Source organism: Streptomyces jeddahensis (genome assembly GCF_001642995.1).
Taxonomy (GTDB): Bacteria; Actinomycetota; Actinomycetes; order Streptomycetales; family Streptomycetaceae; genus Streptomyces; species Streptomyces jeddahensis.
Map to the genome: position 1 here is coordinate 113,892 of NZ_LOHS01000089.1, position 45,866 is coordinate 159,757.

Below are 45,866 nucleotides of genomic sequence, written 5' to 3' on the forward strand. Positions count from 1 at the left end.
CAAGCTGGCCGGTGAACTGATCACCAAGCATCCCGAGTTGAAGCTGACCAAGGTGATGGTGTCCGAGGCGGGCGCCTCGGTGTACTCGGCCTCGGCCTTCGCGTCGCAGGAGCTGCCGGGCATGGACGTGTCGCTGCGCGGCGCCGTCTCCATCGCCCGCCGTCTCCAGGACCCGCTCGCCGAGCTGGTCAAGATCGACCCGAAGTCCATCGGTGTCGGCCAGTACCAGCACGACCTCTCCGAGGTGAAGCTGTCGCGCTCGCTCGACGCGGTCGTCGAGGACTGTGTGAACGGCGTCGGCGTGGACGTCAACACGGCCTCCGCGCCGCTGCTCGCCCGGGTCTCCGGCATCAGCAGCGGCCTCGCCGAGAACATCGTGGCCCACCGGGACGCCAACGGCCCGTTCACGTCGCGGCAGGGTCTCAAGGACGTGGCCCGGCTGGGCCCGAAGGCGTACGAGCAGTGTGCGGGCTTCCTGCGGATCCGCGGCGGCGACGACCCGCTGGACGCCTCCAGCGTGCACCCCGAGGCGTACCCGGTGGTGCGCCGCATGGTGAAGACCACGGGCGGCGATGTGGCGTCGCTGATCGGCAACACGGCGGTGCTGCGCTCACTCCGCGCCGACGCCTTCGTGGACGAGACCTTCGGTCTGCCGACCGTGACGGACATCCTCCGCGAGCTGGAGAAGCCGGGGCGGGACCCGCGTCCGGCGTTCAAGACGGCCACGTTCAGGGAGGGCGTCGAGAAGATCTCCGACCTGTCCTCCGGGATGGTGCTGGAGGGGGTCGTCACGAACGTCGCCGCGTTCGGCGCGTTCGTGGACGTCGGTGTCCACCAGGACGGTCTCGTGCATGTGTCCGCGATGTCCAAGACGTTCGTCAAGGACCCGCGGGACGTGGTGAAGCCGGGTGACATCGTCAAGGTGAAGGTGCTGGATGTCGACATTCCGCGTAAGCGGATCTCGCTGACGCTGCGGTTGGACGACGAGGCTGCGCCTGCGTCTTCCTCTTCTGCCGGGGGTGGGCGACCCCAGCGTGGGGGGCGGCCGCCCCAGCAGCGGGGGCAGCAGTCGCGGCAGGGCCGCGGGGGCGGTGGGTCTCGGCAGGCGCCTCCGCCGCCTGCCAACAGTGCGATGGCTGATGCGCTTCGGCGCGCGGGGTTGGTCGACCCCAAGGGGGGTCGGGGCTGAGGTTTGGCCCCCGCGGTGCGGGGTTGACGTCGTACGCCGAGTTACCGTGACGGGTGGGTTGTGCCCACCCGTTCCGCCCTGCGGAACGCCTGCCCACAACGCGGCGGCGGGACGGCTGCCCGCAACCGGACGGGCTGGTCAGCGTTCCGTTACCTTGCCGTCCGCTACCTCCAGCCGCCGCGTCGTGCGTACCGCGTCCAGCATGCGGCGGTCGTGGGTGACCAGGAGCAGGGTGCCCTGGTACGAGTCGAGGGCGGACTCGAGTTGTTCGATGGCGGGCAGGTCGAGGTGGTTGGTCGGCTCGTCGAGGACGAGGAGGTTGACGCCGCGGCCCTGGAGCAGCGCCAGGGCCGCTCGGGTGCGTTCGCCCGGGGAGAGGGTCGCCGCCTGGCGCAGCACGTGGTCGGACTTCAGCCCGAACTTGGCCAGCAGGGTGCGGACCTCGACGGGCTCGGTGTCGGGGACGGCCGCGGAGAACGCGTCCAGGAGTGACTCCGGGCCGTGGAACAGCGCCCGGGCCTGGTCCACTTCGCCGATGAGGACGCCCGCGCCGAGTGCCCCATGCCCCGCGTCGAGCGGGACACGGCCGAGGAGGGCGGCGAGCAGCGTGGACTTGCCCGCGCCGTTGGCGCCGGTGACGGCGACCCGGTCGGCCCAGTCGATCTGCAGCGTCACGGGCCCCAGCACGAAGCCGTCACGCCGCACCTCGGCATCGCGCAGGGACGCGACGACCGCGCCGGAGCGCGGCGCCGCGGCGATCTCCATCCGCAGCTCCCACTCCTTGCGGGGCTCCTCGACGACATCGAGCCGCTCGATCATGCGCTGGGTCTGCCGGGCCTTCGCGGCCTGCTTCTCGCTCGCCTCGCTGCGGAACTTCCGGCCGATCTTGTCGTTGTCCCCCGCCTTGCGGCGGGCGTTCTTGACGCCCTTGTCCATCCAGGTGCGCTGCATCTGCGCCCGTTCCTGCAGGGCCGCCCGCTTGTCGGCGTACTCCTCGTACTCCTCGCGGGCATGCCGGCGCGCGGTCTCGCGCTCCTCCAGGTACGCCTCGTATCCACCGCCGTAGAGGTTGATCTGCCGCTGGGCGAGGTCGAGTTCGAGGACCTTGGTGACCGTGCGGGCGAGGAACTCACGGTCGTGGCTGACGACGACCGTCCCGGCGCGCAGTCCGGTGACGAACCGCTCCAGGCGCTCGAGTCCGTCCAGGTCCAGGTCGTTGGTGGGCTCGTCCAGCAGGAACACGTCGTAGCGGGACAGGAGGAGGGACGCCAGACCGGCCCGCGCGGCCTGTCCACCCGACAGCGACGTCATGGGTTGGTCGAGCTCGATGCGCAGCCCGAGCGAGTCGGCGACCTCTTCGGCCCGCTCGTCCAGGTCGGCACCGCCGAGGCCGAGCCACCGCTCCAGGCTGATCGCGTAGGCGTCGTCGGCGCCCGGCGCACCGTCGACGAGTGCCTGGGTGGCCGCGTCCATGGCGCGCTGCGCCTCGGCGACACCGGTGCGGCGGGCGAGGAACTCCCGTACGGTCTCGCCGGGGCGCCGTTCGGGCTCCTGCGGCAGATGCCCCACGGTGGCGGAGGGCGGTGAAAGCCGCAGCTCACCCTCCTCGGGGGCGTCGAGCCCGGCGAGCAGACGCAGCAGCGTGGACTTCCCGGCGCCGTTGGCACCGACGAGCCCGATCACATCCCCCGGTGCGACGACGAGGTCGAGCCCGGAGAAAAGGGAGCGGTCGCCGTGCCCGGCGGCGAGGTTCTTGGCGACGAGGGTGGCAGTCATCAGGACGTAGATCCTAACGAGTGACTCGCGGGTGACTGGAATCGCGCGGCAAGGCACGGCACGGCATGGGCGCATCGGACATGGGCGCTTCGGACCCGTCACAGCAGCCCGGCCAGCTTGTACAGCACCAGTGATCCCGCGACGGCCACGTTGAGGCTGGCGCCCGTCCCGACCATCGGGATCTCCACGCACACGTCCAGCAGGTCCAGCGCCTCCGGGGGTATGCCCTGCTGCTCATGTCCGAGGACGATCACGGTCCGCTCCCGGGCGGGCGGGAGCTCGGCAAGGCGGATCGCCTCGTCGGCCAGTTCCACGCCGACGACGCGTGTCCCCCGTGCGCGCTCCCGCTCCAGCCAGCCCACCGGGTCGCCTGTCCAGTGCACGCACGGCGGCTTGCGGAGGGTGTTCCCGCGGGCCAGCGCCTCCGGCACCCACGGGAAGCGCGGCACGGTCAGGCATGCCCCGGTCGCGTCACACGTACGGGCGAGGGTGCCCAGGTTCGCACCGTGCAGCGGCCACAGGGGCGCCACGTAGAGGTGGTCCCAGCAGGAGTGGGTGCGCGGTCGGCGCGCGCGGCGCAGTTCGCCGGGCGTCCGCGTACGGATCGACGGTCCGCTCCTCCGGGCGCTCACCGCGCCACGGAGGCGTACCTCCAGCTCTTCTCAGAACTCATCGTCGTCAGGGCGATGTACGGCTCGCCCCCGGCCGGTCGGTGGGTCATCGCGCCATGGGCGCGACCAGCACGCTGTCCGTCGTGCGCGCCACGATGAAGGATTCCCCCTTGGTCGCCTTCGCGTCCAGTGCAATTCGGTGCTTGCCAGGTTCGAGGATGTCGTCGAACACCTCGTGGGTGTGCGTGCGGTACAGCCTGTCGAGGCGGTACGCGGTGAGCTGGACGCGGCAGGTGGAGCTGACCTCGACACCGGCCTCGCCGTCGGCGGCGACGAGACGGGTGAGCCGGCGCTGCTCCAGCGGGCTGCGGTCCAGGGCGTGCTCTATCTGGGCGACGAGCAGCGGGATGATCGGCGCCAGCCCGTCGACGTAGGCGACGTCCACACCGGCGCGCTTGAACGCGCCCCGTACGGCGGCGCGTTGTCCTTCACTGACGGCGCGGCCGAAGGCGACCGCTCCGTAGGTGCGCAGTTCGTCCGCGGGGACGTCCGCCGCGTCCGTCGTGATCTCGGCGCCGATGCCGATGGTGCGCAGGGCGGCGGCGAGTTTGGCGAGGACGGCGACGCGGGCGCCGATCAGCAGGACACGGCGTGGCGCCGGTTCCTGCCGGTCGAGCAGGCTCTGCAGCGCACTGCGGTACTCGGCGCCGCGGAAGCGGAACGGCCCTATGCCGTGATAGCCGTTGAGTTCGAGATCGGCGTGCTCGTCGGTCTGCCAGGCGAAGTCCCGCCAGACGAAGTCGTCGCTGCCGTCGTCGGCCTTGTCGATGGCCGCGGTGACCGCGCCGCACTCGATTCCCTCGCACTCGGGGCAGCCGTAGATCACGTACCGCCCGCCGGGCAGCGGAGCCTCCGCCTCCAGCAGCAGCGCACGCACCTGGGCGGTGAAGATCGCGGGCGGGATGTCGGAGGCGAGCGGCGACACCGCGTCGAGATCGGACAGTTGGAAGAGCAGCGGCCTTCCGTCGACGATGAAGTCGACGAAATCCCGGTGCAATTGGTAGTCACCATTGGCGAGGACCCCGCCGGCACGCACAGCCGGGGCCAGACCGAAGGTCGCGTACTCGGCACACATGTCCTGAGTATCCCCACCTGGAACCTGATGTGAGCACGGCATCACTCATTCCGCTACGGTCCGGGGCATGAACAGGGACGTGATCGTGGTGGGCAGCGGTGTCATAGGTCTGACGACTGCCGTCGTGCTGGCCGAGCAGGGGCGCAGGGTGCGGGTCTGGACCCGGGAGCCCGCCGGACGCACCACGTCAGCGGTCGCGGGCGCGCTGTGGTGGCCGTACCGCATCGAGCCGGAGGCTCAGGTCGGCGACTGGTCGCTGCGGACGCTGCGGGTGTACGAGGAGTTGGCGGAGCGGTCCGGCGAGACGGGCGTACGCATGGTGGAGGGCGTGCACGCCGACACGCGTCTGGACGGGCTGGGCGACTGGGCCGCGCGGGTGCCCGGGCTGCGGGTGGCAGGGGCCGGGGAGGCAGGGGCCTTCGCCGGGGAGGGGCTGTGGGCGCGGCTTCCGCTGATCGACATGCCCACGCATCTGGGGTGGCTCGGCGAACGGCTGTCGGCGGCGGGCGGTGTCATCGAGGAGCGCACTGTCGGGCACCTGTCCGAGGCGACCGATCAGGCGCCCGTGGTGGTCAACTGCGCGGGTCTCGGCGCCCGGGAGTTGGCGGGGGATCCCGCCGTGCGTCCCGTGCGGGGCCAGTTGGTCGTGGTGGAGAACCCGGGGGTCACGACGTGGTTCACGGCCGCGGACCCGGCTTCGCACGCCACGACGTACTTCTTTCCGCAGCCGTACGGACTCGTGCTCGGCGGCACCGCGGACGACGACGACTGGTCTCTGGAGCCCGATCCGACGGTGGCCGAGGAGATCGTGAAGCGGTGTGCGCAGGTACGTCCCGAGATTGCCGGTGCGCGGGTGCTGGAGCACCGGGTGGGGCTGCGGCCGGCGCGCGACGCCGTGCGGCTGGAGCGCGAGATCCTGCCGCGAGGCGGGGTGCTGGTGCACAACTACGGGCACGGTGGTGCGGGTGTCACGGTGGCGTGGGGATGCGCGCAGGGGGCGGCCCGGCTGGTGGGCGGGGCCGCCGCCTGACAGGGGTCATCCTGATGCGTGGGTGGGGCCGGCCGGGGCGGCCCGGTGGGCGGCTCGGGCCCGTCGGGCCAGGGTGAAGTAGCGGAGGCGCTCAGGGAGGAGGGGGACCACCGTGCGTACCGCATGTCCGAAGCGGCGCAGGCGGCGCTCCTGAACCGGCGTCCAGGGCAGGCCGATCGCCTCGCGGGCGCCGGGGGGCATCAGCCCGATGGTGACGAAGCGCCGGAAGCGGACGAACTGCGGTAGGAGGACGGGCCACAGCGCGCGCAGGGCGAGACGTATCGCGAGCGGGCCGCGGTCCGGGGGCGGGATGGGACGGTCCACCGCGACCAGTTCCTGCACCACCCTCGTGAGCTCCAGTTCCTCGGCGAGCATCGCGCGGTAGTACGGCCAGAACTCCTCGAGGGTCCCCGGCATGTCCCGGTCGCGGATGCCCAGGACCCGGCCGACCTGGAGCCACTCGGCGTACAGCTGCCGCTCCTCGTCGTCGGTGTACGGGCGACGGCCGAGGTACTGCCGGGCGTGCCGCATGACGGGGAACCCGGTGGCGTGCACCCAGGCGTAGGCCTCGGGCATGAGGGCGTGGTACGGGCGGCCGTGCGCGTCCGTTCCCCGGATCGCACGGTGCAGCCGCCTCAGCCGCCGTCCTTCCTCGGCGGCGGCCGCCTGCCCTCCGTAGACCCACAGCTGCAGGGACCGCAGGGACCGCTCGCCGCGTCCCCACGGATCCGTGCGGAACACGGAGTACTCGTCGACGCCCGCGGCGACGGCGGGGTTCGCCACCTGGAGGGCGAGCGCGGGCGGCAGGGTGAGCAGTGTGCGGATCTCGCCGGTGACGTCCCAGAGGAGGCCGCCGGGCGGGGGCGGCAGGACGGTGCTGGGCGGGGGCGGCAGGACGGTGCTGGCCGGGGGCGGCAGGGCCGTGCTGGGCAGGGGCGGTGCGATGCCGTCCGACGGGCGGGGCTCGGTCGTCTCCACCGCATCGGCCTCATGGGCCGCACGTGGCCGGCCCCCTCTCCCCCGGTTCGCGGACCGAAGGTCTTCGGCCATGCCGATGCGCTCCTCTGCCCGGCCTGCGGTGCAGGGCTGGCGAGGCGGCCGGAGCGGAGGGGGACGGGTGCCGGGCACCCCCGCAACGCGGCTTTCGCCCGAGTCGGAGGTCTCGGGCCCAGATCCCGTGTCCGGCCGGCTCCTACGCATCCAGTATGCGATCACCGCACGTAGAGGGCTCTCCGAGCCCGCAGCCAGCGGCCTCGGCCTCGCGACGGACAGCGGGTGGCGCGGGGCGCGTGGCGCGTGACGGGGGAACGCCTGCCCCGGACAGGGAGGATCAGGCGCGCGGATCCGCCATTGTCCGCGCAGGCAGCGGCTCCCCCACGATGCGGCTCGCCAGGTTGGACGCCAGCTCCGAGACGCTGATGCGGAGTTCCGCCTCGGCCGCGGCGCGCTGGGCCTCGATGGTGGCGTGCCCGGCCTCGATGATCGCGTCGCGTTCGCGCATCCCGTCCTCCCGGGCAGCGGCGATCAGCGCAGCGCCTTCCTCGGCGGCCCGCTGCCGGATGCGTGCCGCGCCATGACGGGCTTCGGCCAGGACCTGCTCCGTCTTGGCGCGCTCGCTCTCCGCCCTGCGGCGCACCGCCTCCGCACGCTCGGCGGCACCCTCGATCGCGTCCTCGCGCTCGGCGATGACGCGGTTGATCCGCGGCAGCACACGCGCGATGAGGAAGAACACCGCGGCGAACAGCGGGAGCGCGACCGCGAGTTCCTCGACCTTCGGATTGAGCGGGCCTATGTCCGTGGGAACGAGATACATAACCACGACCTACCCGCTCATCCGTGCGAAACAACGCGCATCTGCGCCAGAGTTGGCCGAAACGTACCCCCACGAGGAGGCAGCCACCGCCCATGGGAGGTGGCTACCGCCCATTGAGGATCACTACTTGCTGAGCTCGCCCATCTCCTGGTCGACCGTCCGCGAGATCCGCCGCCGTACCCCGTACCAGCCCGCGACGAGTGCGACTGCGATGAGCGGGATGAGGTAGAGCGTCTTGCGGCCGATCTCGGGGTCGTTCCACATCAGGCCGAGGACGGCCAGCAGGAAGGCGATGGTGACGATCTCGGTGACCGGGCTGCCGGGGAGGCGGAACTTGGGACGGGTGAGCAGGCCCTGCTTGGCGCGGCGGACGAACGCCAGGTGGCAGATCATGATGATCACCCAGGTGCTGATGATGCCGAGCGACGCGACGTTGAGGACGATCTCGAAGGCCTGGCCGGGCAGCAGGAAGTTCAGGCCGACGCCGAGCACGCACACCGCGGCGGTGAGCATGATGCCGCCGTACGGCACCTGGCTGCGGTTCATCTTCGCGGTGAACCCGGGCGCGGAACCGGCCATCGCCATGGAGCGGAGGATGCGGCCCGTGGAGTAGAGGCCCGAGTTGAGGCTGGACATGGCCGCGGTCAGGACGACCAGGTTCATCACGTCGCCGGCCGCCGGAACGCCGATCTTGGACAGCACCGTCACGAACGGGCTCTCACCCGCCGAGTACACGGAGCCGGGCAGCAGCAGCGCCAGCAGGACGACCGAGCCGACGTAGAAGAGGCCCACGCGCCACATGATCGAGTTGACCGCGCGCGGCACGACCTTGTGCGGCTCGGCGGTCTCGCCCGCGGCGACACCGACCAGCTCCAGCGAGGCGTACGCGAAGACGACGCCCTGCATGACGATCACGACGGGCATCAGGCCGTGCGGCAGGAAGCCGCCGTTGTCGGTGATGACGCTCAGGCCCGGGGTCTGGCCACCCACCTCATGCTGGGTGACCAGCAGGAAGATGCCGATGAACATGAACGCGACCAGTGCCGCGACCTTGATGATCGCGAACCAGAACTCCAGCTCGCCGAAGATCTTCACCGAGATCAGGTTCACGACGAGGACGACCGAGAGCGCGATCAGCGCCAGGACCCACTGCGGGATGTCGGTGAAGAAGCTCCAGTAGTGCGTGTAGAGCGCGACCGCGGTGATGTCCGCGATGCCGGTCGTCGACCAGTTGAGGAAGTACATCCAGCCGGCGACGAAGGCGCCCTTCTCACCGAGGAACTCGCGCGCGTACGACACGAAGGAACCGGACGAGGGCCGGTAGAGGACGAGCTCGCCGAGCGCGCGTACGACGAAGAAGGCGAAGATGCCGCACACCAGGTAGGCGAGGGCCAGTGCGGGGCCTGCCGAGTTGAGGCGGCCGCCGGCGCCGAGGAAGAGTCCGGTGCCGATCGCGCCGCCGATGGCGATCATGTTGACGTGGCGCGCCTTGAGGTCCTTGCTGTATCCGGCGTCGCCCGCGTCCGCGGGGGTCCGGGCCACGTCCGCGGGGGATGCGACCGCGGCCGTGTCTACGGCGTCCTTGCTCACAGGTGGTTCTGCCTTCTGTGCCCCGGATGCGGTCCGGTGTTTTCTTCGATGTCCGGATGGTGTTCCGGTTGTGGTGCTGGTTGTGCTCCGGATGGTGTCCGGCATGGATGTGCTGCGGACCGCGCCGTGCCCTTGTAAGGCGGCCCGGGCCGACTCGACACCTTCTCGCATGCATCGATATCCATGCGGTGACATAGATCACAGAGCGGAACATCTCACATGCTGGCCAGCGGCTGTACAGGCTGGTCAGGGGCTGTGCGAGGCGGCCCAGTCGTGGCCCTGGCCGCCTCCGAGTGGCCCCAGGGCTGCGGGCGGCCACGGTGCGGCAGCGCTTTCACAGGAGTGGTGAGACAGCAATACTGTTGCATCGGAGTGCTGCCTGCGCCGCCCGGGAAGCGAGGGGATCCCATGCCGACGGACACCGCCATGCCGACGGACAGCGCCGAGCCGACGGACAGCGCCGAGCCGGCACTGACGATCGACGAACTGGCCGCCCGCGCGGGCGTCACCGTCCGCACGATCCGCTTCTACGGCTCCAAGGGGCTGCTGCCGCCCCCGGTGCTCGGGCCACGCCGGGTCGGGCACTACGGGCCGGAACACCTGTCCCGGCTGGGCCTCATCGAAGAACTGCAGCGGCAGGGGATGACGCTGGCGGCGATCGAGCGGTATCTCGAGCAGCTGCCGGCCGGCCTGAGCGCCCAGGAGCTCGCCATCCATCGGGCCGTGGTGTCCACGTGGGCACCCGGCCCCGCGGATCACGCCACCCGCGCCGAGCTGGAGCGCCGGTCCGGGCGGAGGCTCTCCGACGAGGACGTGGACCGGCTGGCGGCGATGGGCGTGATCTCCGAGGGTGCCGTGATCTCCGATGGTGCCCAGGTCACCTACCGCGTCGACCCGGGCCTGCTGCGACTGGGGGTCCAGTTGCTGGACGTACCGATCGCGCACGAGACGATCCTCGCCGCCCGGACGGTGCTGCTGGAGCATGCCCGTTCCGTGGCGCACGAGCTCGCGCAGTTGTTCCGCGACGAGGTGTGGGGTGCGGATCGCGAGCGACAGTCAGACCCGAACTGTGTCGCGGCGATGAAGTCGCTCTCGGCCGATATGCAGCCGATCGTGGTGCAGGCGCTGGTGACGGCTTTCCAGCGGTCGCTCCGGGATGAGCTGAGGGACGCGTTCCAGGCCTGAGGAACGCGTCCCGTCGTGTGGGTCCCGCCGTACGTACGTGCGTGCGTGTCCCGCCATACGCGCGGGTCCCGCCGTGCGCCGGTCTGCTGCCCAGCCGTATGCGTAGCCGGGACGGAGCCGTATGCCGGTGCGCCGCCCGCCCCGGCCCCGTCCCGGCCGGCCCCGCCCGGCCCCGTTCCGGCCCCGCCCGGCCCCGTCCCGGTCGCCCGCCGCTCAGCCGTCGCTGAACTTCTCGCCGTTCTCCGCCTTCTCGACGAGCAGCGCGGGCGGCTGGAAGCGCTCTCCGTAGCGCTCGGCGAGCTCACGCGCGCGTGCCACGAAACCGGGCAGGCCGCCGTCGTAGCCGTTGATGTACTGCAGGACGCCGCCGGTCCAGCCGGGGAAGCCGATGCCGAAGATGGAGCCGATGTTGGCGTCGGCGACGGAGGTCAGCACGCCCTCCTCCAGGAGGCGGACGGTGTCCAGCGCCTCCGAGAACAGCATGCGCTCCTGCATGTCGCGGAACGGGATCTCATGCCCCGGCTTGGTGAAGTGCTCTCGCAGCCCCGGCCAGAGCCCGGTCCGCTTGCCGTCCACGTACTCGTAGAAGCCCGCGTCGCCGCTCCTGCCGGTGCGGCCGAACTCGTCGACCATGCGGTCGATGACCGCGTCGGCGGGGTGCTGGGTCCAGGTGCCGCCCGCTTCCTCTACGGCGCGCTGTGTCTCCTTGCGGATCTTTCGCGGCAGCGTGAGGGTCAGCTCGTCCATCAGCGACAGGACCTTCGCCGGGTATCCGGCCTGGGCCGCCGCCTGCTCGACCGACGCGGGCTCGATGCCCTCGCCGACCATCGCGACACCCTCGTTGATGAAGTGCCCGATGACGCGCGAGGTGAAGAAGCCGCGCGAGTCGTTGACGACGATCGGGGTCTTCCGGATCTGCCGGACCAGGTCGAAGGCGCGGGCGATGGCCTCGTCCCCGGTCCGCTCGCCCTTGATGATCTCGACGAGGGGCATCTTGTCGACGGGCGAGAAGAAGTGCAGTCCGATGAAGTCCTGGGGTCGTTCGACGCCCTCAGCCAGGAGCGTGATGGGCAGCGTCGAGGTGTTGGAGCACAGCAGCGCGTCCGGCTCGACGATGTTCTGGATCTCCTGGAACACCTTGTGCTTGAGCGCCGGGTCCTCGAAGACGGCCTCGATCACCGCGTCACAGCCCGCCAGGTCGGCGGGGTCGGCGGTCGGTGTGATGCGGGCGAGCAGCGCGTCGGCCTTCTCCTGGCTGGTACGCCCCTTGGCGACGGCCTTGGCGCAGAGCTTCTCGGAGTAGCCCTTGCCGCGCTCGGCTGCGTCCACCGAGACGTCCTTGAGGACGACGTCGATGCCCGCGCGGGCGCACGAGTACGCGATGCCCGCGCCCATCATCCCGGCGCCGAGCACCGCGACCTTGCGGACCTGGCGCGGCTCGATGCCCGTCGGCCGGTTCCGGCCCGCGTTCACGGCCTGCAGGTCGAAGAAGAACGCCTGGATCATGTTCTTCGCGGTCTGGCCGGTGACCAGCTCGGTGAAGTACCGGGCCTCGATGGTGAGGGCGGTCTCGAAGTCGACCTGGGAGCCCTCGACGGCCGCCGCGAGGATGTTGCGCGGCGCCGGGTAGGGCGCGCCGTTCAGCTGCTTCTTCAGGCTGGCCGGGAAGGCGGGGAGGTTGGCGGCGAACTTGGGGTTCGACGGGGTGCCGCCCGGGATGCGGTACCCGGGGACGTCCCAGGGCTGCGAGGACTCGGGGTGCGCGTCGATGAACGCGCGCGCCTTGGCCATCATGTCCTCGTGGGATGAGGCCACTTCGTGGACGAGGCCATTCTCCAGCGCGCGCTGCGGGGAGTACTGGGTGCCCTGGAGCAGCACCTTCAGCAGCGCGTCCGCGATGCCCATCAGCCGTACGGTGCGGGTCACTCCGCCGCCGCCCGGGAGCAGGCCCAGGGTGACCTCGGGCAGGCCGATCTTGGAGCCGGGTGCGTCCAGCGCGATCCGGTGGTGGCTGGCGAGCGCGATCTCGTAGCCGCCGCCGAGCGCCGCGCCGTTGATGGCCGCGACGACCGGCTTGCCGAGGGTCTCGATGCGGCGCAGGGAGGTCTTGACGTCCGTGCTGGTGTCGAAGACCTGCTGGGCCTGCTCGGGGCCGGCCTCGATCATGTCCTTGAGGTCGCCGCCCGCGAAGAAGGTCTTCTTGGCGGAGGTGTAGACGATGCCGCGGATGGAGTCCTTCTCGGCCTCGGCGCGGTCGGCGATCGCGGCGATGGAGGCGCGGAAGGCCTCGTTCATGGTGTTCGCGGACTGGTTCGGATCGTCGAGGACGAGGGTGACGACGCCGGTCTCGTCCTGTTCCCAGCGGATGGTGGTGGGCTCGGTGCTCATCTGCGGTGCTCCGTAAGAGTCGGAAAGACTGGGGCTGGTGGGGACAGGACGGTCAGAGGCGCTCGACGATCGTGGCGATGCCCATGCCGCCGCCGACGCAGAGCGTGGCGAGGCCGTAGCGCTTGTCCTGGCGCTCGAGCTCGTCGACGAGGGTGCCGAGGATCATGGCGCCGGTGGCGCCGAGCGGGTGGCCGAGCGCGATGGCGCCGCCGTTGACGTTGACCTTGTCCAGCGACAGGCCCATGTCCTTCACGAAGCGCAGCACGACCGCCGCGAAGGCCTCGTTGATCTCGACGAGGTCGATGTCGTCGATGGTCAGCCCCGCCTTGGCGAGGGCCTTGCGGGTCGCGGGCGCGGGTCCGGTGAGCATGATGGTGGGCTCGGAGCCGGAGACGGCGGCCGAGACGATACGGGCGCGCGGGCGCAGACCGTTGCGCTCGCCGGCCGCCTTCGAGCCGATGGCGACCAGCGAGGCGCCGTCGACGATGCCCGACGAGTTGCCCGCGTGGTGCACGTGGTCGATCTTCTCCACCCAGTGGTACTTCTGCAGCGCCACCGCGTCGAAGCCGCCCAGGTCGCCGATGTCGGCGAAGGACGGCTTGAGCCCCGCGAGCGAGTCGGCGGTGGTGCCCGGGCGCAGGTGCTCGTCGTGGTCGAGGACGACGAGGCCGCTGCGGTCGCGTACGGGTACGACGGAACTGTCGAAGCGGCCGTCCTTCCAGGCGGCCGCGGCACGCTCCTGCGACAGCGCCGCGTACTCGTCGACGTCGCGCCGCGAGAATCCCTCGATCGTGGCGATCAGGTCGGCGCCGACGCCCTGCGGCACGAAGTTGACGGCGAGGTTGGTCATCGGGTCGTTGAACCAGGCGCCGCCGTCCGAGGCCATCGGCACGCGCGACATCGACTCGACACCGCCCGCGAGTACGAGGTCCTCCCAGCCCGAACGCACCTTCGCCGCCGCGAGGTTGACCGCCTCCAGGCCCGAGGCACAGAAGCGGTTCTCCTGGACGCCGGCGACGGTGTCGGGCAGGCCCGCGGCGATGGCGGCCGTGCGCGCGATGTCGGAGCCCTGGTCGCCGACCGGGCTGACGACGCCGAGCACGATGTCGTCGATCGCGCCGGGGTCCAGGTCCGGGAAGCGGGCGCGGATCTCGTGGATCAGACCGACCACGAGGTCGATGGGCTTGGTGCCGTGCAGGGCGCCGTTGGCCTTGCCGCGCCCGCGCGGGGTGCGGATGGCCTCGTACACATACGCTTCGGTGGTCATCGGTCAGTCGCCGTCCTTCGGGGTGTGCTGTGTCGGGTTCGGGGCGCCCGGCGCCGGGGTGGAGCCGTTCGGGGTCGAGCCGTTCGTGATCAGCTGCGGGAGGTCCCAGTCGCGGGCCACGTCGGCGGTGTCGGCGCCCGGCTGCGCCGGTCCGCCGCGCACGGCGGTGGGCGTCGCGGAGAAGCGGGGAGCGGGCGCGGGCTGCGTGATGCCAACGTGCTCGGTGAACGTTCCGCGCGCGGCGAGATGAGGATGGGCCGGTGCCTCACGCAGCGACAGGACGGGCGCCACGCACGCGTCCGAGTCCTCGAAGACAGCGGTCCACTCGTCGCGCGTGCGGGTCTTGAAGCGGGCGGCGACGGCGTCGCGCAGTTCCCCCCAACGCGCCAGGTCCCACCGGTCCGGAGCCTCATCACGGATGCCGAGGAGCTCCACGAACTCGTCGTAGAACTGCTGCTCCAGGGCACCGACCGCCATGTACCGGCCGTCCGCGGTCTCGTAGCAGCCATAGAACGGGCAGCCTCCGTCGAGCAGGTTCGCGCCGCGGCGGTCCTGCCAGGTGCCCGCCGCCAGCATGGCGTGGATCATCGCGGCGAGATGCGAGGCGCCGTCGACGATCGCGGCGTCCACGACCTGCCCGGTACCGGTCGCCCGGGCGTGGTGCAGCGCTGCCAGGACGCCGACGACCAGATAGAGGGCTCCGCCCGCGAAGTCGCCGACCAGGTTCACGGGGACGGTGGGCGGTTCGCCGGGCTTGCCCATCGTGCCGAGGGTGCCGGTGAGCGCGATGTACGCGATGTCGTGCCCGGCGCGGTGGGCGAGCGGCCCGTCCTGGCCCCAGCCCGTCATCCGCCCGTAGACGAGCCGCGGATTGCGGGCCCGGCAGGCGTCCGGACCGATGCCCAGGCGCTCTGCGACGCCCGGACGGAAGCCCTCGATGAGGATGTCCGCGCGTTCGACCAGGTCGAGCACGCGGGCCGGTCCGTTCCCCGCCTTGAGGTCGATCAGCACCGAGCGCTTGTTGCGGTTCGTGATGTCGTACTCGGGGTCGATGACGAGTCCGCCCCCGCCGGGGCGGTCGACGCGCACCACATCGGCGCCGAGGTCGGCCAGCAGCATGGCGGCGAAGGGCCCGGGACCGATGCCCGCCAGCTCCACGACGCGCACACCGGCGAGCGGACCGCGCGCTCCGGGCCCGGTCTGTGCCTCTGCCATGGCGCCCCCAAGCACTGTGACACGACTGCTGTAACACCAGCGATGTTAAGAACGCGTTCCGTGCCCCACAAGCCCTGGGCGAGCAAGCGCTTAGCCAATCATGGACTCGAGGGGCCTGGGGCGCCGGTTCAGCCCCGTGTTCCTCACGCTAGCCTCGGCCACCGACAGCGGCCCGGAACGCACGGCTGAGGGGTGCCATGAGCAGGCAGAACAGGACCGATCGGGCGTATGACGTCGTGCTCTTCGGCGCGACCGGTTTCGTGGGGCAGCTGACGGCGGAGTATCTGGCCGCCCACGCGCCCGACGGGCTGCGCTGGGCGATCGCGGGCCGCAGCACGACCAAGCTGGAGGAGCTGCGCGAACGGCTCGCCGCCCTCGCGCCGGGGCTGACAGAACCCGCCCTGCTGCGGGCGGACGTGGCCGACCCGGCGTCGCTGCGCGACATGGCGGAGCACGCGCGCGTGGTGGCCACGACGGTCGGCCCGTATCTCAGGTACGGGCAGGACCTGGTCGCCGCCTGCGCCGACGCCGGCACCGACTACGCCGACCTGGCGGGCGAGCCCGAGTTCGTGGACCTCACCTACGTCAGGCACGACGCACGCGCGCGTGAGACCGGCGCCCGGCTGGTGCACGCGTGCGGCTTCGACTCGGTGCCGCACGACCTGGGCGTGTACTTCACGGTGCTGCAGCTGCCCGAGGGCGTACCGCTGCGCATCGACGGCTTCGTACGGTCCGACGCGATGCTCTCGGGCGGCACCCTGGCGTCCGCGCTGAACCAGTTCTCACGCGGTCCGCAGATGCTGGCGGCCGCGCGCGACCGCCGCCGGCACGAGCCGCGCCTACTGGGCCGCCGCGCGTACGCGCCGGCGAGCCGTCCGCGGTACGCCAAGGAGGTCGCCGCCTGGGCGCTGCCGCTGCCGACGATCGATCCGCAGATCGTGCAGCGCTCGGCTCGGGTCCTCGAGCGGTACGGGCCGGACTTCCGCTACCGGCACTACGCAGCGGTCAAGAGGCTGCCGTTCGCCGTGGGCGGGGTGGCGGCCGCGGGCGCGCTGTACGCGTCGGCCCAGCTGCCGCCCGCCCGGCGCTGGCTGTCGAACCGCCTCAGGCCGGGCGAGGGCCCGGACGAGCAGCGGCGCGCGCGGAGCTGGTTCTCGGTGCGGTTCGTGGGCGAGGGCGCGGGCCGCCGGGTGTTCACAGAGGTCGCGGGCGGCGACCCCGGCTACGGCGAGACGGCGAAGATGTTCGCCGAGTCGGCGCTGTCGCTCGCGCTCGACGACCTGCCCGAGACGGCGGGCCAGGTGACCACCGCGGTCGCGATGGGCGACGCCCTCACGGACCGGCTGCGCGGGGCGGGGATCACCTTCCGGGTGGCCGCCGAGAGGTGACCCGGCCACCGGGCCGGACCACCCGGCGACCGTTTCCGGATCACCCCGACATGGCCGCGCAGGCCGGTGTCACCACGACATGAGCGTGTAGATCATCCCGCCGATCCAGGCCAGTGCGGCGATCACCGCGAGGACCAGAGCGGCGGTCACGGTGCGCTCGAGCGGGTGGACAGGTGCGGCGGCGGGCTTCGGGGCGCGGTGCGAAGTCATGCTGCACAGCCTGTCGTCCGCGGCGGCCGAGGAGATCCGCACACATACACAACGGACATCCGTACGGATACTCAGTCGGCGCGCCCCGACGCGGCCGCCTCACGCAGGGCCCGGCGGCACAGGGCGTCCGCGCGCCGCGTGGACTCCGGAATGCGGTAGCGCGGCGTAAGACGCAGCGTGTGGGCGCATGCGGTGTCCAGGCTGACGCGGTGTCCGACGGAGACGAAGACCGGCTTGACGCCGTCCCGGGTGCGCAGCGCTCTGCCGACCTCCTCGTCGCCCGCGAGGAGGGGCGAGAAGGAGCCGCGCGATGCGCCCGGCTCCTCGTACGAGAACGTGAACGGGTTCTTGGCGACGCCGATCGACGGCAGGCCGGTGAGGACGCCGAGGTGGCTGGCCAGCCCGAAGCGGCGCGGATGCGCGCGGCCGTAACCGTCGCAGACGACCGTTCCGGGGTCGGCGCCGAGCGTGTCGAGGGCGGCCAGCACGGTGGGGATTTCACGGAAGGCGAGCAGCCCGGGGACGTACGGGAAGGAGATCCGGCCGACGGCGGTCGCCTCCTCGACGAGCTCCAGGGTCGCCGCGTCCAGGACCACGGCCGCGGCCGCGACGAGGTCCCGCTCGTCGTCGTACGCGACGTCGACCCCCGTGACGTGCCCGGTGCCCGGCTCCGGCCCGGGCTCGTCGAGCACCACTCGGGTCCTCAACTCGTCCTGGATCGCCCGGGCTTGCGCTTCGGTGGTGGGCCAGTCCCCGAGGATGCTCGCTGTTCTCATGGTGCCGTCGAGGGTAAGGGGCCGACGAGTACGATCGCGATCATGTTCGTACTGGAACTGACCTACACCGCGCCTCTCGAAGCCGTCGACGCCTTCCTGCCGGCGCATGTCGAGTGGCTCGAGAAGCACTACGCGTCCGGCGCTTTCCTCGCGTCCGGCCGCAAGATCCCCCGGGACGGCGGCGTCATCCTCGCCGTCGGCGACGACCGGGCGGAGATCGAGAAGATCACGGCGACCGACCCGTTCGTCGTGGCGGGCGTGTGCGCCTACCGGATCACGGAGTTCATCGCGACGAAGACGGCGCCCGAGCTGGCCGCCCACCGGCAGCAGCTGCCCGGCTGACGGGCGAAGGGCCGAGGCGGCGCGCCGTCCCGGCCCTTCGTGGGCGCGGTCAACGGCCCAGGGCGCGGGACAGCTGGTCCTTGTTCATCTTCGAACGGCCTTCGATGTTGCGGCTCTTGGCCTCTTGGTACAGCTGGTCGTAAGTCGGACCCTGCGTTCCCCGGCCGGAGCGGAGGCCGCCGCGGCGGCCGGACGACATGTCCTCGGTCGAGGTGCGGCTCGCGGTCTTCGACTCGCCCTGACGGGCCCGCTCCTTGTTCACCGTTCTCGCGGCGATCTCCTCGGCGCGCTGCTTGCTCTCACCGCTCTCGAGCCGGCTCTCCTTGATGTGCTCATACTGGCGTTCCCGTTTGGGGCTAGAGCCGCGTGGCATGGTAGTGCTCCTCACTCTGTGACAACGGCCCCCGAATCAGGCAAGCATGACTTCTGCACTGCCGCACCGCAGATGACCTCGTACCGGGCGTCGGCCGTGGGGCCGTCCAGGTCAACCCTCGTGCGGAGAGGTACGCGCGCGTGGAGCACCGCCCCGCGGCCGGCCGGTGGCGCCCTGCACCGGAGACGGCCGGGCGAGGCCACGCCGGACGGGCCTCCGTGACGTCTGTCACCGCGCCGGAGGAGGGGGATTGAAGCGGGTGACAGAGGTCACTCGGCCGGGGCATGCACGCATTCGCTCGTTCTGCCGTCTATTGAAGAGTCCGGCGCCATCGGCCCAGCCTTCCGTCAGCCGTCACCAGGGAGCAGGCGTTGTCCATCGTCATCGAACAAGCCGTAGAGGCCCGCCTCGTCGCGGCCGTGCCGCGCATGCCGACCATCCCGGCGCTCCTGCACTACGACAGGCGCGACCCCTTCGCCGTACGGATGACCTTCCCGGCACCGGCCACCCTGGAAGGCGTCGAGGTCTGCTGGACGTTCGCACGCGAACTGCTCAGCGCCGGCATCGAGCGACCGGCGGGCCAGGGCGACGTGCAGGTGCGGCCGTACGGCTATGACCGCACGGTCCTGGAGTTCCACGCCCGTGAGGGCATCGCGATCGTCCATGTCCGCACGGGAGAGCTGCGCCGCTTCCTCGCGCGCACCGTCGCGCTCGTTCCCACGGGTGAGGAGCACCTCCATCTCGGCCTCGACCACGATCTCGCCGAGCTGATGGGCGGCGCCTGCTGAAGCCGCCTCCCGGCCGCCACCCGGCCGCGTCACCCCCGGCCCATCGCTTAAGGCGGGCCTCGGCCCGAGCTCGGCCCGCTGCTCGCCGTAAATGCGTTTGACGACGATCAGGCGGCCTCGTACCGTTCGGAGCGCTTCTGTTGCCGTCGATCGGAGAAGGACGTTGCTCCTCTGAGGTCCTGGGACACCGTGTCACACAGCCCCTTGTCGCTGTGTGCACAGCGTGCGACCTCGGCGTACGAGCCGTCCTCCGGCGCGGGCCTCTCCCCCGCGTCCTCCGGCCTCGAGCAACCCCCGGTTTCCGCCTGACGGCACTCTGCCTGACGGCCTTCCACCTCAGGTTGATCATCCGCCGCACGTCGCCCCGCCACCGCGGTGTCCCGAACGCGTTGCCCCTGACCACATGTACCGGTGGCCGGGACCGCGTTCGCGACCGCTCGCCCTGTGCGCGTCCGGTCCAAGGCGATCGCCCCGCCCGGCCACCGCTCCCAGCAACCGCGGAGGCCCGTATGTCCACATCCCCCACATCCATCACCTGCACGTCCCTCTCCTTCGGCTGGCCGGACGGGACCAGCGTGTTCGACGATCTGCAGGTCGCCTTCGGCCCGGGCAGGACCGGCCTCATCGGGCTCAACGGGTCCGGAAAATCAACCCTGCTGAAGCTGATCGCGGGCGAACTCACCCCGACGGACGGCACCGTCCGCGTGGCGGGCGAGGTCGGCTACCTTCCACAGAACGTCACGCTCGACACCGCGCTGCGCGTCGACGAGGTCCTGGGCATCGCCGGCACGCGCGCCGCGCTGCACGCCATCGAGTCGGGCGACGTGCGGGATGAGCACTTCACGGCCGTCGGCGACGACTGGGACGTCGAAGAACGCGCCGTCGCGACGCTCGACGGGCTCGGGCTCGGCCATATCGGCCTCGACCGCACCATCGGTGAGGTCTCCGGCGGCGAGTCGGTCCTGCTGCGTCTGGCCGCCCTGCTGCTGCGCCGCCCCGACGTGCTGCTCCTGGACGAGCCCACCAACAATCTCGACCTGTGGGCGCGCAGGCGGCTTTACGCCACGGTGGCGGCCTGGTCGGGCGTCATGGTCGTGGTCAGCCACGACCGTGAACTCCTCGACATGGTCGACCAGATCGCCGATCTGCATGGGGGAGAGATCACCTGGTACGGAGGGAGCTTCTCCGCGTACGAGAAGGCGCTCTCCGCGGAGCAGGAGGCGGCCGAACGCATGGTGCGGGCCGCCGAGACCGATCTGCGCCGCCAGAAGCGCGAACTGGTCGAGGCCCAGGTCAAATTGGCCCACAGAAAGCGGTACGGCCAGAAGATGTGGGACCAGAAGCGCGAGCCCAAGATCGTCATGGGCGCGCGCAAGAGGGCCGCCCAGGTGTCCGCCGGGAAGCACCGCATCATGCACGAGGAGAGGCTCGCCGAGGCGAAGGAGCGCCTCGACGAGGCGGTGGAGGCCGTGCGGGACGACGACGAGATCCGCATCGACCTGCCGTACACCGCGGTCCCGCCCGGCCGCACGGTGCTGACGCTGCACGAGCTGGAGCTGAGGTACGGCGCGCGGGTGAGCGGCGGGTTCGAGCTGCGCGGTCCCGAGCGGATCGCGTTGATCGGCCGCAACGGCGCGGGCAAGACGACCCTGCTGCGCACGATCGCCGGAGAGCTGGACCCGGCGGCGGGCGACGCCATGGCGCACGTGCCGCTGCGCTTTCTGCCGCAGCGGCTCGACGTGCTCGACGAGGAGCTCACCGTCGCCGAGAACGTGGCTCGCTTCGCGCCCGAGGCCACGAACAACCGGATCAGGGCGCGTCTGGCCCGCTTCCTGTTCAAGGGGGCGCGGGCCGACCAGCTGGCGGCGACGCTCTCGGGCGGAGAGCGCTTCCGCGCGGCACTCGCCGCGCTGATGCTGGCGGAGCCCGCACCCCAGCTCCTGATGCTCGACGAGCCTACGAACAACCTGGACATGGCGAGCGTCCGACAGCTGACGACGGCCTTGGAGTCGTACGAGGGAGCGCTGATCGTGGCCAGTCACGACCTGCCGTTCCTGGACTCGATCGGCATCACGCGCCGGCTGCTGCTGGACGGAGAACTACGGGAGATCACGGCGGAGGAGGCCGCCGGATATCCCGACCAGAACGAGTAACGAGTGAGGTGCGGGTGCCTGGGGGCCTGCGGTGCGCACCACAGTGAGATGCCGCCCGCAGGTCACCCCGCCTGCGCCTGCGCGCACTGAGGCGCGTCCGCGTCGACCGAGAGCGGGCTGCCTTTGGGGAGGAGGTAGGTCACGTAGAGGACGACCGGCTCCGTACCGAGATTGCGGCCTATGTGGACATGGCCGGGACCGGACGGCTCGATGAAAGCGGTACCGGCGGTGCTCGACTCGACGGAGCAGTCGTCCATGGTGCGGGTGAGGGTGCCGGACTTGACGACGGCGATGAGCTGACCGAGGTGGTAGTGCCATCCGGTGGATCCGCCCGGCTCGATCGTGATGGTGCGGACGACCACGTCCGCACGCCCCTTGGGGGGCTCGATCTTCAGCGTGCCCGCCGAGGTCCCGGTGGCCAGGATCGTGCCGGACACTCCGGTGCCGGGGGTCGCGAGCGCGCTGGACGGCCCGACGGCCAGCGCGGCCACGCATCCCGTCACGACACATGCCTTGCGGACACCGCTGCCCGTGCGTCTCATGATGATCCTCCAACTCGTTGGCGCTAATGCGGACTTGAGTATCGGGCGTCGAGGCTGGCCTGTCAGGACCGCCCGCTCCTCGAAAGCGTGTCCGGTACGGAACGGCAGTGTGGCCGGTACGGAACGGCAGGTGTGGCCGGTACTGAACGGCAGGTATGGCCGGTCGCGGCCGAGTACGAGCGTCGCCACTCCGGCGGCGGAGGGGGACTGTCGTCGTCCGGGAAGCCGCTGCATGATGTGCCCGGACAGCCCCCGCGTCGGGCCCCGCCCGAGCTCCGGCGCGCCCATCCGAGACGGAGAACCGCACGTGCCCAGCCAGAAGGCCCTCGTCCGGCGACCCAGCCCGCGCCTCGCCGAAGGGATCGTCACGCATATCGAGCGGGAGCCGGTCGACGCCGGGCTCGCGCTCGCGCAGTGGGAGGCGTACACCGAGGCCCTGCGGGCGCACGGCTGGGAGACCCTCGAGGTGGAGCCGGCCGACGACTGTCCGGACTCGGTCTTCGTCGAAGACACGGTGGTCGCCTTCCGCAACGTCGCGCTGATCACCCGCCCGGGCGCCGAGTCGCGCCGTGCGGAGACGGCCGGTGTGGAGGAGGCGGTGGCGCGGCTCGGCTGCTCGGTCAATTGGGTGTGGGAGCCGGGCACGCTGGACGGCGGTGACATCCTCAAGATCGGCGACACCGTGTACGTCGGACGTGGCGGGCGCACCAACGCGGCCGGTGTGCAGCAGTTGCGGGCGGTCTTCGAGCCGCTCGGAGCGCGCGTGGTGGCCGTACCCGTGAGCAAGGTGCTCCACCTCAAGTCGGCGGTGACGGCGCTGCCCGACGGCACGGTCATCGGACACGAGCCGCTCGTGGACAACCCGTCGCTGTTTCCGCGCTTCCTGCCGGTCCCGGAGGAGTCGGGGGCGCATGTGGTGCTGCTCGGCGGCGGGAAGCTGCTGATGGCCGCGAGCGCACCGAAGACCGCCGAGCTGTTCGCGGACTTGGGATACGAACCGGTCCCGGTCGATATCAGTGAGTTCGAGAAGCTCGAAGGCTGTGTGACCTGTCTCTCGGTACGGCTCCGAGAGCTGTACCGCTGAGGAGTTACGGGTCGCGGATGCCTGTACTCGCTGCTCAGGCGGCGTTTGGGGGGACCACTTGGACCTATTGGGTACCCCCGCTGGTGGACGCCCTTTACGGAGCGCTTAACCTACGGGTACGTAACCTACGGTTTCGTAGCCTACGACGCCGTAGGTGCCGTCCCCCCGCCAGAACTCCCGTCCCCCTGGAGGCCCCGTGACGATCACCACCCCCCATCTCGGCAGCATGGACACCTGGACCGACGCCCGGTTGCTGTACGCCCTGGAGGAAGTGGTCGAGAACGAACTCAACCGCCATCTGAAGGTGGCCAAGGACTGGATGCCGCACGAGTATGTGCCCTGGTCGGACGGCCGCAACTTCCCCGGCTTGTTCGAGGACGGCGAGGCCTGGGACAAGGAGCAGTCGAAGGTCACCGAGATCGGCCGTATCGCACTGGTCGTCAACCTCCTGACGGAGGACAACCTGCCGAGCTACCACCACGAGATCGCGACGCTCTTCGGCCGCGACGGCGCGTGGGGTACCTGGGTGCACCGCTGGACCGCCGAGGAGGGCCGGCACGGCATCGTGATGCGCGACTACCTGCTCGCCTCGCGCGCCGTGGACCCGGACAAGCTGGAGCAGTTCCGCATGGCGCACATGAGCGAGGGCTTCGAGTCCGACAACCGTCACTCGATGCTCCATTCGGTCGCGTACGTCGCCTTCCAGGAGCTGGCCACGCGTATCTCGCACCGCAACACGGGCCACCAGTCGGGTGATCCTGTGTGCGACCGGATGCTGGCGCGCATCGCGACCGACGAGAACCTGCACATGGTCTTCTACCGCAACCTGCTGAAGGCCGCCTTCGAGCTCGCGCCCGATCTCACCATGCAGGCGGTGCGCGACGTCGTGGTCAACTTCCGTATGCCCGGCCACGGCATGCCCGGCTTCGAGCGCGCCGCTGCACAGATGGCGATCGGCGAGGTCTACAACCTTCGCATCCACCACGACGACGTGCTGCAGCCCGTGCTGCGCTTCCTGAAGGTCATGGAGATCGACGGCCTCGGGCCCGATGGCATGCGGGCCCAGGAGGAGCTCGGTCTGTACCTGAACGGACTGGACAGCGAGGCCCGGAAGTTCGACGAGAAGCTGGCGGCCCGCAAGGCGCGGATGGCGGCGCGCGCGGCGGGCTGAGGCCGGGCGCCGCCGCCGCGGCGTTCAGCCGCCGCCCCTGATGCGGCGCAGACGCTGCCGCTCCTTCTCCGAGAGGCCACCCCAGACGCCGAAGCGTTCGTCGTTGTCGAGCGCGTATTCGAGACACTCCGCACGGGTCTCGCACAGCCGGCAGATGCGTTTCGCCTCTCGTACGGAACTCCCGGGTTCGGGAAAGAAGAAGTCGCCTCCGGTCTGCGCGCACAGCGCCTGCTCCTGCCAGGCGAGGTCCTGTCGGCTCGTGTCGATCTGCATGCGGGCGATCGTGCCGGACCGGGCGAAACAAGCGATCAACGATTCATCAACGCGTTGCGTCTCGAGGAGCCTTGGAGGCGCCAGAGGGAATCCTGACCCCGCCCCGGGTGTCGCGCACGGCGGCGCGCCGGACCGCGTGTGCGGCGGCGGCACCGGCTGCCGCCGCCGCACAGCCTCCGGGGCGGCCGGGTGACGGCCCGGCTCAGCCGTGCGGGTGCGTGCTCTTGATCACGGCGAAGCGCGCGCCGTACGGATCCGTGAGTTTCGCGAGGCGGCCCACGCTCTCCATGTCCCTGGGCTCCACCCGCACCGTGCCGCCCAGCTCCCGTGCCCTGGCAGCGCTCGCGTCGGTGTCGGCCACCTCGAAGTACGGCAGCCAGTACGCCCCGGCCTCGCACTCGACCGGGTCGGCCGCCAGCGGCAGCACGCCCCCGAACATGCCCTGCTCGCCCGTACCCGCGGGATGGACCGTCGTGTACGTGCCACCCGGGAACGGCACGTCGAAGGTTCCCCAGCCGAACACCGAGCCGTAGAACTCGGTGGCTGCGGCGGTATCCGGGGTGTAGAGCTCGGTCCAGCACAGAGTGCCCTGATCGCCGACCAGGTCCAGGCCCTTGTTGGCGCCCGGCTGCCAGCAGCCGAAGGCGACACCCGCGGGATCACCGAACATCGCCATGCGCCCCTGGTCGAAGACGTCCATCGGCTCCATCAGTACGGCGCCGCCGTTCTGCTCCACGGCTTTTGCGGTGGCGTCGGCATCGGGACTCTGGAAGTACAGGGTCCAGGACGGCGGGCCCTGGTCCTCGGTGATGGCCATGCCGCCCGCGACGGTCTTCCCGTGCAGCTGGAACATGCCGTACCCGCCGGCCTCCGGCCCTGCCGACCGGAACTCCCAGCCGAACAGGCCGCCGTAGAAGGCCTGGGCACCCTCGATGTCGCGTGTGCCGACATCGAGCCAGTTCGGTGAGCCCGTGACGTAGCGGGTGGTGAGCATGATGCCCTCCTTGTGAGCAGTCGCGTTGCTCCTGCCTCCATGAGTGCCACGTCCGCGAGGTCGCGTCCGCCATGGCGTCGCGTCCTCCGGGTCTACGAGGACGCGTCCTCGCGCCTGGCCCGGCTCGGCTGCACCCGCTTCGGTTCACCCGGCACCTTGGGGTGGTCCGGCGGGTACGGCATGTCGCCGAGACCCTGTTCGCGCTCCATGCGGTCGGCGAGCTCCAGCAGTGCGTCGAGGCGGTACGCATGGTCGTCCATGTCCGCGTGCACATCCCCGACGTCGGCGAAGCGCGCAGGCATCGTGGCCAGGTCGAAGTCCTGCGGCACGGCGTCGTCGATCTCGTCCCAGCGCAGGGGTGCGGAGACCGGCGCGTTCGGGCGGGGACGGACCGAGTAGGCGGACGCGATGGTGCGATCGCGCGCCGTCTGGTTGTAGTCCAGGAACACCTTCTCCCCGCGTTCCTCCTTCCACCAGGCCGTCGTCACCCGGCCGGGCATGCGCCGCTCGAGCTCGCGGCCGCAGGCGATGGCGGCGCGCCGTACCTCGGTGAACGTCCAGCGTGGCTCGATCGGCACGAACACGTGCAGGCCCCGGCCGCCGGACGTCTTGGGCCAGCCGCGCAGCCCGGACTCGTCGAGGACGGCGCGCAGTTCGTGGGCAGCTCGCACGGCGTCGGCGTAGTCGGTACCGGGCTGCGGATCGAGGTCGAGGCGGAGCTCGTCGGGACGGTCGACGTCCGTACGGCGGACCGGCCACGGGTGGAAGGTGAGCGTGCCGTACTGCGCGGCCCACAGTACGGCGGCCTCCTCGGTGGGGCACATCTCGTCCGCGCTGCGACCGCTGGGGAAGGTGATGTGGGCGGTCGGGATCCAGTCGGGCATGTTCTTCGGCGCCCGTTTCTGGAAGAAGGACTCGCCGGTCACCCCGTCCGGGTAGCGCTCCAGGGTGGTGGGGCGGTCGCGCAGGGCGCGCAGAATGCCGGGGCCGACCGCCTGGTAGTAGCGGGCGAGGTCCAGCTTGGTGAAGCCCCGCTCCGGAAAGAAGATCTTGCCTGGGCTGGACAGGCGTACCTTCCGCTGCCCCGCCTCGAGCTCCACCGCATCTCCCGCCATGGGTGCCACGGTAGGCGCCCGAACAACGCTTCGCATACCCGATGAGACAGGACATAGCGTCGCCGAAGGCCCCAGAATCGAACCATGGACCTCCCGGTGAAGCGCCCCGTCCTGCCGATGCTCGCCAAGCTCGTGGCGAAGATCCCTCCGGGCATGCACTACGAGGCGAAGTGGGACGGGTTCCGTGCGATCGTCTTCCGTGACGGGGACGAGATCGAGCTGGACAGCCGTACCGGCAAGCCGCTGACCCGCTACTTTCCGGAGCTCGTGGAGGCCATGCGGGAGCGGCTGCCGGAGCGGTGCGTGATGGACGGCGAGATCGTGATCGCCCTCGGCGACCACCTCGACTTCGACGCACTCACCGAGCGCATCCATCCCGCGCAGTCACGTGTACGGACGCTGGCGGAGCGTACCCCGGCGTCGTTCGTGGCCTTCGACCTGCTGGCGATCGACGACGAGTCGCTGCTCGACACCGGGCTGGCCGAGCGCCGGGAGCGCCTGGTGAGAGCACTCTCCGGCGTCACGGCGCCCGTCCACCTCGCCCCGGCGACCACCGACATCGAGATCGCACAGCGATGGTTCGAGGAGTACGAGGGCGCGGGCCTCGACGGCGTGATCGCCAAGCCCCTCGACCTGCGCTACCGCCCGGATGAACGCCTCATGTTCAAGATCAAGCACGAGCGGACCGCGGACTGCGTCGTCGCGGGATACCGCTTCCACAAGAGCGGTCCCGTGGTGGGTTCGCTGCTCCTCGGGCTGTACGACGGCCAGGGCGCCCTCCAGCACGTCGGGGTCAGCGCCGCCTTCCCCATGAAGCAGCGCGCGCAGCTCGTCGAGGAGCTGGAGCCGCTGCGCATGGATTCCCCGGAAGGCCACCCGTGGGCGGCCTGGGCGGACGAGGCCGCCCACGAGACGGCCAGGCTGCCGGGCGCCCCCAGCCGCTGGTCGGGCAAGAAGGACCTGTCGTGGGTGCCGCTGCGGCCGGAGCGGGTGTGCGAGGTGGCGTACGACCATATGGAGGCCGGGGCCCGCTTCCGGCACACGGCGCGGTTCCGCCGCTGGCGCCCGGACCGGACCCCCGAGAGCTGCACGTATGCGCAGCTGGAGGAGCCGGTCCGGTACGAGCTGTCGGAGATCCTGAAGCCCCGGAGCTGAGCGGTCCCCTCGGAGCCTGTGCGGGACAGAGGGCCGAGGGTCCCCCGGGGACTCTCGGGGGACTCGCCTTCAGCCCCCGGGCTCCCCACCTCCTCAGAGCGCTCTCAGCAGCCGGTCCGCGGTGCGCAGCGTCTGCCCGGCGACGTTTCTGCCGAGCGTGACGCCGGCCTCGTCCGCCGAACGGGTGTGGATCCCGGAGTAGACCCGGGCGTCGACGTTCTCGGCGGTGAGCTCGTGCCAGCTCGTGTAGGTGCGGGTCACGCCGAGAGCGGTGGGGCTGGTCAGCTCGAAGGGCGCGGTGCTCGGTCCGGCCAGCGCGTTGAGCACGCCCTCGGCCGCACCCGAGTAGGTGGTGTGCCCGCTCGGATAGTCGGGGTGGGCGGGTGTGGTGTGCAGCGGCGTCCAGTCCGGGTCCTGGGCGATCGAGCCGGTTCGTATCGCGGTGACGGGCCGCCAGCGTGTGTACGCGTACTTGCTGTCGGACGTCGCTATCTGGGTGTCGACGAGCGCGACGTGGAACAGTGCGACCAGCTCGGCCCGCTCGGCGTCCGAGCGTGGCGCCCGGTCCACCGCCACCCGCAGCGGCTCCGTGTACAGGGCGAGCGAGGAACCGAGCCAGAAGTCGGCGGTCTCGGTCTGGTGGGCGGTGCGCCTGGTGCTGTCCTGGGCGCCGTAGGTGCGGACCTCGGCCAGGTCGGTCTTGTAGCGCCGGGAGTCGAGGGACGGGGGCGCGGGCAGCCGGTACTGGTCGGCGCTGGTCAGCGCGAACGGCTTGGCGAGCCGGTTGCCGTACTGGGTGGCCGGCGCGTACGCCGGCGGCGTGGGCTGCCATTCGCCGGGTGCGGGGGCCGGCACCGGGTAGGGCGCGTTGACCGATGCGGGGTCGAGGCCGTCGCCCTCGCGGGACTTCAGGGCCAGCGCTGCCTGGCGGGCTCCGGCGGCCACGCCCTTGTCCTCCGACTCACCGTCGGGAATCGCGTCCAGGGTCTGCTGCAGCGCAGCGTCCAGTTGTTCGGTACGGGCCGGGGCGAGAGCGACCAGCCCGTCGTGCACGGCGGAGGCGAGTGCCGCGGCCTGGTAGTCGCCGCGGTCGACGCCGGGCGGCACGGCGCGGGTGGCGCGTGCTGCGGCGAGCCAGCTGATCGCCCAGGTGCGGCTGTTGGTGACCTGGGTGGTGGCGCCCGCGGCCGCGATGGTCTCCGCCGTGGTGTCGTACCAGTCGAGGGCGACCGCCCCGGGTGCCGCAGCGGACCTGGTTGGCGTCGCGGCGGCGGACGGGACGGCCGTGGTCGCCGCGAGCAGCGCGGTGGCCCCGAGAGCGACCAGGGCGGGGCGGGATCTGAGCGGGTTCACGAACTCTCCTTGTCTTGGGAAGCAATGACGTCGGTTCAGGCGCACGAGACGCTTCAGGCCCGCGGCGAGGCGTACTGGCTGTCCGGCCGGGCCAGTCCGTAGTGCTCACGCAACGTCGTGCCGGTGTACGAACTGCGGAACAGGCCGCGCTCGCGCAGGATCGGCACGACATGGTCCGCGAACAGGTCGAAGCCGCCGGGCAGCCACGGGGGCATGATGTTGAATCCGTCGGCGGCCCCGTGCTCGTACCACTCCTGGAGCTGGTCGGCGACCTGCTCCGGCGTGCCCGCGATGACGCGGTGGCCGCGGGCACCCGCGAGGCGGTGCAGCAGCCCGCGGACGGTGGGCTGCTCGCGGTCGATGATGTCGAGGATCACCTGGAAGCGGCTGCCGTTGCCGCGCTCCCCTCCGGTCTCGATGAGCTCGCGCGGTACGGGACCGTCGAGCTGCTCCTCGGTCAGCCGCACGCCGAGGATGCGGTGCAGCTGCTGCAGCGAGTACTCGGGCTGGGTGAGTTCGTTGAACTCGTCGTACAGCGCGCGGGCCTCGGCCTCCGTGGAGCCGATGAAGGGGCTGATGCCGGGCAGGACAAGGACCTTGGAGGGGTCCCGGCCCAGGGTGGCTGCCCGCGCCTTGATGTCGGCGTAGAAGTCCTGGGCGCTGCCGAGCGTCTGGTGGGCGGTGAACACGGCCTCCGCGTACCGGCCGGCGAAGGCGCGCCCGTCCTCCGAGGAACCGGCCTGGACGTAGACGGGTCGCCCCTGCGGTGTCCGGGGGATGTTGAGCGGGCCATATACCGTCAGATGCGGCCCGCTGTGGTCCACGGCGTGGATGCGGTCGGTGTCGGCGAACAGTCCCGTCTTCTGGTCGGCGACGAGTGCCTCGTCCTCCCAGCTGTCCCAGAGCCTGGTGACGACGTCGACGAATTCGCGGGCCCGGTCGTAGCGCTCGGCGTGTACGGGGTGGGCATCGAGGCCGAAGTTCCGGGCGGCCTGCGGCGCACCCGTGGTGACGATGTTCCACCCCGCCCGGCCCCGGCTGAGGTGGTCGAGGGATGCGAAGAGCCGGGCCAGGTTGTACGGCTCGGTGTAGGTGGTGGACGCGGTGGCGATCAGGCCGATCCGCTCGGTGGCCGCGGCGATCGCGGAGAGCCAGGTGAACGGTTCGAGGCGGAACCGGCTCGCGTAGCGCACGTTGTCGGCGAGGGCCGGTCCGTCGGCGAAGAAGACCGCGTCGAAGGCCGCGGCCTCCGCGCGTCGGGCCAGGTCCTGGTAGAAGCCGATGTCGAGGATCTGCCCGGGGTCGGACGCGTGGTGGCGCCAGGCGGCCTCGTGGTGGCCCCCGGGATAGACGAACAGGTTGAGGTGCAGTTCACGCCGGGTCATGCCGCGCTCTCCTCCGCCGTTGGATCGAGAGCCGGTGGATCGCCGGCCGCCGGGTCGGCCGCCACCGGGTCGACCCCCAGCCGGGCCAGCAGTTCGTCGCGCAGCGCCGCGTACTCGGGACTGCCGTGCCGACGCGCCACCCCCGACCCGACGGGAACGTCCGCGGCGATGCGGCCGGCGTCCAGGACGACGACCCGGTCGGCGAGGACGATGGCCTCGTCGACGTCGTGGGTGACGAGCAGTACGGCGGGCCGGTGCCGTTCGCACAGCCGCCTGAGCAGGGTGTGCATACGGATGCGGGTGAGCGCGTCAAGGGCGCCGAACGGCTCGTCGGCCAAGAGCAGTTCGGGTTCGCGCACCAGGGAGCGGGCCAGCGAGACGCGCTGCTGCTCGCCACCGGAGAGTTCCACGGGCCATGCTTTCTCGCGGCCTTCGAGGCCCACCTCGGCGAGCGCCGCGCGGCCGCGGTCGAGCGCGTCGGGGCCGGGCAGTCCCAGCACCACGTTGTCGAGGACCCGTTTCCACGGCAGCAGCCGGGCGTCCTGGAAGACGACGGAGACCTCGGCGGGCGCGTCGATCTTGCCGGTGCCGGTGACCTCGTGGTCGAGTCCGGCCAGCGCGCGCAGCAGCGTGGACTTTCCCGAGCCGCTTCGGCCCAGCAGGGCGACGAACTCCCCTGCTGCGATGGAGAGTTCGAGGCCGTCGAGGACCTTTCGGTCACCGAAGGCGCGTACGAGCCCGGCGATGCGTACCACGCCGCGTGCCGAACCGGGGTGCGTGGCGGCCGTCAGCCCGCCAGTGTGCGCCGCCATGACAGGGCCCTCCTCTCCACCAGCCGGACGAGTGCGTCCGAGACCAGGCCGAGGAGGCCGTAGACGACGAGGCCGACGATGATGATGTCGGTCTGCCCGTAGGTGCGGGCGAGTTCCATCATGTAACCGATGCCGCTGGTGGCGTTGACCTGCTCGACGACGACCAGCGCCAGCCAGGCGGCGGTGACGGCGAACCGCATGCCGAGCAGGAACCCCGGCAGCGCGCCCGGGAGGACGACGTGGCGCAGGAACTGCGGGCGCGTGAGCCGCACCGTCTCGGCGAGCTCGGCGTAGCGGTTGTCGATGGTGCGCAGCCCGTTGTGGGTGTGGATGTAGACGGGTACGAACACGCCGAGCGCGATGGTGATGACCTTCATCGACTCGCCGATGCCGAACCAGAGGATCAGCAGCGGGATGAGGGCGAGCGACGGGATGGCCCTCTTGATCTGTACGGGACCGTCGATGACGCCTTCGCCGAGCCTGCTGAGCCCCGAGAGGACGGCCAGGGCGAGCCCGGCGGCGACACCGAAAAGCAGCCCGAGCAGGGCGCGTTGGGCGGAGGTGGCGAGATTCGACTGAAGGCGTCCGTCGGCGATGAGGTCCCCCGCTGTGGAGACCACGGTCCAGGGAGCGGAGAGGTTGCGGGGGTCGATGAGGCCGGCCGCGGACCCGGCCGCCCAGACGGCGAGCAGCAGCACGGGGCCGAGCGCCCAGCCGTAGGGGATCGGCCGGCCCGGGCCGAGACGGCGGCGGCGCGGAGTGGCGGGAGGCGCGGCGGTGGAGACGGCCTGCTCCGCGCCTGTTACGGCGGTCTTCGTCAGTGTGGGTGCGTGCGTGCTCATGAGCCCGCCTCCGCGTCGGGCTTGATGGCGTCTGCCGCGACGGACTCGTAGCGCCGGTCGAAGAGCGTCTCCGCGTCGAAGCTCTCCTTGCCGGTCTCCTTGGCCAGGAGATCGATGGTCTGCTGCTGACGTTCGATGGCCGAGGTCCAGTCGGCGGGGATGTCGGGGTGGCCGCTCAGCTTGACGAGGTACTCGCCGTCCTCGCGGCTCAGCCCCTGGTCCTTGACGTAGTAGCCCTCGATCCATTCGTCGGGGTGCTGGTCGATCCACACCTGTGCCCGCGCCCAGAACTTGACGAACTCCCTGATGGCAGCGGCCTTTTTCGGGTCGCTCACGGCCTCTGTCGGCACCCACAGATGACCGGGATCGTCGCGCAGCCCGTGGTGAATGGTCTTGCCGCCGTCCTTGCCGTACTTGACGGCATAGCGCTTGATGTTGACGCTCCCGAGCGGCGCCGCGTCCACCTGGCGGCTGCCCAGCGCGGTCGGATAGACATCGCCGGTGCTGGGCAGTTCGACGAGCTCCACGTCGTCCTTGGTGAGCCCGGCCTTGGCGAGGATACGCAGGACGAGGGCGCCCTGGGCCTGCCCGGGACTGTAGGCGATCTTCTTGCCGCGCAGGTCCTTCAGCGTGTCGATGCCGGCACCGGGGGCGATCCCGAGTTCGTAGGTGGGGTGCTTGATCGGGTCCTTGCGGAATCTGGCCGCCACCAACTTCGTGTCCAGGCCTGTCCAGTGGGCATGAATGGAAGGTATTTCCGCAGCAGAGCAGACATCCAGAGAATGGGCCCGGAACGCCTCGGAGCACTGCGGTCCGCCGCTGAGGTTCGCCCATTTCACTGTGAAGGGCAACTTGTCTGCCTGACCGGAGAGTTTCAGGGCGACCTTGATATCCGGTGCCCCGATGGTGAGTGTCGTGCCGGGGTCCACCTTTTCGGGAATCTTGACGTCGGCGACGTTCTTCGAGTCGGCGGTCGATGCTTGCGTGCCGGCGCAGCCGGACAGCAGCAGCGGGGCGATCAGGGCAGCGCAGAGCGCAACCCGGGTGCGTTCGGACATGGGTGTGTTCCCCGGTTCTTCAGGACCTTCAGGAGGACTTCTGCAAGACCTTCCATCACATCCGCAGAGCCCCACGCAGGCCTGCAGGACATTTCACGAAGGCGCGGAAAGGAAGCGCTGGGAGCGCTGGAAAATGCGGATCATGGGCACAGACAAGAGCGCCCGCAGAGCAGCGGACTGGAGCCGGCGAAGGTCAGCGACAGAGAGCACCGGAGACGCGCATCAGATCGACAGCGCGCCGCTGCGTGAACCGCTGAGATATCCACATGCCGCCGAAGTTATCCGTGCTCCAAGAAACGGTCAAGAGCCGTCCCTGGATTGCACTGTGCCGCAATAACGCCTTTGTACTTCCGCCATGCGGGCGTTACAACCGGCCGACCGCCGTCGGGGTATGCCCAGCAAAAGGGGGTATGTCCATCGGCAGATGATTCGATGACGCGGACGCGGGGGCCGACGTGAACGGTGGAGCGCTGACACGCATACGTCTCGGAGCGATCGCGGTGGCGGTCCTGACGGCGCTGGCCGTCGGCTGCACGGCGGGGGGCGGTTCGGACGACGGCTCGCGTCCCGGTGAGCGGCCATCCGCGTCCGAGAGCTCCGGGCCCGGCGGCGGTGGCTCCGTACTCGCCGTGAAGATCGACAACGTGCGTCCGGCGCGCCCGCAGACCGGCCTGGACGCGGCGGACGTCGTGTACGTCGAGCAGGTGGAGGGCGGGCTGAGCCGGCTGATGGCCCTGTACGCGACGCAGCTTCCGTCCGTCGTGGGGCCGGTGCGCAGTGCGCGCGAGACGGATCTGGAGTTGCTGCGGCAGTTCGACCGTCCGACGCTGGCCTACTCGGGGGCGCAGTCGAAACTGCAGCCGCTGATCGACGCGGCGCCGCTCATCGCCGTGCCTCCCGGCAAGGCCCCTTCGGGGGCGTACTTCCGCAGTAGGGACCGGGCCGCGCCGTACAACCTCTATCTGCGGCCCGAGGCGCTGAAGGCCGAGCAGCAGCCGGGCGGGCTGGCGAGCACCGGGTTCCGGTTCGGTGCGGCGCCGGGAGGCGGCAAGGCCACCGCCGAGCGGACCGTCCGCTTCCCCTCCGCCCGCTTCACCTTCACCTGGTCCGCGGAGCCGAAGAAGTGGCTGGTGACCATGGACGGCACCGCGGCCCGTACGGCCGAGGGCAAGCGGCTCGCCGCCTCCACCGTCGTCGTCCAGTACGTCACCGTGCGGGACTCCCGGTTCCACGACCGATCGGGCAGTGTGTCCCCGTTCTCGGAGACGGTGGGCGAGGGAACGGCGGTCGTCCTGCGTGACGGGCGCGCCTACGACGCACGGTGGGAGCGCTCTCCGGCGGAGGACGGGACGGAGTTCACCACGGCGGAGGGCAAGCCGATGACGTTCGCCCCCGGTCAGGTGTGGGTGGTGTTCGCGAAAGCGTGAGGGATCGCGCTCGTCGTCCAGGGATCGGCACCCTCGACGTCCTCGTGCGGCGCCGCCTCAGGACTGCGCCACCAGCGGCTCCCCCGGGTTGCGCAGCCCCTCCGCGGCGTCGGCGACGCGCCGGATCAGTTCGATGAAAGCACTCTGCTCCTCGGCGGAGAGAGGGGCGAGGAACACCTGGTTCATACGGGCCGTGCGGACCGTGAGCTTGCGGTGCGTCCGCACACCGTCCTCGGTCAGCCGGAGCAGGTAGCGGCGGCCGTCCTGCGGGTCGCGCACCTTGTCGAGCAGACCGCGGCGGCCGAGCCGGCTGATGACCTCCGCGATGGTGGAGCGGTCCAGGTTCACACGCGCGCCCACGGTGCGCTGGTCGAGCCCAGGCTCGGCGACGAGCGCGTTCATGACGGCGAACTGGGGCGAGGTGATCTCCTCGGACACCATCGAGTTCCACAGCAGGTAGTGGGCCTGCTGTAGCCGCCGGGCCAGGTGCCCGGGATGGGTGGTCAGGTCCACCGCGCCGGCCATATGCGTTCCTCCAGAATTTCCGCCATCGGATTCCGTTCGCTCGGATTCCGTTCGTGTACTGAACAATACTCAGGCTCAAGCCCTCGTCTGTCGAGCTCCCTGGCCGCCATCTCGCATGGGTCTTGACGGCTCAACGATCCGATGGCAGCGTGTGGAAACCTCGCAGAAATAATCAGTGCCCTGACTAATCATGGCGCGTCAGGGCACGGGTGCTGGGAAGAGATGAGGCTTCACGGATGGACAAGGTGGTCGCCACAGCCGCTGGGGCCGTGGCCGACGTACCCGACGGCGCCACGCTCGCCGTCGGCGGGTTCGGCCTGAGCGGCGTGCCGAACGTACTGATCAAGGCGTTGTACGACCTCGGGGTCTCGGGCCTCGGCGTGGTGTCCAACAACTGCGGAGCGATGGACTCGGGTCTGGCGATCCTGCTGTCCGCGGGCCGCATCTCCCGCGTGACCGGCTCCTACATCGGCGCGAACAAGGAGTTCGCCCGGCAGTACCTGGGCGGCGAGCTCGAGGTCGAGCTGATCCCCCAGGGCACGCTCGCGGAGCGGCTGCGCGCCGGCGGCTGCGGCATCCCCGCCTTCTACACCCCGGCGGGCGTGGGCACGCAGGTCGCGGACGGCGGTCTGCCGTGGCGGTACGACGGTCAGGGCGGGGTCGCGCTGGCCTCGCCGCCGAAGGAGGTCCGCGAGTTCGACGGCGTCGAGTACGTCCTCGAGCACGGGATCCGCACCGACTTCGCCCTGGTGCGCGCGGCGAAGGGCGACCGGCACGGGAACCTGGTGTTCAACAAGTCCAGCCGCAACTTCAACCCGCTCGCGGCCATGGCGGGCAAGGTCACCATCGCCGAGGTGGAGGAGCTGGTGGAGCCGGGCGAGATCGATCCGGACGAGGTGCATCTGCCGGGCATCTTCGTGCAGCGCGTGGTCGCGCTGACGCCCGAGGAGGCGGCCGACAAGGGCATCGAGAAGCGGACGGTTTCCGCGCCTGCGGCACGAGAGACGGTGAGCGAGTAATGGCCTGGACGCGTGAGGAGATGGCCGCGCGTGCGGCGCGCGAGCTCGAGGACGGCCAGTACGTCAACCTCGGCATCGGACTGCCGACGCTGATCCCGAACTATCTCCCGAAGGGCGTGGAGGTGGTCCTGGAGTCGGAGAACGGGATCCTGGGCGTCGGCCCGTACCCCCTCGAGGACGAGGTCGACCCGGATCTGATCAACGCCGGCAAGGAGACGGTGACGGTCCTCCCCGGCGCCTCCTACTTCGACTCCTCGCTGTCGTTCGGCATGATCCGCGGTGGGCACATCGACGTCGCCGTGCTCGGCGCCATGCAGGTCTCCGCGGGCGGCGACCTCGCCAACTGGGCCATCCCCGGCAAGATGATCACGGGGATCGGCGGGGCGATGGACCTGGTGCACGGCGCCCGCAAGGTCATCGTCGTCATGACCCACACCGCGAAGGACGGCTCCCCGAAGATCGTCGAGAAGTGCGATCTGCCGCTCACGGGCAAGTCTTGCGTCGGCCGCATCATCACCGACCTCGGGGTACTGGACGTGACCGAGGACGGTCTCCTGCTCGTCGAGACCGCTCCCGGCGTGTCCACCGAGGAGATCGTCGCCAAGACCGCGGCCAAGGTTCGCGCCGCCGAGGACATCGCCGGAGAGAGCTCCGAAGGGATCCAGTCATGAGCCTGCGGGACGTCTACATCGTCGACGCCGTCCGTACGCCGTTCGGCAAGTACAACGGGGGCCTGGCGAGCGTCCGCCCGGACGACCTGGCCGCCCACGCGATCCGTGAACTCCTCGCCCGTACACCCGAATTGGACCCGTCCCGGATCGGGGACGTGTTCTTCGGCAACGCCAACGGAGCGGGCGAGGAGAACCGCAATGTGGCCCGCATGGCCGGACTGCTCGCCGGACTGCCGACCTCGGTGCCGGGTGTGACCGTCAACCGGCTGTGCGCCTCCGGCCTCGAGGCCGTCATCCAAGCCACACGGGCCATCGCGCTCGGCGACGTCTCCATCGCCCTGGCCGGCGGCGTCGAGTCGATGACCCGTGCACCCTACGTCCTGCCCAAGAGCGACAAGCCCTTCCCGGCCGGGCACACCGAGCTGTACTCCACCACGCTGGGCTGGCGCATGGTCAACCCGAAGATGGACCCGCAGTGGACCATCCCGCTGGGCGAATCGGCCGAGCTCATCGCCGAGAAGCACAAGATCACGCGAGAGCAGCAGGACGAGTTCGCGCTCGCATCGCACCAGAAGGCCGCTGCCGCGCAGGCCGCGGGCCTGGTCGACGGCGAGATCGCCCCGGTGTCGATCCCGCAGCGCAAGGGCGAGCCGGTGGTGTTCGACCGCGACGAGTGCATCCGTGAGAGCGCTTCTCTGGAGGCCATGGCCAAGCTGAAGCCGTCCTTCCGCAAGGACCACGGCACCGTGACCGCCGGCAACGCCTCTCCGCTGAACGACGGTGCGGCGGCCCTGCTGCTCGTCGACGAGGAGGGCCTGAAGGCCACCGGCCGCGAACCCCTGGCCCGCGTCTCCGCTTCCGGCGTCTCAGCGATCGACCCGCACTACTTCGGCCTCGCCCCGGTCGAGGCGGTCAACCGTGCCCTCGCGAAGGCCGGCAAGACCTTCGGCGACCTGACCACGCTCGAGCTGAACGAGGCGTTCGCCGCCCAGGTGCTGGGCTGTGTCGCCGAGTGGCCCGAGTTCGACCCCGCGATCCTCAACCCGCGCGGCGGCGCCATCGCCATCGGCCACCCGCTGGGCGCCTCCGGTGCCCGCCTGGCCGGCACCGTCGCGCACCAGCTCGCCGCCGCCGGCTCCGGCACCGGCGTGGCCACCCTCTGCATCGGCGTCGGACAGGGCCTCGCCCTCGTCCTCGAACGCTGAACCCCATCCGCCCCCGCTGACCCCCGTTCCCGTACGGCAGGAAGCCCAGGAACCCCCATGGCTCTCACTCAGTCGGACATCGACATCGAGGTCAACGACCTCCAGAACGCCTACGACAAGGCGCGCGCCGCGGGCGCCCCGGTACAGAACCACCCGCCGCGCGACTACGCCCCCTACCGCAGCTCCGTGCTGCGCCACCCCAAGCAGCCGCTGGTCGCCGTGAACGGCGGCGACCCGGAGACGGTCGAGCTGTCCGGGCCGGTCTTCGGGCCGACCGACATCACCGACATCGACAACGACCTGACCATCCAGCACCAGGGCGAGCCGCTCGGCGAGCGGATCACCGTCTCCGGCCGGCTGCTCGACCGCGACGGGCGTCCGGTGCGCGGCCAGCTGGTCGAGATCTGGCAGGCCAACGCGTCCGGCCGGTACGCGCACCTGCGCGACCAGCACCCGGCGCCGCTCGACCCGAACTTCACCGGTGTCGGCCGGACCCTCACCGACGACGAGGGCCGCTACCGGTTCACCACGATCAAGCCGGGCGCGTACCCGTGGCGCAACCACACCAACGCGTGGCGCCCCGCGCACATCCACTTCTCGCTGTTCGGCACGGCGTTCACGCAGCGGCTCGTGACGCAGATGTACTTTCCGAACGACCCGCTGTTCCGCTACGACCCGATCCTGCGGTCGGTGACGGACGAGTCGGCCCGCAACCGCCTGGTCGCGGCGTACAACCACGACCTGTCGCAGCCCGAGTTCTCGCTCGGCTACGAGTGGGACATCGTCCTGGACGGTCCCTCCGCCACCTGGATCGAGGAAGGCCGATAAGCCCCATGAGCGAGACAAGCCCCATGAGCGAGACGCTTCTGCCCACCCCGTCCCACACCGTCGGCCCCTTCTACGGCTACGCGCTGCCCTTCCCCGAGGGCGAGCAGGTCGCGCCGAAGGGCCACCCGGACACGATCGCCCTACACGGATACGTGCTGGACGGCGAGGGCAATCCCGTTCCGGACGCGATACTCGAGTTCTGGCAGGCGGGCCCCGACGGTTCGCTGAAGGGCGCGCCCGGTTCGCTGCGGCGCGACCCGGTGACCGGCGGGTTCCTGGGCCGCAACGGCGTCGACTTCACCGGCTTCGGCCGGGTCGCCACGGACGCCGACGGTCACTACGCGCTGTACACGCTGCCGCCGGGCAACGCGGGCGTGCCGTACATCAGCGTGTGCGTGTTCGCGCGCGGCCTGCTGCACCACCTGTACACGCGGGCGTATCTGGCGGACGGCGCCGACCCGCTGCTGGACGGGCTGCCGGCGGATCGCCGGGCCACGCTGCTCGCTGCCGAGGAGCCGAACCGGACGTACCGTTTCGACATCCGCCTTCAGGGCGAAGGCGAAACGGTCTTCCTGGAGTTCCAGTGACATCCGTCGATCCCGACGCCGGCCTGCTCGCCCCCGGGCGGGCAGGCTCCCCCGCTGAGAGCGCCACCAGCGACACCGCCTTCCTCCAGGCGCTGCTCGACGCGGAGTCCGCGCTCACCCGCGCCCAGGCGGCCACCGGGCTCGCCCCGGCCGCGGCGGCCGACGCGGTGACCGCGGCGGCCGACGCCGCCCGCTTCGACGCCCGCGATATCGCGCTGCGGGCGCGGGGCGGCGGCAATCCAGTGATCCCGCTGGTCGGCGACCTCACGGCCGCCGTGCCCGCGGAGTACGCGCCGTATGTGCACCGGGGAGCGACGAGCCAGGACATCATGGACACCGCGATGATGCTGGTCGCGTCGCGGACACTGTACCTCGTCCTGGCCGATCTGGCCCGCACGGAGGAGGCCCTGGCCCGGCTGGCCGCGGCCCACCGCGACACGGTGATGCCGGGCCGCACCCTCACCCAGCACGCGGTGCCGACGACCTTCGGCCTGAAGGCGGCGGGCTGGCGCTCGCTCGTTCTGGATGCACGGGACCGTGTCCGGGCGGTACGGGACGCGCTGCCCGCCCAACTCGGCGGCGCAGCAGGCACGTTGGGAGCCTTCTCCGCGTTCGGTGCCGATCTCCCCGCCGTGGAAGCGCTCGTTACCACCTACGCCCGCGAACTCGGCCTCGCCGAGCCCGGGCTTCCCTGGCACACCCTCCGCACGCCCGTCGCCGACCTCGCGTCCGCGCTCGCCTTCACGGTGAGCGCTCTCGGCAAGCCGGCGGCCGACGTCCTCACCCTCTCCCGTACGGAGATCGGCGAGCTCTCGGAAGGCACCGGTGGCGGCTCCTCCGCGATGCCGCACAAGGCGAACCCGGTGCGCGCCACGCTGATCGCGGCCGCCGCCCGCCGCGCCCCGCACCTCGCCGCCACGCTGTACGGCTCACTCGCCGCCGAGGACGAGCGCCCCCCGGGCGCCTGGCACGCCGAGTGGGAACCGCTGCGCGACCTGCTCCGGCTGGCCGGCGGTGCCGCGAGCGATGCGGCCGAGCTCGCCGCGGGGCTCCAGGTGCACCCGGACGCGATGCGCGCACACCTGGACCTGACCCACGGGTTGATCGTCTCCGAACGGCTGGCCGCCGAGCTCACCCCGCACCTGGGCCGGGCCCGCGCGAAGGCGCTGCTCACGGATGCCGCCAAGCGCACCCGCACGGAGCGGAGAGCGCTCTCGGACATCCTCGCCGAAACACCGGACCTCGTCGGCCTGGACCTCGCCGAACTCACCGACCCCACCCACTACACCGGCTCCGCCGGAGCCCTCACCGACCGCGCCCTGAAGCGACGTTGAACACCACGGAGCGACGTTGAACACCACGCCCACCGGCAAGCTGCTGCATCACCGCACCGAGGGTCCGGCCACCGCTCCCCCGCTGATCCTCGGCCCCTCGCTCGGCACGTCGACCGCGCTGTGGGACGACGTGGCCCCCGAACTGGCCGTCACCCACCGCGTCATACGCTGGGACCTGCCCGGCCACGGCGGCTCCCCCGCCGACCTGATCGGCCCCGGCGCCACGGTCGGCGATCTGGCGGACCTCGTCCTCTCGCTCGCCGAGTCGCTCGGCATCGACCGCTTCGCGTACGCCGGGGTGTCGCTCGGCGGGGCCGTCGGCCTGCATCTGGCCGTGCACCATCCCGAGCGCGTTGCGAGCCTGGCCGTGATCTGCTCGTCCTCCCACTTCAACGGGCGAGCGCCCTGGGAGGAGCGTGCCGCACTCGTACGCCGCGAGGGCCTGGAAACTCTCGCGGAGAACGCGCCGACCCGCTGGTTCACACCCGGCTTCACCGTGCCCGCCCTGGTCGAGGACCACCGCACCGCGGCCCCGGACGCGTACGCCGCGTGCTGCGACGCACTCGCCGCGTACGACATCCGCGACGAGCTGTCCTCGATCAGCGCGCCGACTCTGCTGATCGCGGGCCGCGAGGATCCGGCGACTCCGCCCGCCCATCTGCGCGAGATCGCCGACGCGGTGACCGGCTCCACGCTCGTCGAGCTCCCCGGCGCCTCGCACCTCGCCCCCGCCGAGCGGCCCGAAGCCGTACTCACGGCTCTGCGGGCGCACTTCGCCGGCGATGCCGAGCGGGGTGTGCGCGTGCGCCGCGAGGTGCTCGGGGACGCGCACGTGGACCGCGCCCAGTCGCGGACGACCGGCTTCACGGCCCGTTTCCAGGACTTCATCTCGCGCTACGCATGGGGCGAGATCTGGACGGACCCCACCCTGACGCGCCGCGAGCGCAGCCTGATCACCATGACGGCGCTGGTCGCGCACGGTCATTACGACGAGCTGGCGATGCATGTGCGGGCGGCCCGGCGCAACGGCCTGACGCCCGAGGAGATCGGCGCGGTGCTGCTGCAGACCGCCGTGTACTGCGGTGTCCCTGCGGCCAACTCGGCGTTCGCGGTGGCTCAGCGGGTGCTGGCCGAGGAGGACGCGGCAGAGTCCTGACGCGGTCGGGGCGCTGCGTCTGGACCTCGCTGGGGCTCCGCCCCGAGACCGGGCTCGCCCTGAAGGTCTCGTCGTCCGTCGCCGGACGGGCTGACGTGGCCCGTCAGGCGATGGACGGCGACTGTCCAGGTCAGCGCAGGCCGCGCCCCGTGTCCAGCACCTCCTGAGCGCGGGCGGCCAAGCCGTCGGCGCCGCAGGAGCGGGCCAGGGTGAGGCCGCGGGTGAGTTCGGCGACCGAGCGGGCCGCTATGCCGTACTCGACGCGGGCCACGGCGTGTTCGTAGGCGCAGGGCGACGCTTCGAGGTGGGCCGCGGCCTTGGCGTACAGGGTGACGGACCGCTGTCCCTTCTCCAGGGCCGCTTGGCAGCGCAGGGCCTCACCGATCGCCGTGTCGGTGCCGAACTTCTCGGCCTGGCGCCGTGTTTGGGCGGCGAGGTCGGCCGCGCGTTCGGGATCGTCCATGGCGAGTGCCCGGGCGAGGCAGCACGCCCACGGCGCCATGACGGGGTTGTGCAGACCGCGGGCGGCCGCAGCCGCCTCGGCCGCCTCCAACTCGGTCACGCCCTCCTTCGTACGTCCTGAGAGCATCAGGAGGCGGCCGCGTACGGAATGGGCGTCCGGTACGACGATCGTGGACGGGTAGGGCGGTGCGAAGCCGTAGCGGTCCGCGATCTCCTGGGCCTGGTCGACGTGGCCGCGGGCCAGCAGCGTGTCGATGAGCATGCAGGCCGCGTCCCAGTGCATGGGCAGGCCGCGCCCGACCTGGTCGGCGAGGCGCAGGCCTTCGCGCAGATACGCCTCGGCGTCCTTGAGTCGTCCGCGCCTGCGGTGCACATAGCCGACGCCGGCGTGTGCGAAGGCGAGGTGGCCGCCGCTCCACCCGGCGGTCTCGTAGGCGCGCAGTGCCTCGGTGAACAGGCTCTCGGCACGGTCGATCCGGTCCGCGAACAGGTAGGAGACACCGAGCATGAGGAGGAGTTCGAAGCCCCATTCGTTGTCGGTCCAGCCGAGACCGGGGGCGAGGCGTCCGTTCTCCAGGGACCGGTCGCAGAGCTCGACGACCACCTCGGCGTTCTCGCCGCGCGTCATCGCGTCGAAGGCGCGCAGTATCAGCAGGGCGCGTTCGGAGTTGTCGCGGCCGGTGAGGGATCCGGCCAGCTCGGCGAGGCTGCGGGAGCGGCCCGGCGAGTCCTGCTCGCCGACGTGGATGCCCTCCCACATGTAGTGCATGGCGATCAGCCGCATCCGCTCGGGGCCCGGTTCCAGCCGCGCGGCCTCGTCGTCGACGATGCGGACCGCCTCTTCCAGCTGGTCGTTGTGGACGAGCGCCTGCGAGAGACGGCACACGGCGTCCACCCGCACGTCGCGTTCCAGGCCGGGCATGCCCAGCGCCTCGCGCAGGTGGCCGATGGTGGTGGCGGGCGAGGTGAGGAAGGTGGCGCAGCCCAGTTCGTAGAGCACGTGCGCGTGGACGTCCGGCAGCGGTGGCTCCCGCAGGGCCCGCTCGAGACAGCGGCGGGCCGCGTCCGGTGCGCCCACGGCCAGGTGTTCGCGGGCGGCTTCGCGCATCTGCTCGACGAGTTCCGGGTCGTCGTCCGGGTGCACTTCGAGGAGGTGCCGGGATGCGGCTGCGGCGCCTCGGCCCGACCGGGTGACCGCCCATGCGGCGCGGCCGTGCATCGCGGTGCGGGTCGCGGGCGGGATGGACTGGTAGACGGTACTGGCGACCAGGGGGTGGACGAACTCCAGCCGCGTGCTGCCGTCCTGGCTCTGGCCGCCGGTGAGGATACGGGCGGTCCGCAGGACCTCCGCGCAGCGTTCGGCGTCGTCGTACGCCATCCCGGCGATCGAGGCGGCGAGTTCGAGTGAGATGCCCGTGCCGAGGATCGCGGCGGCCCGGGCGAACAGGATGGCGTCGGTGCCCAGGGCTTCGATGCGGTCGACGAGGCCGCGGCCGCGGGCCGAGCGGTTGAGCTCACGCAGCTCGGCGGCCGAGGCCTCGACGGGTTCCAGCTCGCTGTCCTGCACCTTCGCGAGCAGCTCCACCGCCTCGTACGGGTTGCCGCCCGTGACCGCCCAGACCTCGCGGCAGAACGGCGCGTCGGCGTGCTCGCCGAGCGTGGCGCGGGTGAGACCCGCCGTCGCGTCGGGTGTGAGGGCGTGCAGCACGGTGCGGGGGCGCGCGGCGGCGCCGATGCGCTCCAGCTGGCGGGCATGTTCGTCGGCGGTGTCGCGCTGCCGGTGGGCGACGACGACGAGCACGGGCAGGTCGTCGAGGCGTTCGGCGAACGCGGCGAGCCACTGGAGCGTCTCCTGGTCGGCCCAGTGTGCGTCGTCCACCAGCAGCACGAGCGGCCAGTGGAGGCGGGCGAGGCGGTGGGCCGCGGCGACCAGGCCGTTCAGCACACCCTGCGGGTCGGCCTGACGGCCCGTCGGCTGGGCGATGCCGAGGGCGGGCCCTGCGATGTCGTACCAGTCGCCCAGGTACTCCCGCGCCTCCTCCTCGGTCAGTGCGACGAGAGCGGGCTGCAGCAGCTGGCGCAGGACGTTGAAGGGGACGGAGGTGACGGTCTCGCCGCCGCGCGCGGACCAGACGGTGCAGCGGCCTTCCGCGATGCGGCCGATCTCGGTGAGCAGCGCGGTCTTTCCGATGCCGGCTTCGCCGCTGTAGACGAGGAGGCTGCCGGATGTCGCACCGGAGTGGAGCGCGTCGACCGTCGCAGCGGCCTCGGCGAGTTCGGCGTCGCGCTCCCAGAGCGGGGCTGGGACGAACCGTCCAGACCGGCCCTGCGTCATTCGGCTACCTCCTGAAGTCGCTGACAACCGCTGTGAACTGCTGAGTCGACGTTCGGATCTCGAGCCTATCCGGAGTAGTGCCGTCGAGGTGAGGAGTCGGTCAGCTTTCGCCGCTTCGAGGCCAGCGCCTTCCGACACAGGCCCCAGAGCCGCCCCTCTCATGGGGATTTCAGGCAGGGCTCATACTGTGGCGTCCATGACGCAGGTGACTCCTCCCGGCTGGTATCCCGACCCGGGGCAGACAAGTGACGGTCCCCGCACCGAGCGGTGGTGGGACGGACATGTGTGGACGGATCAGACCCGTCCTGTGGGATCGGCCGGTGCCTGGGGTCCCCCGGCGCTGCCGCCCGGTGCGCCGCCGTATCCGGCGTACCCCGCGTATCCGGCCAAGTCCCCGCGGCGCGGCCTGCGTACGGCCATCGGTGCCGGTGCGGCGCTCGCGGTGCTGGCGGGCATCGTCGGCGGTGTCTACGCCCTTACGGCCGACGACGGAGGGGGCGGCCGTGACCGGGCCGACTCGGCACCGTCGGCTCCCAGCGGGCCAGGTGGACGCGGGGGCGGGCCGGGCGGAGAGAGCGGCGCGCCGCGGGCGCCCGAGTCCGGCGGACCGTCGGGCGGCCCTCAGCTCGAGGACGGCTATGCGACCGACCTGGCGAGCGGCATCAGCCTGCCCGTTCCGGACGGCTGGACCGGCAAGTCCGGGCTCGGCGCCGGGGTGACGACGGGGACGTACACGTGCCCGGGCGACACCTCCGAGAAGTGCGTACGCGGCGGGGCGTTCTCGGTGCCTGCCGAGGCGCTGGACATCAAGGCGACCAGCGCGGAGGCCGCGGCCAAGGCCGACATCGAGAAGAATGCCGAGCAGTCCTACGGCGGAAAGCTCTACGGCAGGATCACCGCGCACGACGAGCTGGTGTCGAAGGCGGTGACGGTGGCAGGCCAGAAGGGTTACCAGGTCCGCTGGAAGGTCGTCACGGCCAAGGGTGACGACGGCTATGTCGAGTCCCTGGTGTTCCCGTCACCGTCCGACAAGGACAAGCTCGTCGTCGTTCGCTTCGGGATCGACGTCAGCGACAAGGCCCCGAAGGTGTCCGTGATCGATGAGATCACGAAGGGGATCAAGGCCTTCTCCGGGGGCGGTGGCAACGGGCAGAACGTCTGAGCCCGCCCGGACGCACACCGACGCGGGGCAGCCCTGCGGCGCATGAGAGGCCGGGCGGGTCTCGCCGCTCTGGAGGGACCCGCCCGGCCGGGGTCCCCGTCCCCACGGTGCGGCGCGGGCAGGCCGCCGCCCGGCTGTCCGG

General features: G+C 71.1%; 43 protein-coding genes (1 of these 43 only partly in view). 19 read left to right on the forward strand and 24 right to left on the reverse strand.

The window, feature by feature from the left end; genetic code table 11:
• Positions 1–1,189, forward strand: the 3' portion of a protein-coding gene (locus STSP_RS20565) for a Tex family protein (protein ID WP_067280056.1). The gene continues 1,196 nt to the left of window position 1, outside the view; 1,189 of the gene's 2,385 nt are visible here — the last part of the coding sequence; its start codon lies beyond the left edge, outside the window; it ends in the stop codon at positions 1,187–1,189.
• Positions 1,190–1,327: 138 nt separating this feature from the next.
• On the opposite strand, the gene STSP_RS20570 is transcribed toward STSP_RS20565, so the two are convergent.
• The 3 genes from STSP_RS20570 to STSP_RS20580 form a co-directional block, all read right to left on the reverse strand.
• Positions 1,328–2,965, reverse strand: a complete 1,638-nt coding sequence (locus STSP_RS20570) for an ABC-F family ATP-binding cassette domain-containing protein (RefSeq protein WP_067280059.1) — start codon at positions 2,963–2,965, stop codon at positions 1,328–1,330.
• A 98-nt stretch (positions 2,966–3,063) separates the two neighbouring features.
• Complete coding sequence (locus STSP_RS20575) at positions 3,064–3,597, reverse strand: TrmH family RNA methyltransferase (protein ID WP_067280061.1); 534 nt, start codon at positions 3,595–3,597, stop codon at positions 3,064–3,066.
• 85 nt (positions 3,598–3,682) lie between these two features.
• Complete coding sequence (locus tag STSP_RS20580) at positions 3,683–4,711, reverse strand: oxidoreductase (RefSeq protein WP_067280064.1); 1,029 nt, start codon at positions 4,709–4,711, stop codon at positions 3,683–3,685.
• A 67-nt stretch (positions 4,712–4,778) separates the two neighbouring features.
• Between STSP_RS20580 and STSP_RS20585 the strand changes: the two genes are divergently transcribed.
• Positions 4,779–5,741 carry an FAD-dependent oxidoreductase gene (locus tag STSP_RS20585; protein ID WP_078067357.1) on the forward strand — a complete coding sequence of 321 codons (963 nt, stop codon included), beginning with the start codon at positions 4,779–4,781 and terminating at the stop codon, positions 5,739–5,741.
• Positions 5,742–5,747: 6 nt separating this feature from the next.
• On the opposite strand, the gene STSP_RS20590 is transcribed toward STSP_RS20585, so the two are convergent.
• The 3 genes from STSP_RS20590 to STSP_RS20600 form a co-directional block, all read right to left on the reverse strand.
• On the reverse strand, positions 5,748–6,635 hold the full coding sequence (locus STSP_RS20590) for an oxygenase MpaB family protein (RefSeq protein ID WP_067280182.1): 888 nt from the start codon (positions 6,633–6,635) through the stop codon (positions 5,748–5,750).
• A 436-nt stretch (positions 6,636–7,071) separates the two neighbouring features.
• Positions 7,072–7,554 (reverse strand): F0F1 ATP synthase subunit B family protein, encoded by a 483-nt coding sequence (locus STSP_RS20595; protein WP_067280069.1) that lies wholly within the window; start codon positions 7,552–7,554, stop codon positions 7,072–7,074.
• A 123-nt stretch (positions 7,555–7,677) separates the two neighbouring features.
• Positions 7,678–9,144: an amino acid permease gene (locus STSP_RS20600; protein ID WP_067280071.1), complete on the reverse strand. Its 1,467-nt coding sequence runs from the start codon at positions 9,142–9,144 to the stop codon at positions 7,678–7,680.
• A 408-nt stretch (positions 9,145–9,552) separates the two neighbouring features.
• On the opposite strand from STSP_RS20600, the gene STSP_RS20605 reads away from it, so the two are divergent.
• A complete protein-coding gene (locus STSP_RS20605; RefSeq protein ID WP_408646337.1) occupies positions 9,553–10,329 on the forward strand; it encodes a MerR family transcriptional regulator in 777 nt (258 codons plus the stop codon).
• 213 nt (positions 10,330–10,542) lie between these two features.
• Here the strand turns inward: STSP_RS20605 and STSP_RS20610 are convergent, their stop codons facing one another.
• From STSP_RS20610 to STSP_RS20620, 3 genes are read right to left on the reverse strand one after another with little or no spacing between them, the layout of a single operon-like run.
• Complete coding sequence (locus tag STSP_RS20610) at positions 10,543–12,717, reverse strand: 3-hydroxyacyl-CoA dehydrogenase NAD-binding domain-containing protein (RefSeq protein ID WP_067280073.1); 2,175 nt, start codon at positions 12,715–12,717, stop codon at positions 10,543–10,545.
• 52 nt (positions 12,718–12,769) lie between these two features.
• Positions 12,770–13,984, reverse strand: coding sequence for an acetyl-CoA C-acetyltransferase (locus STSP_RS20615; protein ID WP_067280076.1), 1,215 nt, complete (start codon positions 13,982–13,984; stop codon positions 12,770–12,772).
• Between the two features lie 3 nt (positions 13,985–13,987).
• Positions 13,988–15,199, reverse strand: a complete 1,212-nt coding sequence (locus STSP_RS20620; RefSeq protein ID WP_067280079.1) for a CaiB/BaiF CoA transferase family protein — start codon at positions 15,197–15,199, stop codon at positions 13,988–13,990.
• 197 nt (positions 15,200–15,396) lie between these two features.
• Between STSP_RS20620 and STSP_RS20625 the strand changes: the two genes are divergently transcribed.
• Entirely contained in the window at positions 15,397–16,587 is a 1,191-nt protein-coding gene (locus tag STSP_RS20625; RefSeq protein ID WP_067280082.1) for a saccharopine dehydrogenase family protein, read from the forward strand.
• Positions 16,588–16,656: 69 nt separating this feature from the next.
• Here STSP_RS20625 and mmpA read toward each other — a convergent pair whose 3' ends face one another.
• Complete coding sequence (mmpA, locus tag STSP_RS39720; protein ID WP_198547394.1) at positions 16,657–16,797, reverse strand: morphogenic membrane protein MmpA; 141 nt, start codon at positions 16,795–16,797, stop codon at positions 16,657–16,659.
• Between the two features lie 71 nt (positions 16,798–16,868).
• Complete coding sequence (locus tag STSP_RS20635; protein ID WP_067280086.1) at positions 16,869–17,573, reverse strand: endonuclease V; 705 nt, start codon at positions 17,571–17,573, stop codon at positions 16,869–16,871.
• Positions 17,574–17,615: 42 nt separating this feature from the next.
• Here STSP_RS20635 and STSP_RS20640 point away from each other — a divergent pair, with 42 nt between their 5' ends.
• Complete coding sequence (locus STSP_RS20640) at positions 17,616–17,915, forward strand: YciI family protein (RefSeq protein WP_067280088.1); 300 nt, start codon at positions 17,616–17,618, stop codon at positions 17,913–17,915.
• A gap of 49 nt (positions 17,916–17,964) precedes the next feature.
• On the opposite strand, the gene STSP_RS20645 is transcribed toward STSP_RS20640, so the two are convergent.
• The gene (locus STSP_RS20645) at positions 17,965–18,288 is read right to left on the reverse strand and encodes a plasmid stabilization protein (protein WP_067280093.1); all 324 of its coding nucleotides are present in this window, start codon (positions 18,286–18,288) and stop codon (positions 17,965–17,967) included.
• Positions 18,289–18,659: 371 nt separating this feature from the next.
• On the opposite strand from STSP_RS20645, the gene ssgD reads away from it, so the two are divergent.
• The gene (gene ssgD, locus STSP_RS20650) at positions 18,660–19,076 is read left to right on the forward strand and encodes a spore wall synthesis regulator SsgD (protein WP_067280095.1); all 417 of its coding nucleotides are present in this window, start codon (positions 18,660–18,662) and stop codon (positions 19,074–19,076) included.
• A gap of 509 nt (positions 19,077–19,585) precedes the next feature.
• Positions 19,586–21,229 carry an ABC-F family ATP-binding cassette domain-containing protein gene (locus STSP_RS20655; RefSeq protein ID WP_067280096.1) on the forward strand — a complete coding sequence of 548 codons (1,644 nt, stop codon included), beginning with the start codon at positions 19,586–19,588 and terminating at the stop codon, positions 21,227–21,229.
• A gap of 62 nt (positions 21,230–21,291) precedes the next feature.
• On the opposite strand, the gene STSP_RS20660 is transcribed toward STSP_RS20655, so the two are convergent.
• Complete coding sequence (locus STSP_RS20660) at positions 21,292–21,771, reverse strand: cupin domain-containing protein (protein WP_067280099.1); 480 nt, start codon at positions 21,769–21,771, stop codon at positions 21,292–21,294.
• Between the two features lie 307 nt (positions 21,772–22,078).
• On the opposite strand from STSP_RS20660, the gene ddaH reads away from it, so the two are divergent.
• Together ddaH and STSP_RS20670 are read left to right on the forward strand one after the other, a co-directional pair.
• Positions 22,079–22,855 carry a dimethylargininase gene (gene ddaH, locus STSP_RS20665; RefSeq protein ID WP_067280101.1) on the forward strand — a complete coding sequence of 259 codons (777 nt, stop codon included), beginning with the start codon at positions 22,079–22,081 and terminating at the stop codon, positions 22,853–22,855.
• A 196-nt stretch (positions 22,856–23,051) separates the two neighbouring features.
• Positions 23,052–24,026 carry an acyl-ACP desaturase gene (locus STSP_RS20670; protein WP_067280103.1) on the forward strand — a complete coding sequence of 325 codons (975 nt, stop codon included), beginning with the start codon at positions 23,052–23,054 and terminating at the stop codon, positions 24,024–24,026.
• Between the two features lie 24 nt (positions 24,027–24,050).
• Here the strand turns inward: STSP_RS20670 and STSP_RS20675 are convergent, their stop codons facing one another.
• From STSP_RS20675 to ligD, 3 genes are all read right to left on the reverse strand, one after another.
• Positions 24,051–24,299, reverse strand: coding sequence for a WhiB family transcriptional regulator (locus tag STSP_RS20675; protein ID WP_198547395.1), 249 nt, complete (start codon positions 24,297–24,299; stop codon positions 24,051–24,053).
• A 202-nt stretch (positions 24,300–24,501) separates the two neighbouring features.
• On the reverse strand, positions 24,502–25,293 hold the full coding sequence (locus tag STSP_RS20680; RefSeq protein ID WP_067280107.1) for a VOC family protein: 792 nt from the start codon (positions 25,291–25,293) through the stop codon (positions 24,502–24,504).
• Positions 25,294–25,385: 92 nt separating this feature from the next.
• Entirely contained in the window at positions 25,386–26,408 is a 1,023-nt protein-coding gene (gene ligD / locus STSP_RS20685) for a non-homologous end-joining DNA ligase (RefSeq protein WP_067280109.1), read from the reverse strand.
• A gap of 84 nt (positions 26,409–26,492) precedes the next feature.
• Between ligD and STSP_RS20690 the strand changes: the two genes are divergently transcribed.
• The gene (locus STSP_RS20690; protein ID WP_067280111.1) at positions 26,493–27,563 is read left to right on the forward strand and encodes an ATP-dependent DNA ligase; all 1,071 of its coding nucleotides are present in this window, start codon (positions 26,493–26,495) and stop codon (positions 27,561–27,563) included.
• Positions 27,564–27,656: 93 nt separating this feature from the next.
• Here the strand turns inward: STSP_RS20690 and STSP_RS20695 are convergent, their stop codons facing one another.
• The 6 genes from STSP_RS20695 to STSP_RS41275 form a co-directional block, all read right to left on the reverse strand.
• Positions 27,657–28,916, reverse strand: coding sequence for a vanadium-dependent haloperoxidase (locus STSP_RS20695; protein WP_067280114.1), 1,260 nt, complete (start codon positions 28,914–28,916; stop codon positions 27,657–27,659).
• A 53-nt stretch (positions 28,917–28,969) separates the two neighbouring features.
• Entirely contained in the window at positions 28,970–30,301 is a 1,332-nt protein-coding gene (locus tag STSP_RS20700; RefSeq protein WP_067280117.1) for an LLM class flavin-dependent oxidoreductase, read from the reverse strand.
• The gene (locus STSP_RS20705; RefSeq protein ID WP_067280119.1) at positions 30,298–31,113 is read right to left on the reverse strand and encodes an ABC transporter ATP-binding protein; all 816 of its coding nucleotides are present in this window, start codon (positions 31,111–31,113) and stop codon (positions 30,298–30,300) included. Before STSP_RS20705 ends, STSP_RS20700 begins: the two co-directional genes overlap by 4 nt.
• Complete coding sequence (locus STSP_RS20710; protein ID WP_067280122.1) at positions 31,089–31,955, reverse strand: ABC transporter permease; 867 nt, start codon at positions 31,953–31,955, stop codon at positions 31,089–31,091. Before STSP_RS20710 ends, STSP_RS20705 begins: the two co-directional genes overlap by 25 nt.
• Positions 31,952–33,013, reverse strand: a complete 1,062-nt coding sequence (locus STSP_RS20715) for an ABC transporter substrate-binding protein (protein ID WP_067280123.1) — start codon at positions 33,011–33,013, stop codon at positions 31,952–31,954. Before STSP_RS20715 ends, STSP_RS20710 begins: the two co-directional genes overlap by 4 nt.
• Positions 33,014–33,206: 193 nt before the next feature.
• On the reverse strand, positions 33,207–33,281 hold the full coding sequence (locus STSP_RS41275) for a putative leader peptide (protein WP_408646339.1): 75 nt from the start codon (positions 33,279–33,281) through the stop codon (positions 33,207–33,209).
• A 187-nt stretch (positions 33,282–33,468) separates the two neighbouring features.
• On the opposite strand from STSP_RS41275, the gene STSP_RS20720 reads away from it, so the two are divergent.
• The gene (locus tag STSP_RS20720) at positions 33,469–34,440 is read left to right on the forward strand and encodes a DUF3048 domain-containing protein (protein ID WP_067280125.1); all 972 of its coding nucleotides are present in this window, start codon (positions 33,469–33,471) and stop codon (positions 34,438–34,440) included.
• Between the two features lie 57 nt (positions 34,441–34,497).
• Here STSP_RS20720 and STSP_RS20725 read toward each other — a convergent pair whose 3' ends face one another.
• Positions 34,498–34,965, reverse strand: a complete 468-nt coding sequence (locus STSP_RS20725) for a MarR family winged helix-turn-helix transcriptional regulator (RefSeq protein ID WP_067280128.1) — start codon at positions 34,963–34,965, stop codon at positions 34,498–34,500.
• Between the two features lie 236 nt (positions 34,966–35,201).
• On the opposite strand from STSP_RS20725, the gene STSP_RS20730 reads away from it, so the two are divergent.
• The 7 genes from STSP_RS20730 to pcaDC are packed head-to-tail and all read left to right on the forward strand — an operon-like array spanning position 35,202 to position 41,765.
• A complete protein-coding gene (locus STSP_RS20730; RefSeq protein WP_067280130.1) occupies positions 35,202–35,984 on the forward strand; it encodes a CoA transferase subunit A in 783 nt (260 codons plus the stop codon).
• Positions 35,984–36,655 carry a CoA transferase subunit B gene (locus STSP_RS20735; protein ID WP_067280133.1) on the forward strand — a complete coding sequence of 224 codons (672 nt, stop codon included), beginning with the start codon at positions 35,984–35,986 and terminating at the stop codon, positions 36,653–36,655. Before STSP_RS20730 ends, STSP_RS20735 begins: the two co-directional genes overlap by 1 nt.
• Positions 36,656–36,657: 2 nt before the next feature.
• Positions 36,658–37,860 (forward strand): thiolase family protein, encoded by a 1,203-nt coding sequence (locus tag STSP_RS20740; RefSeq protein WP_067280186.1) that lies wholly within the window; start codon positions 36,658–36,660, stop codon positions 37,858–37,860.
• Between the two features lie 57 nt (positions 37,861–37,917).
• Positions 37,918–38,688, forward strand: a complete 771-nt coding sequence (gene pcaH, locus STSP_RS20745; RefSeq protein ID WP_067280136.1) for a protocatechuate 3,4-dioxygenase subunit beta — start codon at positions 37,918–37,920, stop codon at positions 38,686–38,688.
• A 5-nt stretch (positions 38,689–38,693) separates the two neighbouring features.
• Entirely contained in the window at positions 38,694–39,275 is a 582-nt protein-coding gene (gene pcaG / locus STSP_RS20750) for a protocatechuate 3,4-dioxygenase subunit alpha (RefSeq protein ID WP_067280139.1), read from the forward strand.
• Positions 39,272–40,609: a 3-carboxy-cis,cis-muconate cycloisomerase gene (pcaB, locus tag STSP_RS20755; protein ID WP_067280144.1), complete on the forward strand. Its 1,338-nt coding sequence runs from the start codon at positions 39,272–39,274 to the stop codon at positions 40,607–40,609. The genes pcaG and pcaB overlap by 4 nt, the downstream gene beginning before the upstream one ends.
• A 16-nt stretch (positions 40,610–40,625) precedes the next feature.
• Positions 40,626–41,765, forward strand: coding sequence for a bifunctional 3-oxoadipate enol-lactonase/4-carboxymuconolactone decarboxylase PcaDC (gene pcaDC, locus STSP_RS20760; RefSeq protein ID WP_198547396.1), 1,140 nt, complete (start codon positions 40,626–40,628; stop codon positions 41,763–41,765).
• A gap of 130 nt (positions 41,766–41,895) precedes the next feature.
• Here pcaDC and STSP_RS20765 read toward each other — a convergent pair whose 3' ends face one another.
• Positions 41,896–44,562, reverse strand: a complete 2,667-nt coding sequence (locus tag STSP_RS20765) for an ATP-binding protein (protein ID WP_067280146.1) — start codon at positions 44,560–44,562, stop codon at positions 41,896–41,898.
• A 196-nt stretch (positions 44,563–44,758) separates the two neighbouring features.
• Between STSP_RS20765 and STSP_RS20770 the strand changes: the two genes are divergently transcribed.
• Entirely contained in the window at positions 44,759–45,724 is a 966-nt protein-coding gene (locus STSP_RS20770; protein WP_078067359.1) for a DUF2510 domain-containing protein, read from the forward strand.
• Positions 45,725–45,866 lie beyond the last annotated feature (142 nt).

Bases quoted from the DNA above. Each gene is read 5' to 3' on its own strand.
- STSP_RS20710 (WP_067280122.1), bottom strand. From the start codon at position 31,955: ATGAGCACGCACGCACCCACACTGACGAAGACCGCCGTAACAGGCGCG.
- STSP_RS20615 (WP_067280076.1), bottom strand. From the start codon at position 13,984: ATGACCACCGAAGCGTATGTGTACGAGGCCATCCGCACCCCGCGCGGG.
- STSP_RS20605 (WP_408646337.1), top strand. From the start codon at position 9,553: ATGCCGACGGACACCGCCATGCCGACGGACAGCGCCGAGCCGACGGAC.
- STSP_RS20680 (WP_067280107.1), bottom strand. From the start codon at position 25,293: ATGCTCACCACCCGCTACGTCACGGGCTCACCGAACTGGCTCGATGTC.
- STSP_RS20690 (WP_067280111.1), top strand. From the start codon at position 26,493: ATGGACCTCCCGGTGAAGCGCCCCGTCCTGCCGATGCTCGCCAAGCTC.
- pcaG (WP_067280139.1), top strand. From the start codon at position 38,694: ATGAGCGAGACAAGCCCCATGAGCGAGACGCTTCTGCCCACCCCGTCC.
- STSP_RS20705 (WP_067280119.1), bottom strand. From the start codon at position 31,113: ATGGCGGCGCACACTGGCGGGCTGACGGCCGCCACGCACCCCGGTTCG.
- STSP_RS20655 (WP_067280096.1), top strand. From the start codon at position 19,586: ATGTCCACATCCCCCACATCCATCACCTGCACGTCCCTCTCCTTCGGC.
- STSP_RS20675 (WP_198547395.1), bottom strand. From the start codon at position 24,299: ATGCAGATCGACACGAGCCGACAGGACCTCGCCTGGCAGGAGCAGGCG.
- mmpA (WP_198547394.1), bottom strand. From the start codon at position 16,797: ATGACTTCGCACCGCGCCCCGAAGCCCGCCGCCGCACCTGTCCACCCG.
- STSP_RS20625 (WP_067280082.1), top strand. From the start codon at position 15,397: ATGAGCAGGCAGAACAGGACCGATCGGGCGTATGACGTCGTGCTCTTC.
- STSP_RS20635 (WP_067280086.1), bottom strand. From the start codon at position 17,573: ATGAGAACAGCGAGCATCCTCGGGGACTGGCCCACCACCGAAGCGCAA.
- ligD (WP_067280109.1), bottom strand. From the start codon at position 26,408: ATGGCGGGAGATGCGGTGGAGCTCGAGGCGGGGCAGCGGAAGGTACGC.
- STSP_RS20770 (WP_078067359.1), top strand. From the start codon at position 44,759: ATGACGCAGGTGACTCCTCCCGGCTGGTATCCCGACCCGGGGCAGACA.
- STSP_RS20640 (WP_067280088.1), top strand. From the start codon at position 17,616: ATGTTCGTACTGGAACTGACCTACACCGCGCCTCTCGAAGCCGTCGAC.
- STSP_RS20730 (WP_067280130.1), top strand. From the start codon at position 35,202: ATGGACAAGGTGGTCGCCACAGCCGCTGGGGCCGTGGCCGACGTACCC.
- STSP_RS20765 (WP_067280146.1), bottom strand. From the start codon at position 44,562: ATGACGCAGGGCCGGTCTGGACGGTTCGTCCCAGCCCCGCTCTGGGAG.
- STSP_RS20660 (WP_067280099.1), bottom strand. From the start codon at position 21,771: ATGAGACGCACGGGCAGCGGTGTCCGCAAGGCATGTGTCGTGACGGGA.
- STSP_RS20735 (WP_067280133.1), top strand. From the start codon at position 35,984: ATGGCCTGGACGCGTGAGGAGATGGCCGCGCGTGCGGCGCGCGAGCTC.
- STSP_RS20580 (WP_067280064.1), bottom strand. From the start codon at position 4,711: ATGTGTGCCGAGTACGCGACCTTCGGTCTGGCCCCGGCTGTGCGTGCC.
- STSP_RS20570 (WP_067280059.1), bottom strand. From the start codon at position 2,965: ATGACTGCCACCCTCGTCGCCAAGAACCTCGCCGCCGGGCACGGCGAC.
- STSP_RS20645 (WP_067280093.1), bottom strand. From the start codon at position 18,288: ATGCCACGCGGCTCTAGCCCCAAACGGGAACGCCAGTATGAGCACATC.
- STSP_RS20725 (WP_067280128.1), bottom strand. From the start codon at position 34,965: ATGGCCGGCGCGGTGGACCTGACCACCCATCCCGGGCACCTGGCCCGG.
- pcaH (WP_067280136.1), top strand. From the start codon at position 37,918: ATGGCTCTCACTCAGTCGGACATCGACATCGAGGTCAACGACCTCCAG.
- STSP_RS20620 (WP_067280079.1), bottom strand. From the start codon at position 15,199: ATGGCAGAGGCACAGACCGGGCCCGGAGCGCGCGGTCCGCTCGCCGGT.
- STSP_RS20585 (WP_078067357.1), top strand. From the start codon at position 4,779: ATGAACAGGGACGTGATCGTGGTGGGCAGCGGTGTCATAGGTCTGACG.
- STSP_RS20715 (WP_067280123.1), bottom strand. From the start codon at position 33,013: ATGTCCGAACGCACCCGGGTTGCGCTCTGCGCTGCCCTGATCGCCCCG.
- STSP_RS20700 (WP_067280117.1), bottom strand. From the start codon at position 30,301: ATGACCCGGCGTGAACTGCACCTCAACCTGTTCGTCTATCCCGGGGGC.
- STSP_RS20610 (WP_067280073.1), bottom strand. From the start codon at position 12,717: ATGAGCACCGAGCCCACCACCATCCGCTGGGAACAGGACGAGACCGGC.
- STSP_RS20595 (WP_067280069.1), bottom strand. From the start codon at position 7,554: ATGTATCTCGTTCCCACGGACATAGGCCCGCTCAATCCGAAGGTCGAG.